Here is a 57671-nt window from a genome sequence, read left to right on the forward strand (position 1 = left end):
GAGGGGAACCGGCGGGTAGGTCAGTTCCTGCCAGACGGTGGCCATGCCGCCGCCGTCGAGTTCGACGAGGGCGCGGGAGCCGCCCAGCATGAACCCCTTGACGGTGCCGTCCACGGTGATGACGGATGCCGGCGCGAGCGCGAAGAGGCCGGCCTGATGCGCGTGGGCGAGGGCATCCGTCACCAGCTGGTCGGTGGCGTGCTGCGGATCGCCGTGCGTGAACCGCAGCCGGGAACGGGCGAGGTCGGCGAACGCGTCGCCGACAGGGTAGGAACGGCCGGCGCTGCCGTAGACCTGGAACTGGGCCGGGAGCAGGTCGCCGAGCTGGCGGGTAAGCTCGCCGGTCTCGATCAGGAAGACCCGCGCGACGTCACCGATCTGGCCGGAAAGCTGATCGATTCCGATTTCGGGCACGGCAGTGCCGAACGGCGACGACACCACAACCCAGGGACGATCCCGGCCCGCATCGTGCAGACCGTTAGCGAGTTGTTGCACCGCGACGCTAGTCTCCACGCGGGTATACACCACTGACTCCCCTTCCAGCCTTGGTGAGGGGCTGTTCACCGAGGTTACGCCTGTCGCCTGTGAGAAAGACCCCGCACGTTAAGGTTCGGAGTGTAAGGAGCCTGTGCTCCCCAGTTTTCACTGGGCTGCCAGCATCCCCATGACCAACGTCGTCGCGGCGTTGAGCACGATGAGGGCGGCCGCCGTTGCCGAGGCCAGCTCGAGCGGCAACAGCACCTTGCGCTGCAGGGAAGCGGCTCGCACCTCGGAGTCGAGACGGGTGAAGCTCTCCATCAGGCCCTCGCCCGAACTCAGCGGCACATCGGTCCACCTGTCCGGGTCGTCGAGGAGTTCGATCATGCCCAGGCGTTCCGCCGGGCCCAGCACGATCGGCAGGTCCGTCAGCCACGGAACGAGCTCGCCGGCGTCGAGAACGGTCACGGGAACCGGCGTCGACCGCCGGTCGATGTTGCCGGCACCGACGAAGACGACCAGGGGAATCACGGGTGCCGACAGTGGACGGCGGCCTTCCAGAAGCGTCGTGACGCGCTCCGCCTCGAATGTCGCGTGGCGCAGGTAGGGCACCGGCCGGGTGTCCACGAGAACGCGGCGTTCCTCCACCAGCACGCGCTGGCCGCGGTGCTGCTTGGTATTGATGGTGATGACCCCGCCGGGACCCACGAGCACGTGGTCGATGTCCCAGCCGTGCCCGCCGATCGGCAGCGCGTGGAAGACCGCCCACTCCGGTGTCAGCGTCGCCAGCTTCTTGCCGACCTCGATCTCGCCCTGGGCGCCCAGGTACCAGCCTTCACAGTTCTTGCCGAGCGGGGAACGTCCCAGAAACCGGGCCCACACGCTGCGTGGCGGAGTGCTGCGTTGTGCGCGCAGCAGTTTCTCGATCATGAACTGCGCCGCATAACGCCGGCGCATTCCAGTACTTTCCAACATCATGTCTGCGTTCCCCCACCGTCGATTGTAACGGCTCACCTCACCGGCTCACCTCACCGGGTGGACTCCCTGCGGGGCAGCTTCAGACGCTCGCAAGCGCGGCTTCGACCAGCTGGAACACGACGTAACCGGCCGCGACGGTGCCCGCAGCGGCGACCAGGCTCCACAGCATCCGTCGGATGCCGGTCGAGCGCACCCGCTGATCGAGCTCCGTGAACCGGTCGCGCAGATCATCGGGTGTGGTCTCGGGCAGCGCGCGCCAGACGTGCGGGCTGTCGAGGATGTCCGCCACCTCCTGCACCTCGCCGGCCGACAGCACAGGATGGAGCCGCATCAGCCATGCGCGCACGTTTTCCGCGTCGAGCACTTTGACCTGCACGGGCCTCTGCTCGATGGTGAGCAGCCGCGGCTGGACGAACACGATCACCGGTTGCACGGGCGCGACCAGCGGCATCCGTTCTCGCACCAGGTTCGTGATGCGCTCGGCCTCGTATTCGGCGTTGCGCAGGAAGGGCACCGGCTCGCCGTCGACCTGCAGGGTGGTGCGACCGACACGGATGTCGTTGCGGGGGTGGTGCTTCGTGGTGATCGTGAAGATTCCGCCGGGGCCGACGACGAGATGGTCGATTTCCGCGTTCGCGGAGCCGATCGGAACGGCGTGCAACACCGTCCAATCGGGCGGAAGCGTCGCCAGGATGGAGCCCACCACGATCTCTCCTTTGGCCCCGAGGTACCAGGACATGCTGTCGGCACCGAGCGGGGACAGGCCGAAGAACCGAGCGGACCGCGACCGGAGTGCCGCGCTCCCCTGCACCCGCAGCAGCTGTTCGGTGACCGACTGCGCCGCGAGTCCCCCTTGCATCGTGGCACTGTCCAGCGTCATCGCAATCCCCCCATTGCTGAATCTAGCGACTGGCAACCGGGAGCACGCAGTCCCCGAACGGGGGTGGCCACGGCGTGGCGGCCTACAGTCAGAGGTCTCGGTGGTCCGTGCCGACTTCCCGGACGGCGGTTGTCGGCACGCCCGTGAGCCGCCGGATCGCTCGGTTCGGCGGCATGGTGCGAAGTCACCCACTAAAACAACTAAGTCGCGGGGAAAGTCGCGCGGGAAGTCACGGCGGAGGTCGCGCGGAAAGTCGCGCGGAAAGTTGCGCGGAAAGTTGCGCGGAAAGTCGCGGTGGAACCTGAGCCGCCCGGAGTCCCCCAGACTGGGGGGTGTGAATGTAATCAAGGTGCCAGGATTCCGGAAGTCAACCTGGATCGCAGCCGCCGTGGCCGCCACGGTCGCCGTGGGTGCCGGCGCCGCCGGAATTGCGGCCGCCGTCGGTCCAGGCGACGCGGACACCACCCTGACCGACACCGAACTGGAGCGTGCGAGTCGCGCGGCCCTGACCGAGGTCGGGCCCGCCACGGTGACGGATGCTCAGATCCGCCCCGCCGCGTCTCCCGCGCCTTCAGCGTCTCCCGCGCCTTCCGCATCTTCCGCGTCTCCCGCGTCTCCCGCGCCTTCAGCGTCTCCCGCATCGTCGGGCGATTTCTACGAGGTCGACACCCGGCTCCCGAACGGGGTGGAGGTCGCGGTTCAGCTCGATGAGAACTTCACGGTCGTCTGGGTGAGCACGCCCAGTTGGCGCGGCAACGCGGCATCCGTCGCCGAACCCCGCGTGCTGACCGCGGCGGAGCGGGCGAGCGTCGACCGGACGACCGCCGGGCAGGCCGCCCTGACCGAGGTCGGCAGCGGCACCGTCACGGACTTCCGCCGCAGCAGGGCGCTCGACCATGCCTTCGAGGTGGAGGTCACCCTCGAGAACGGCACGAAAAAGGTGATCGAGCTCACCGAGCGCAGCCTGGTCGTGCACCCCGATCGCGCCACCCTGCGCTGAGCCGGCTCGCCGGGGGCATCCGTCGCCGAGTTCGACTGTTCCGGTCGAGACCGACAGGCACACCCGTCGAACTCCCCCGGACGTATCGAACTCGACGGTGGCGGAGGGTGACAAGCCGACCGGCGACGAAGTAACGTGGACCATCAGGGACGAAAAGGCCCGCGCACAACGGTTATACGAACAACAGTTTCACGAACAACAGTTTCACGAACAACAGTTTCACGAACAACAGTGACGTCGGACCCCCGCACCAGCGGCGCCACCTGAGTGAGCTTCCTCGGGTGGCGCCGCGCGTCCCGTCACCGCTCGACGAGGATCCCATCTTCGTCGCAGTAGATCGTGCGGCCGGGGGTGAACGTCACACCGGCGAACTCCACGACGGCATCCGTCACGCCGACACCATCTTTCGAGCTCTTGCGAGGGTTGCTGCCGAGGGCCTTCACCCCCAGTGGCATCGTTCCGATGGCCACCCGGTCGCGGATGGCACCGTTGATCACCACGCCGGCCCAGCCGTTCTGCACCGCGAGCTCGGCGATCATGTCGCCCATCAGCGCCGAGTTCATCGAGCCGCCGCCGTCGACGACGAGAACCGCGCCGGCGGCGGGCGTCGACAGCACCGATTTGACCAGGGCGTTGTCCTCGAAGCAGGTCACGGTGCGAATCGGTCCGCTGAACCGGGCGCGGCCCCCCAGGTTCAGGAACTGAAGCGGCACGGATTGCAGGTCTTCCCCGCGCTGGTCGTACAGGTCGGCGGTCAACAGCATTGGTGTCCTCCAGTGGTGCGGTGGCTCGTATGGTGGCTCGAACGGGCTCGGCCGGCCTGACGGTTGCCCGAGCCCCCTCAGGCTACCGGGCGCGGGCTCGCGCCAACTGCTCGGGCGTCTTCGAGAGGCCGCTCCGGTCGGTGAGCGCCCCGAAGCCGATGGCGCCGAAGAACATCCCGACGGGGCTTTCGGTGGCATTTCGAGGTGGGGTCCTCGTTCACGACGCTGAGTGAACGCATTCGACCTCCCGTGATGATGAGTGGGGGGTTCAGTACGGGCGGATTGTGGGTCAGCGGAAGGCGGGGACTCCGGTGATGTGGTTGCCGAAGATCAGGGTGTGCACCTCGTAGGTGCGCGGGGTGGCGGCCCTCGGCCTCGGCGCCGGCACCGACCACGTCTCTCCGCACCTGGCCGCTGCGTGCCGCGAGGCGGCTCTGCCTCTGCTGATCGTCCGAAGGCTCTCGCGGAGTCGCTGGGCGGCTGGGCCGCGTACCTGCCGGCCGACGGCACGCCGGAGTCCCTGTGGCCGGCCACCGAGAGCCGGGTGCCGCCGAAGCTGCGCGAAGAAACGGCCCGCCTGCACCTGACCGGCACGCACGCCGCAGCGACCTTTCCGCTGCTTGGAACGGAGGTCGATCACGGCGCAGCAGGACTGGCAGCTGCGCCGTGCCAACGCGATCCTGGGCGGAACCGCCGCGACCCTGCTGCTGCACGGTTACATCGACGCCGCGCGCCTCGCCGCCGCGGAGCTGGGCCTGCCTCCGCTGACGGAACGGGTGCGGGTCCTTGCCGTCACAGGCGAGCGGGTGGATCTGCTCTCCACCGAGGAGCTGGCCGACGCCGTCGCCGAACTCGCCGGGACGTCGCCGCGCATCCGTCGCCGCCCGCTTAGCCCCGGGGTTCGGAGAGATCCCTGGTGGCCGTCAGCCAGGCGCGGATCGCGTCACTGTGCTCGCCGAGGGCGGGCGGCGCGCTCGTGCGCGGGGCCAGCGGCGGCGTCCAGCTGACCGGGTGGCGGATCTGGCGGCCCACGGTGGCGCCCGACGCATCCTGCACCTCGATCGTGGGCTCCAGCCCCAGCGACTCGGCGAGCTCGATGCCCTCGGCGATGGTGGCGACCTGGCCGGCCGGCACGCCGGCGTCGGTGAGCCGGCTCTGCCAGGACAACGCCGGAGCCAGGGCGAGGCGGGCTTCCAGGAGTCGCACGAGTTCTTCGCGGTGGTGCACGCGGGCCGAGTTGGTCGAGAATCGCGGATCGGCGGCGAGCTGCTCGTCGCCGAGCACCCGGGCGAGCCTGGCGAATTGACCGTCGTTGCCGCAGGCAACGGCCAGCGGGCCGTCCGCGCAGGCGAGCAGCTGGTAGGGCACGATCGACGGATGCCGGTTGCCCATCCGGCCGGGCACCACGCCCGCGCCGAGGTATGCCTGGGCCTGGTTGGCGAGCGCCCCCTGCAGGCTCGACAGCAGGTTGATTTCCAGGCGCGCCCCGAGGCCGGTGGTCGCGCGGGCGTTCAGGGCGGCGAGAACGCCGATGGTCGTGTCTTTCGCGGTGAGCACGTCGACGAGGGCGACGCCGACCTTCATCGGGCCGCTCTCGTCCCCGGTGACGCTCATCAGCCCGCCCAGCGCCTGCACCATGAAGTCGTAGCCGAGCAGGTCGGCGCCGCCGCCGCTGCCGAACCCGGTGATCGAGGCGTAGACGAGGCCGGGGTTCTCCGCCTCGAGGCTGTCATAGCCCAGGCCGAGGCGGTCCATCCCGCCGGGCTTGAAGTTCTCGACCAGCACGTCGGCCTTCAGCGCGAGCATCCGTGCGACGGCGAGGTCGGCGTCGTCGGCGAGGTCGAGGCAGAGGGATTCCTTGTTACGGTTGACGCTCTCGAAGTAGGTGGCCCCCGTGGCGGAGAAGGGCGGGCCCCAGCTGCGGGTGTCGTCACCGCTGCCCGGACGCTCCACCTTGATCACCCGGGCTCCCAGGTCGGCCAGGGTCACGGTGGCGAGCGGGCCGGCCAACACCCGGGAGAAGTCCGCGACCAGGATCCCGTCCAGCGGCCGGGAGGACGTGCGCCGGCTGTCGTCGACCTGATTCTGCACTCGTGCTCCGTTCGCTCGGTTCGGGTGGTGGTTCGGGTGGTGGTTCGATTGGTGGTTCGGGTGGGGGTTCCCTGAATCTAGTGGCGAGTCGGTGCCGTTTCATCGGACGGGTCATCCAAAGTGTGGATATGTCTGCATCGAGGGTGGGGACATCCGGTGCGCGGAGGCCGCCGCGGCGGCTGCACAGCGCCGCCTGCACCGCGGCGATCAGTCGACCGCGTCGACCGTGAACAGCGCGGCCTGCTCCGGGGCGAGCAGCGGCGCGGGCAGCCCGACAAGGGCGAGCACCGCCCCGGTCAACGTCACCGAGCCTCCGGAACCCGGATCGTCATCGGCAGAACCTCTGTCGGCGGCCACGGCACCCAAAGCAGCACCAGCCGCAGTACCCGACGAGCCCGGCTCCGCCAGCCAGGCCGGCGGCGCATCCTGGATCGTGCGCGGGGGCGCACCGAGCGTCAGCGGCGCCACCCGGTAGCGCCGGTCGGGCGCGAGACCGGGAAACCGCATCCGTTCCGGCAGGGCTGCGCGAGGGGCGGCGAGGGCCACCTGGGCGAAGAGGGCCGAGTTCTGGTCGGGTGCGACCACACCGTGCAGCTCGAGCGCAGGGTCGCTGGGGTCGGCCCGCACGACGACGCCGGAGTGCAGCAGGGGTCGCAGGTGCTTGTACCGGGCGATCCAGGTGGCGATCTGCATCAGCTCGGTCTCGTTCGCGCGGGTGAGGTCCCACTCGATGCCGGCACTTCCGAACAGGGCGGTGGCCAGCCGGAAGCTGAGCTCCGAGGTGCGCCCGGTGGTGTGTGCGGTGGCCGCGCCGAGGTGCCCGCCGAGGTATTCCGGCGGCAGGAGCACGCTCGAGTACCGCTGGATCTGCTGCCGCTCGAGCGGGTCGTTGGTGTCGCTGGTCCAGACCCGATCGACGCGCTCGAGGATTCCGAGGTCGATCCGGGCGCCCCCCGACGCGCAGGACTCGATCTCGACTCCCGGGTGCGCGGCACGCACCGCGTCGATCAGCCGGTACACCGCCGTGGTCTGCCGGTGGGCGGAGCCGGCCAACAGGTCACGGTTGTGGTCCCACTTCAGGTAGGCGATGGGGTACTCGGTGAGCAGGGCTGTGAGCCGGGCGAACACCCAGTCGAAGGCATCCGGATCGCCCAGGTCGAGTACCCGCTGGAACCGCCAGGTCAGCGCCGGCGACGCGGCACCGGCAGCGGTAGCGGAAGCGACACCGGCAGCAGCACCAACCCCAGCCGAGTCCTCCGTCACGCCGCCGAGCACCCACTCCGGATGCGCGCGGGCCACGTCCGAGTCGAGGCTGACCATCTCGGGCTCGACCCAGAGTCCGAAGTCCATCCCGGCCGCGTGCACGTGCTCGATCAGCGGGTGCAGTCCGCCGGGCCAGGTCACGGGGTCCACGAACCAGTCGCCGAGAGCCCGCCGGTCGTCCGAGCGGCCGGTGAACCAGCCGTCGTCGAGCACGAAGCGTTCCACCCCGACCATGGCCGCGGCGTCGGCCAGGCGGGCCAGGGTGGGCAGGTCGTGGTCGAAGTACACGGCCTCCCAGGTATTGAGCACGACCGGGCGGGGTCCGGTGATGGTCGACCAGCTCCGGATCCACGGATGCAGCCGCGCCGACACCCCGTCGAGCCCGGCAGCCGAGTACACGGCCACGGTCCACGGGGTGGTGTGGCTCACAGCATTGGCCACGCTCAGCTCGCCGGGAGCCAGCAGCTCGCCGCTGCCGAGCGCCGAGTAACCCAGTGCGCTGTTCTCGGCCCAGGTGCGCTTGTCGCCGCTCCAGGCCAGGTGGGTGGCCCACACCTCGCCGGTGCGGAATCCGAACCCGGGCGTTCCGGCCGCCATCAGATAGGAGTCGTCGTGGCCGGGACGGCCGTGCCGGGACTCGCGGCTCCACACGCCGTGGCCGAGCGTGCTGCGCTGCGGCCGGCGCTCGTGGGTCCACAGCCCGGTGAAATCGAGCAGCTCCCCGGCCCGGTCCGGCACAGGGAGGATCACGTCCAGCGAGCCCAGCTCGAAGGGCGGCGCGGCGGAGTCGGTGCTCGTGTTGGTGAGGGTGTGCCGCAGCCGCAGCACACCCTCGACCGAGAGTTCGAGGTCGGTGCGCACGGCCACCCGGGCCGCGGCATCCGTCAGAAAAATCGCCAGGGTCTGCGTGCCGGGCAGAGCCGTCCCTGAGCCCGCCTGCACCTCGGCGAGGCGCAGGTCGAGGGTCAGTGCGCCGTGCCGGCCGGGCCGGAACCCACTCACCCCCGGGCGTCCGCTCCAGCCCTCCGCGAGGGTGGGCAGCAGCGAGAGCCGCAGGGGCACGTCGATCGAGCTCGGCGAGATCGCCGGCACGGATGCGTCGGCCAACGTGGCCAGCAGCTCACCGTCCAGGTCGCCCAGGTCGGCACCCCAGTGCACGATGACGGGCACGCCCGTGCCGCGGGCATCCAGCACGAGGCTGGTGCCCGCGGCACGGAGGTAGGGAATCGACACAGTAGGGCTGATGTTACTTGTTGACCGGGATCGACTGAGCCTCGAGTGCGTCGATCGTGCTCTTCTGGGCGCTCGTGAGAGCATCCGACAGAGTTCCGTTGCCGGTGACCGCACCCTTGAAACCGTCGGAGGTGTCGTTGTACACCTGCGTCATGGTCGGGCCCCAGATGAAGTCGGGCGAGACGTGACCGGATGCCTCGGCGAAGACGTCGTAGATGGCCTGGCCGCCGTAGAACTCGACGCCTTCCTTGAGGGCCGGCAGTTCGAGGCCGCTCTTGGCGGCCGGGTACAGGTTGGCCGACTTGTTCAGCATCGTGAGCGCCTCGTCGGAGGTGTTCAGCCACAGCGCGAACTGGGCGGCCTCGTAGGGGTGCTTGGAGCCCGTGAACACCGCGGTGGACGAGCCACCCCAGTTACCGGCGGCGTTGTCGCCGGCAGCCCACTGCGGGGAGAGGGCGACGGACCAGTTGCCGGAGGTGTCCGGAGCGCCGCTGGCGATGGAGTTGGCACCCCAGGCTGCGGAGTTCCAGGTCCAGTTGGAGCCGGTGTTGTAGGCGTTGTTCCACTCGTCGGTCCACGGCGGGTTGGTCGAGACGAGGTCGCGGTCGATCAGGTCCTGCCAGTAGTCGGCGACCTTGACGGACTCGGGGCTGGTCAGGTCGATGGTCCAGTTGTCGCCGTCGTTCTCGAACCAGCTTCCGCCGGCCTGCCAGACGAATCCGGCGAACTGGTTGATGTCGCTCTGCGAGAAGTTGGTGATGTACCCGCCGGTGGCGCGCACGGCCTCGGCGGCAACCGCATACTCTTCCCAGGTGGTGGGGATCGCGATGTTGTTGGCCTCGAAGAGGTCGGCGCGGTAGAACATGGCCATGGGCCCGGCGTCCTGCGGCACCGCGTACACGGCGTCGTCTTCACCGAAGTTGACCTGACCCCAGGTCCAGTCCACGAAGTCGGCCTTGGCGTCGAGGACACCCTCACAGGCGGCGAGGTCCATCAGACCGTCCTGCACGCGGAAGTTCGGGAGGGCGTCGTATTCGATCTGGCCGAGGTCGGGCGCGTTGCCGGCCTTGAGCTGGTTGAAGAAGTTCTGGTAGGTGCCGCCGTTGCCGTTCGGCCCGGTCTGCACCTTCACCTGAACGTCGGGGTTCTCCTCGTTCCAGACTGCAACGACCTCTTCCATGCCGGGGATCCAGGTGGTGAACGTGAGGTCGACCTTGCCCTCGGAGGGCTCGCAGGCGGCGGCGTCACCGCCGGACGACGTGGTCGAACCCGACGCGCAACCGGTCAGCACGACCGTGGCCGCGGTGAGCAAGGCGACGGCGGCTGCTCTCTTCTTGATCTGCATTGTTCTTCTTTTCTCTTGGTGGGGTGGGGTGGTGCAGCTTGAGGGGGTGCTACGTCACGAAAACCGGCTACTTCACGGAACCGGCGCTGAGGCCGTTCCGCCAGAAGCGCTGGAGCAGCAGGAAGATGATGATCAGCGGGATGATCGACAGCAGCGCACCGATCAATACGTAGTCGCGCAGCACGGGGATCTGGTTGACCTGCGAGTTCCAGGCGTAGAGGCCGAGCGTGACCGGGAACAGGGTCTCGTCGCGCAGCATGATCAGCGGCAGGAAGAAGTTGTTCCAGATGGCGACGAATTGGAAGAGGAAGACGGTGACCAGGGCCGGCACCATCATCCGTACCGAGACGGTGAAGAAGGTGCGCAGTTCGCCGGCCCCGTCGAGGCGGGCGGCCTCGATCAACTCGTCGGGCACGCTGGCGGAGGCGTAGATGCGGGCGAGGTAGACCCCGAACGGGCTGACCAGGCTGGGCAGGAACACCGACCAGAACGTGTTGGTCAGGCTGATTTGGCTGAAGATCAGGAACAGCGGCAGCGCCAGGGCCGTGGCAGGCACGAGCACCCCGCCGAGCACGACGTTGAAGATCAGTTCCCGACCCGGGAAGTTGTACTTCGCCAGCGCGTACCCGCACATGCCGGCGATGATGGTGCCCACGAGGGCGCCGCCACCGGCGTACAGCGCACTGTTGAGCATCCACTTGAGGTAGACGCCGTCGCGGTAGGCCATCAGGTTGCCGATGTTCTCGAACAGGGAGAAGTCGGCGAACCAGAGCGGGTTCGTGCTGTTGAACTGGGAGCGGCTCTTCGAGGCCGCGACCAGCAGCCACCAGATCGGCACCAGGAAGTACAGCGTGAAGACGGCCATCACGATCATGGCGCTGGCCCGGGCGAACGGGCTCTCGCGCTGGGCGCGCGGCGCCTTCGCCTCGGTGGAACGGCTGCCGCGGGCCGGCTTGGCGGGGATGGTGGGGGTCAGGGTGCTCACTTGGCTTCCTTCCGCTGCGTGAACTTCAGGAACGTGAAGGAGAGGATGAACGTGGCCAGGGCCAGCACCACGGAGAACGCGGCGGCCAGGTTGAAGTTCGGGATCGACGAGGTGGAGTACACCGTCAGGTTCGGGGTGAACGTGCTGGTCACGGCCGAGCTGAAGCTGCGGAAGACCTGCGGTTCGGCGAGCAGCTGCAGGGTGCCGATGATCGAGAAGATCGCGGTCAGGATGATCGCCGGCATGATCAGCGGGATCTTGACCGACCAGGCGATGCGCAGCTGGCCGGCCCCGTCGAGGCGGGCGGCCTCGTAGAGCTCGCCCGGGATCGCCAGCAGCGCCGAGTAGATGATCAGCATGTTGTAGCCCACGAACACCCAGGTGACAACGTTGGCGATGGCCCAGAGCACCAGGTCGGCCGAGAGGAAGTTGATGCTCTCGGTGACGGCGCTGAACGGCGACAGGTTGGGTGAGTAGAGGTAGCCCCACATGATCGCGGCGATGACGCCCGGCACCGCGTAGGGAACGAAGAACGCCAGCCGGAAGAACTTCTTGCCGCGAACCAGCGGCGAGTCCAGCAGCAGTGCGAACAGCAGTGCGAGGCCGAGCATGATCGGAACCTGCACGGCGCCGAAGGTGAGCACCCGGCCGATCGACTGCCAGAACGGGCCGTTCTGGAAGACCAGGATGTACTGGGTCAGCCCACCGAAGACCTCGGTGGCCTGACCGAAGGTGCCCTCGCGCTCGATCACGAGCAGCGACTGGTAGATCGCGTAGCCGATCGGCACGAGGTAGAACAGGGCGAACAGGGTGCCGAACGGCAGCACGAACGCGAGGATCGCGCCTCTGTGCTGCACGCGGGGCCTGGCGGCGCGGGGCCTCTTCCGGGCAGCGTTGCCCGGGGCATCCGTCATGGGGACGGCTGGTGCGCTCATGATGCGGGGTCCTCTCTAATCACGCGGACGGCTCCGGCCGGCACGCGCACAATTCGACCGACGGGTTCGTCGGTGACGAGCTCGTGGCCGGCGGCCGCAAGCTCGACGTCGCCGTGACCGTGGTTGATGATGAACAGATAGCTGTGGGTGGCACCCACGCGGCGCACGACCTCGATGCTGTCGGCGCGCTCCGTGGTTGCGGCGCGTTCCGTGGCGTCCGTACGTTCCGGGGTTGTAATACGCTCCGGGCCGACGGCGGTGACGCGGGCCTCCTGGGCCACGGTGCGCACGAGGTCACGTAGGGCGCCGGCCTCCAGCGCGGTCGCGACGTACCAGGCGGTGCCGCGTTCGTGCAGGTTGCGGGTGATGGCGGGGATGCCGGGCAGGGGCCCGTCGAGGTAGCTGGCGAACACCTCGGCGGTGTCGACGCGCAGGCGTTCGCTCCACAGGCTCGCGGCGGCGCCGGAGTCGAGGGCGAGAAGATGGCCGGGCAGCAGCGGGGAGAATTCCTCCACCGTGATGCCGAGGATCTCGCGGAACGCGCCGGGGTAGCCGCCGGTGCGCACCCGGTCGTCTTCGTCGACGATGCCGCTGAAGAAGGTGATCAGGGCGTGGCCGCCGGCCGCGACGTAGGAGCCCAGGTTCTCTGCCTGCGCGTCCGAGACGAGGTAGAGATTCGGGACGACGACGAGGCGGTAGCCCGAGAGGTCGGCATCCGGGGAGACGATGTCGACGGTGACGCCGAGGTCGTGCAGGGCCGTGTACGCGGCGTGCACCTGGTCGAGGTAGCGCACCGCGTGGGAGGGACGGGATTCTCCGTCGCCGGCCCACCAGGATTCCCAGCTGAAGATGAGCGCGGCATCCGCCACGACCCGGCTGCCGGTGACCTCGGCGAGCCGGTCGAGGGTCGCGCCCAGGGCCACGACCTCCCGCCAGAGCATGGTGTCGGTGCCGGCGTGGGGCACCAGTGCGGAGTGGAATTTCTCCGACCCCTGCAGGGAGGCGCGCCACTGGAAGAAGCAGATGCCGTCGGCGCCTCGGGCGACATGGGCGAGGGAGTTGCGGGTCATCTCGCCTGGCGCCTTGGCCAGGTTGTGCGGCTGCCAGTTGACCGCGCCGGCGGCCTGTTCCATCAGCAGCCAGGGCTCGCCCTGGGCGAGCCCGCGGGTGAGGTCGGCGGCGAAGGCGAGCTCAGTGGCCGGGTCGGCGAGGCGGTGGTCGAGGTAGTGGTCGTTGGCGACGATGTCCATGTCACCGGCCCAGGACCAGTAGTCGAGGTTGCGGATGTGCGCGGTGACCATGAAGTTGGTGGTCACGGCCACGTCCGAGTGGCGGCGCAACACCGCGACCTCCAACCGGTAGTAGTCGAGTAGCTCGCCGGAGCTGAACCGGTGGAAGTCGAGCACCTGGCCGGGGTTCTGGCTGGACAGGGTGAGCCGCGGGGTGAGGATCTCGGCCCACTGGCCGTAGCGCTGGCTCCAGAACGAGGTGCCCCAGGCGGCGTTCAGGGCATCGATGGTTCCGTACCGCGCCTGCAGCCAGAGGCGGAACGCGGCCGCGGTGTCGTCGCAGTAGCAGAGCGCGTTGTGGCAGCCCAGCTCGTTGGACACATGCCAGAGGGCGATGGCCGGGTGGTGACCGTACCGCTTCGCCACCTGCTCGACCAGGGCGAGCGCGTGCTCGCGGAACACGGCCGAGCTCGGGCACCAGGCCTGACGGCCGCCCGGGAAGCGGGTGGTGCCGTCGTCGGTCACCGGAAGGATCTCCGGGTGGAGCGTGGTCAGCCACGGCGGCGGCGATGAGGTACCGGTGCCGAGGTTGACCCGGATGCCGTTGGCGTGCAGCAGCTCGATGATCGTGTCGAGGGTGGCGAAGTCGTACTCGCCCGGCCGCGGCTCGAGGTGCGACCAGCCGAAGATGTTGATGGCGACGAGATCGACGCCGGCCTCCCGCATGAGGCGCACGTCTTCGGTCCAGACGTCGGGACCCCACTGCTCGGGGTTGTAGTCGCAGCCGTAGGCGATGCCCTCGTGCACGAACGGGGTGGCCGTGGCCGTGGCCGAGGCCTTCCCGTCCGAAGTGGCTGCTCGCGAATTCATGTGCTCCCTGACTGTGGCTTCCCGGTTCCGCTGCACTGCGGCAACCGGGATGTCGACGACTCTGTGAACGTGCACAGAGTCGAGAGCAAAACTCACCGTCGGGTTTTCTGTGAACGTACACAGAGTAGGTAGCTTTCGGCGGCCGTGTCAAGCGCGGAGTCTGTTCGGGAGCGTTACAGTTATCAAATGGTGACCATCCCGTCTCGACGCAAACGTGCGACGATCCACGACGTCGCCGTCGAAGCCGGCGTGTCCCGCGGCACGGTCAGCCGGGTCGTGAACGACGAGCCCTACGTCTCGGCGACGGCCCGCATCGCCATCGAGGCCGCCATCGAGAAGGTCGGCTACGTGCCGAACAATGCCGCCCGCAGCCTGGTCATGCAGCGCTCGGAGGCCGTCGGTTTCATCGTGCACGAGCCGCACTCCCTGTTCCTGGACGACCCCAACATCGGCGGTATCCTGCTCGGCGCCAACACCGTGCTCTCCCGCGCCGACTACCAGATGGTCAGCCTCGTCATCGACTCCCAGCGCGACACCGACCGCGTCGCCCGCTACCTCAGCGGCGGCTTCGTCGACGGGGTCATCATCGTCTCCGCCCGGCAGGAAGACCCGATCATCCGCGTGATCGAGAAGCTCCGCCTTCCGGCCGCCTTCGTCGGACATCCGCCCGATCTGCGCCAGCTTCCCTTCGTGGGCATCGACAACCGGGCCTCGGCCCGCGCCATCACGGAACGCCTGATGCAGACCGGCCGCAAGCGCATCGGAATGGTCGCGGCCGCCCTCGACCGCGATTCCGGCGCCGACCGCCTGGCCGGCTTCACGGATGCCCTCGGCGACCGCTTCGACCCGGCCCTGGTCGCCCGAGTGCCGCTCTACACGTTCACCGACGGGGCCATGGGCATGCGCGAGCTGCTCGACCGCGACCCGCTGATCGATGGTGTGTTCGCCGCCTCCGACGCGGTCGCGGCCGGAGCCCTGGAGGCTCTCCGCGAGGCCGGGCGCAGCGTGCCCGGCGACGTCGGCATCGTCGGCTTCGACGACAGCTCCTGGGCGCTCCGCACCCAGCCGCACCTGTCCACCGTCCACCAGCCGGCCTTCGGCCTCGGCGCGGCGGCGGCGCAGTGCGTGCTCGGCCAGCTGCGCGGCGAGGAGCAGCCGGCCGGCGGCATCCTGCTGGAGTCCCCGATCGTCTGGCGCGACTCCGCCTGAGCGGGATGGCCGGGTGCGAGGCACACTGGACACATGGTTCGCAAACGGGCGGTCGTGCGCGGGATGGTGCAGGGCGTGGGGTTTCGCTACTACACCCAAACCGAGGCGCGCCGCCTCGGCCTTGCGGGGTTCGTGCTCAACCGCACGGACGGCACGGTGGAGGCCGAGTTGGAGGGCGACGCGGCATCCGTTTGGGTGATGTTGGCGTGGCTGCAGCACGGCCCGCCGTCGGCTCACGTGGAGGCGGTCGATGTCGCCACCATTCCGCCACTCGGCGAGACCGGGTTCCGGATCGACTTCTGAGCAGCGTCCGGTCGATGCCGGAGCCAGCGGGAATCCGACCGGCTGGCGTAGCGTGGGTGCATGTGCGCGCGAGCAGCCGATCCCGCTCGGACGGAAAGAACGGAACGCGTCCTCGCGGCGGCGACGGGATCGGACCTTCGCGCACTCCCCCCGGCCGCCGCCCGCCCGGCCCTCACCCGAGACCCGCGGCCGTTCCCCGTGCAGAGCGTGCGCCGCGGATTCGGGATCGGCCGCCTGCTGCTCGCCGCCCTGGGCGTGGTGGCCCTGCTCGGCTACTTCGACTACGTGCTCGGCTTCGCCACCTTCCAGATCTACAACTACTTCAGCTACTTCACCGTGCAAAGCGGCCTGGCCGCGGTCGTCGCCTTCATCGCCACCGCGATCGCCGCGTTCCGGTCTCCGACCGACCCACCCTGGCTGGACTGGCTCCGGCTGCTGGTGACGACCTACATCATCGTCTCGGGCATCGTGTTCCTGACCATCGTCATCCAGTCCTCCTCGCTGGATTACACGATCGAGGTGCCCTGGTCGAGCCAGCTGCTGCACTTCTGGATCCCGTCGATCGCGCTCCTCGACTGGCTGACGGATGCCGGCAAGGCCCGCCTGCCCTGGAAAATCCTGGTCTGGGTTCTTGTGGCGCCCTCGATCTGGGGCGTTTTCACGCTCATCCGCGGGTCGATCGTGGGCTGGTACCCGTATTTCTTCCTCGACCCGGTACAGGTGCGCGGACCGCTCGAGACGGCGATCTACTGCCTGGTCGCACTGCTGCTCTTCACCGGGATCGCGGCCGTTCTCACTGCCACCTCGCGGCTGCCCCAGCGGCGCGGGTTCACAGCGGCGTGAAAGTGTATTCGCTGGTGAGGTGCTCACCCTGGCAGGCGCCGCAGTACAGCACGCCGGATGCCTGCATCGCGAGAACACGGGGCGTGCACTGCACGACCTTGGGTCCGCAGCAGGGCGAAACCACCATGTAGGAGCCGGGGGCAGCAGGAGAGTGCCCGCTCAGGCCGCGAATGTGGTGGGTGCCCTCGCAGGGCAGTTCAGGGTCGAAGTCCAGAAGGACGAACGATTCGAGGTCGATGTCGAGATCGAGATCGAGCAGGGTATCCATGGAAAGCACAGCAATCACGCGGTCAAACAGAAGTGTGGAGCAGTCGCGGGCGGTCGTGGTGCATCTCAGTGGCGACCGCACTGGATGGTCGGCGGAACGTGACCGGTCGGGACCGGCGGTATTCACCCTGCTGAAATCCGTCGGCCAGTCCAGTCAGGGTAACGACTGGACCTCTGGGCGCTGCACCACAATGGGCTGCACCTGCATGAAAACATGCCCCGAATGGGGGTCAAGATTCATCGACTGGACGTTGGCAGGATCATACACCACGAATCTCAAGACTTCCAAGGGTTGACATTTGGCGAGGCGCTGGTCAGCACTTTTGGTGACGGGGTGGCGTGCCCCTACTCCGGGGCCGGGGTGGCGGTCGGCCCGGCGGAGTAGAACGGCTCGAGGCTGCTCAGGGCGGCGGCCAGGAACTCGTCATCGTCGACCTCCGCGAGTCGCAAAGCGGTTTCCGCGGCGACCAGGCCCACCAACACCGGTTCGCCGGTGAGCGGGACCATATTGATCCAGATCCGGAAGTCGTCGTCGCCGCCGACCGTGGACCAGAGCGGGGCATCCGTGTCCCAGAACGGCTCGTCGAACTGCAGCCAGACCTTGTCGAGCGTGCCCACGCCGAGGGCGGCGATGGCGCCACGGTGGGCGAAGGGCAGTGGCGGGTCGAACTCCATGACCTTGGTTTTCAGCACACCCAGCGGCACGGTGACGATGACCCGGGCGGCGGACAGGGACTCGCCGTTGCCGAGCCGCAGGCTGGCGCCGGAGTCGCTGTAGGCGATCCGGGTGACCACGCTCGACGCGAGCACGTCGATGCCCTCGCTGAGGTCGGTGAGCAGGGTGGCGAAGCCACCCAGCACGATGCGGTCCTCGCCGGGGTCGGCGCCCGCGCCCGCGTCGGCGCCGGCTTCCGAATACCAGGAGGACTGCTCGGCGACGGGGGCACCGGCCTCTGGATCGAGCACCACCGTGATCTGGTAATCGAGCCAGTCGGCGTCGGAGAGGCCCGTGTCGGCATCCGTGGTCGAGAGCTTGGAAGCCCCCGAATCGGCGAGGGCCTGCGCGATGGAGACGTCGGCGGGTTGCTCGGCGGCCCAGGCCAGCGCCGTGGCGACGGCCTCGGCGCCGGTGCCCGGCACCTCCACGACGACGCCGGCGGCGGTGCGGGCCTCGGGCACATTCGAGAAGGGGGCCGTGGCGACGCCGCGGTCGGTGAGATCCTCGTCGAGGGAAGTCCGCCCGGTGCGGCGCACGAAGGCCGCGCCGAGCTCGACCGGGAACGGCCAGTCCTTGTCGGTGACGGTGTCGATGCGACCGCCGATGCGGTCGCGGGCCTCGACCACGACCACGTCGTAGCCGGCGTCCTCCAGGTCACGGGCGGCGGAGAGGCCGGCGATTCCGGCACCGATCACGGCGATGCGCTCCCCCGGGGAGGCGGCCCTGACGACATCGCGGGCGGCGCGTTGCCCGGAGTCGCGGGCGCCCTGCACGGTGCCGAATGCGTCGGAGGAGGTGGCCTCTCCGGCGAAGAACACGCGGTCGTCCACGGGCTGTCCGAGCGCGGCGCGCTGCTCGGGCGTGGCACCGACCGCGGGGAAGCTGAAGGAGCCGCGGGCGAACGGGTCGGCCGACCAGGACGTACGACGCATGGCCGCCGGCTTCGGCACCAGCGAGGGTGTCGCGGTCGGTGTGGGCGAGACGGATGCCGTGGGCCGGGGAGTCGGCGCCACGCACGCGGTGAGCGCGACAAGGCTCAGGCCGGAGACCGAGCCGAGCAGAAAGGTTCGTCGCTTCATCGCTGTGTCCGCGGCACGGGTGGCGCCGACGTTCTCCTCTCCGAGCGGGCCGGGCAGTACGTCCAAGCTACCTCAGAGCCGGGTGAAGTGGCTGGTCGGAGTGGGTGGCGCACACGCACGCAACTTCTGAAGATTCTGGCGACACGCGGCATCCGCCGCCCCGAAATGCGGCGTGTCGCGAAAATCTCCGGGTCTGCGTTCGCCCGCGGCGCGGCGGCGGGCGAACCAGCGGTCGCGGCTTTGTCCTGCGCGCGGTCGCGGCATCGTCCTGCGCGCGGTCGCGGCTCTTTGATGCATAACTCCTGCAATTCGTCCTCCCGATGAAAAACCGGCCCGGAATCACGCGGGAGTCTGAAAGCACCGGCCGGAATTGCAGGAGTTATGCACGTGAGCGGCGGCTGGTAGCGAAACAGGCGTCAGCTGAGCGGTTGCTGCAGAAAGCCGTCGTCGAGCAGCTCCCGCACCCGCGGGAGCAGGTCCGCGGCGAGTTCGCGCTCCTCGACGTCGAGCAGCTGGGCCAGCGCGGCGACGATCGAGCCCACGTCGAGCTCGCCGTCGCAGGCGCCGACCAGGGCGGCGAGGCCGGTGTCCAGCGGGATCGACCGGCCGAAGCCGCCGCCCTGGTGCAGCGTCATCAGGGTGGGGTTCTCCTGGCCGGGCCAGTAGTGCCGTTCCTCGGTGACATCGGATGCGACGGCGAGCCGAGCGCGGGCGAGGCGGGCGTCATCCGTCACCGTCTGCCAGTCGTGGGCGGCGAGGCTGGCGGCGAGGTGGCTGCCCATGCCCCCCGGATTGTGGCCGAGGGCGCCGGGGAGGCGTTCGAGGCGACGGAGGGTGGGGGCGCCGGTGGCCGGGCGGCGCAGCAGCATGTACCCGAAGCCGACCTGGCTCACGCCGCGCGCCTCGAAGTCGTCCAGCCAGGCGCCGTAGAGGCGGTCGAAGTCGGCGGTGTCGGCGCGGGTGCCACCGTCGCGGATCCACGTCTCGGCGTAGAGCGTAGGGGCCTGCACCTCGCGTTCGATGATCCACGCGTCGAGGGCGGCGGCCTCCGCGGCCTCCGCGGCCTGCCCAATCTGCGCGGTCTGCGCGGCCTGCCCGGCCTGCCCGGTCTGCCCGGTCTGCCCGGTCTGCCCGGTCTGCGCGGCCTGCCCGGTCTGCCCGGTCTGCCCGGTCTGCCCGGTCTGCCCGGTCTGCCCGGTCTGCCCGGTCTGCCCGGTCTGCCCGGTCTGCCCGGTCTGCCCGGCCTGCCCGGTGCCGTGCCCCGTCGCCGGGGCGTCGAGCCAGCCGGCGAGGCGCTCGAAGGCGTCCTGCCCGGCGTGGTACTCCCAGTTTCCGAGCAGCTGGGCGACGCCTCCGGGGGTGAGATGCTCGGCCGCGCCGCGCACCACCGCCTCGACCAGGGCGTCGCCGACCAGGCCGCCGTCGCGGTACTCGTAGGCGGGCACGCCGGGCACGCGCGGGGTGATCACGAACGGCGGATTGGAGACGATGTGGTCGAAGCGCTCCCCCGCGACCGGTTCGAACAGGCTGCCGAGGCGGAACTCGATGTTCCCGATCCCGTTCAGCTCGGCGTTCAGGGCGGCGAGTTCGAGGGCGCGCGCCGAGATATCGGTGGCCACCACCCGGTCGGCGTGCCGGGACGCGTGCATCGCCTGGATCCCGCACCCGGTGCCCAGATCGAGGGCACTGGCCGCCGGGGTCGGGATCAGCAGTCCGCTCAGCGTGAGGGATGCCCCGCCCACGCCGAGCACGTGGCTTTCGCCGAGCGGGTGGCCGAGCGCGAGCTCGCCGAGGTCGGACGCGATCCACCAGCTGCCGGCACCGTGCGCGTCCACGAAACTGTAGGGCCGCAGCTCGAGAAGCGGGCGGACGGCGCCGCTGTCGCCTGGCTCAAGGAAGGCGACGACGGATGCGACCAGGCCGAGTTCCTCGGCCCCCGCGGCGCCCAGTGCGGAGAGGGCGGCGTCGAGGTCCGCGCGGTCGACGGGCAGGCCGAGCACGAACAGTCGGGCCAGTGTGGCGCAGGGCCCGGTGTGCCCGAGCGTCTTCCGGAGGCCGTCGAGCGCCCGAAGCGCCGGGACCCGCTGGTTGCGGCGCAGTGCGGCATCCGCTTCGATCCCCCACAGACCGGTGAGGGCCGAGACCGAGAAATTGGCGGCGGCGAGGTCGGAGCGAAGCCGGGCGATCAGTGCAGAAGTCACCCGTCTATTCAACTGCACCGGCCACTGCACCCGGCGACTCCCCGGCAACGACAGGCGTCCGGCACCCGACAAACGCCGGTCGTGTGCATAACTCCTGCAATTCGGATCTGCGTCGCTGGACTTCCGCATGATTCTGGGCCCCGTTTCTGCCGGGAGGACGAATTGCAGGAGTTATGCAAGATTGCGAAGGACCACAGCCCCGAACCGAACCTCAGCGAACCGGCCGCCTCGGCTACCGGCGCTCCTCGGCCACGCTGTTGCCGCCGTCGACGACGACGGTCTGGCCGGTGACGTACGACGCGCCGGGAGACGCGAGCCAGGCGATCACGGATGCGACCTCCCCCGCGGTCCCGCTGCGCCCGACCGGCACGAGCGCACCTTCGACCGCCTCGCTCTCCAGCTGCGACCCGGTCTCGATCCAGCCCGGCGCGACCGCGTTCGCGGTGATTGCGAGCCGGGCCTCGTCCACGGCGAGCGCCCGGGTGAGCCCGGCCAGACCGGCCTTCGCGGCCGCATAGGCCAGGTCCCCGCGGGACGCCATCACCGGCCCCGACACGCTGGACACCGTGACGATGCGCCCCCAGTTCGCCGCGTGCATGAAGCCGATCACGGTGCGCGTGGCGTGGAACGCGGTCGACAGGTTGATCGCCAGGCCCCGGTCCCACTCGCCCGCCGACGTGGTGCTCACATCGCCGTGCAGCATTTCGGCGTCGCCGACCGCGACCATGCCCGCGTTGTTCACCAGAATCGTGGGGGCCAGGCCCGCGTCGGTGAGGGCTGCGGCGAGCACCAGCGCGCCGGCCTCGGTGTCCAGGGTGCAGACGATGCCGGATGCCGCGATGCCCAGTTCCGTCAGCGCGGCCGCCCGCTCGTGCACGCGTTCGGTCGTGGCGGTGAGCACGACGTGCGCACCGAGCTCACCCAGCATCCGTGCCGCGGCGAATCCGATCCCGGCGGCGCTGCCGGCCCCGGTGACCAGCGCGGTGCGGCCGGCGAGGTTCCACGCGGCGGGCAACCCGGCCGGGGCGGGAATACCGGCAGAAACGGGGATTCCGGCAACCTCGGGGAGAGTCATGGCGCCATGCTAGCGGCTACTGCGGCACGTCCAGCGGCACGTCCAGCGGCACGTCCTGCGGCACAGACTGCGGCACAGACTGCGGCACGTCCAGCCGCACGTCCTGCGGCACGTCCATCGGGATGGCGGCGAACTCACGCACGACCAGTCGCGGGGTGACCAACCGGTGCCGGGGTTCGGCCGACTCCGGGGCTCCGTGCACCTTGCCGCCGAACTCGCCGGTCAGCAGCGCGAGCACCCCGGCGGCCACCTCGTCGACGGCCTGGTCGACGCTGGAGAGCCCGATCGCGGCGGCAACCGGCGTGTTGTCGTAGCCGGTGACCGGCACGCGTTCGGGGTTCGCGATCATCGCGCCGAGGGCCAGAGAGTCGCTCGCGCAGAGCACGGCATCGATCCGGCCGGCATTCTGCCGCAGCCGCGCCATCGCGGCGGTGCCCTGGCTGACGCCGTCGGGGGTGACGATCTCGAGCTCGGCCAGGTCATCGGCGGAGACGTCGCCGCGCTCCGTCATCGCGTCGTACCAGCCCCGTCGACGCTCGTCGCCGCTGCCCGACGGGCTCGGCCAGCCGATGTAGGCGACGCGCCGGGCTCCGGCCTCCTGCTGCGCCCGGGTCGCTTCGTGCAGGCCTGCCCAGCCGTCCACATCCACCCAGAGGTGCTGCGGGTCGTTCATATCGTCGACTCCCCACGGGCGCCCGAAGGTGACGAAGGAAATGCCGTTCTCGATCAGCCAGTGGGTGCGCGGGTCGCCGGCGAACGTCGACGTGAGCACGAAACCATCGACATCCGCGCCGTCGTTCAGACGCCGGAACTGGGTGATCTCGTCTTCGGGACTCGTGGCCGTGAAGAGCAGCACGCGCAGTCCCTGGGCGTCGGCCTGCTCGGTCAGGGCGTGCAGAAACCGGTCGAGGACCGAACCGGAGATGCCGTCGATCATGGGGTCCAGACGGATGCCGATGGTCGAGCTGCGCCGCGTGCGGAGCCGCCGGGCGGAGGCGTGCGGCCGATACCCGAGTTCTTTGATCACGGCCTCGACCCGCTGGCGGGTGTCGGCGCGCACGATGCCGGGCGAATTCATCACATTTGACACGGTCTGGCGGGAGACGCCGGCCGCGCGGGCGACATCCGTCACCGTGGGAAAGCCACCCATACCCGCTCCTGCCCCACGCCTCCGCCGGACGCGCCTGCCTTCGTTCATTGAACGATCAAATACCGTGCTCCAGAGAGTACCGCTTCCCGCCGGGCCGGCGGGAACGGAGGCGCCGCTTCCGATCCGCCCGCCGGTCAGGTGATTTTCCGCACCGCTCCCCCGTTCCCCTGGATCCCCGGAAATACGGGGATTTGATCGATCAAAAGAAAAGTTTGATCGATCAAATATTTTCGGCTATCGTGACCTTCACACAAGCAAACGCGCATCGATGCGCGACTCAAGGAGAAACAAGATGCAACGACGCAACTCTCGCTGGTTGATCGGAACCGGGCTCGCCGTGGCCGGCGCCCTCACCCTCAGCGCCTGCGGTTCCGGATCCGGCTTCGGCGGCGACTCCGCCGACTCGGGCGGAGAGCTCACCAGTGACTCCGCCCAGGGGCTCAACGTCCTGATCGGGTCCAGCGGCGACGCCGAGACTGCATCCGTCAACGCAGCCGTGGCCGCCTGGTCCGAGAAAACCGGCACCGACGCCAAGGTCAGCGTCGCGAGCGACCTCAACCAGCAGCTCGCCCAGGGCTTCGCCGCCCAGAAGCCCGCCGACGTCTTCTACCTGTCGACGGATGCCCTCGCCGGCTACGCGTCGAACGGCTCGCTCCTGGCCTACGGCGACGAGCTGGCCAACAAGGACGACTTCTACCCGAGCCTGGTCAACTCCTTCACGTACGAGGGTGACTTCTACTGCGCGCCGAAGGACTTCTCGACCCTGGGTCTGGTCATCAACACCGACCTCTGGGCCCAGGCCGGGCTCACCGACGCCGACATCCCCACCACCTGGGACGAACTCGCGGCCGTCAGCAAGACGCTCACCACCGACGGCCAGGTCGGACTCGCCCTCGGCGGCGAGTACGCCCGGCTGGGCGCATTCATGGCCCAGGCCGGCGGCAGCCTGATGAACGAAGACAGCACCGAGGCCACCGCGAACAGCGCGGAGAGCGTCGCGGGCCTCGAATACGCGCAGACACTCCTGAATGACGGGGTGATGAGCTACGCCAGCGAGATCGGCGCCGGCTGGGGCGGCGAGGCGTTCGGCAAGCAGCTCTCGGCCATGACCATCGAGGGCAACTGGATCACGGGCGCGATGAAGAGCGACTTCCCCGAGGTCAACTACACGGTCGCCGAACTGCCCGCCGGCCCGGAGGGCAAGGGCACGCTGCAGTTCACCAACTGCTGGGGCATCGCCGCCGACAGCCCCAACCAGGCCGCCGCCCTCGAACTGGTGGAACAGCTCACCAGCAAGGACGCCCAGCTCACCTTCTCCGAGGAGTTCGGACCGATGCCCTCGATCCAGTCGGCCGCCGATGAGTGGAAGAGCGCCAACCCCACCCTCGTGGCGTTCCTGGACGGCGCCGACTACGCCCAGGGCGTACCCAATGTGAAGGGCGCCGCTGACGTCACGAGCGACCTGAACGCGCAGCTCGAGTCGCTGAAGACCGGGGACGCTCAGGCGATCCTCGATTCGGTGCAGAAGAACCTCGAAGCACTGCTGAAGTAGTCCACCATGTCGACGCCTGCACGCACGTCTCGCCGCTCCGGTATCCGGGGCGGCGAGACCGCCTCGGGGTGGCTCTTCACCGCCCCGATGATCATCCTGCTCGGCCTGTTCCTGGTCATCCCGGTGCTGATGGCCCTCTGGGTCAGCTTCTCCGACTGGAACGGCCGCGGCAGCCCCTTCGGCGGCACGGTGTCGTTCGTGGGCCTCGACAACTACTCCGCCCTGGTCGGCGGCGGCGGCCTGGCCGAACAGGACTTCGGCACTGCTCTGCGGAACAACGCCTGGTACGTCCTCCTGGTCGTGCCGATCCAGACCATGCTGTCGCTGCTGCTGGCCGTGCTGGTCAACCGGCAGATCCTGCGCGGCCGCGGCTTCTTCCGCACCGCGTTCTACTTTCCGTCGGTGACCAGCTCGGTGGCCATCACCGTGCTCTGGCTGTTCCTGTTCAGTTCCAGCGGCGCCGTCAACAAACTGCTCGCGTTCATCGGCGTCAACGGACCGAATTGGTTCAACGACCCGAGCGGGGTGCTGCACAACCTCCTCGCTGCGTTCGGCGTCGACACCGGCCCGGCCGCCCTCACCGGCAACACGTTTCTCGGCATCTCCTTCTGGGAGTGGCTCGCCGGGCCATCCGTGGCCATGAGCGCCTTCATCCTGATGGCCGTGTTCACCACCAGCGGCACGTTCATGCTGCTGTTCATCGCCGCGCTGCAGAACCTCAGCGGCGACGTCGTCGAGGCCGCCATGATGGACGGCGCCAACGGCTGGCAGCGGTTCTGGCGGGTCACCCTCCCCCAGCTGCGTCCAACGCTCTTCACCGTTCTCACCCTCGGCCTGATCGGCGCCTGGCAGGTCTTCGACCAGATCTACACCGGCACCCAGGGTGGGCCCGGCAAGACCACGCTCACCCCGGCCTATCTCTCCTACCAGGCCGCGTTCACCAACCAGGCCTGGGGCCAGGGCGCCGCGATCGCCTTCATTTTGTTCGTGATCATCGTGGTCTTCACCCTGTTCCAGCGTTGGCTGCTGGCCGAACGCGGGGTCTCAGCCCGGCGGATGCGTCCGTATCTGCCGATCCCGACATCCGGAGGTTCGAAATGAACACCACGGTGAGAACCCGCGAGCGCACCGTCTCCCCCTCCCGGCGCCTGCGCGCCCTGAGCCGGGAACAGCTGCCGAACCGCCAGGTCGCCGGCCGGTCGCTGCTCTACGCGATCCTGATCGTGCTCGCGGCCATCTACATCGCCCCGTTCCTGATTCAGGTCGCCACCTCGTTCAAGACGGATGGCGATGCCGCCAGCAATCCCATGTCGCTTCTGCCGCAGACCTGGTCCACGGCCGCGTACGAGAGGTTGTTCCTCAACTCGGACTTCCCGGTCTGGTTCCAGAACTCCGCCATCGTCACGGTCTTCGTCACCCTCGGCCGCGTCTTCTTCAACTCCCTGGCCGGGTACGCCCTGGCCCGGCTGCACTTCCGGGGCCGCAACTTGATCTTCGCGCTGCTCATCGCCGTGATGAGCGTGCCCGGCGTCGTGCTCCTGATCCCGAAGTTCCTGGTGATCAACCAGCTCGGCATCTACGACACCTACGTGGCCATGATCGTGCCGCTGCTCACCGATGCCGCCGGGGTCTTTATCATGAAGAACTTCTTCGAGTCGATCCCGGCGAGTGTGGAGGAGCAGGCCCGCATCGACGGGGCCGGCACCTTCCGGGTGTTCTGGTCGATCGTGCTGCCGATGGCCCGGCCGGCCCTGGTGACCATCATCATCCTGTCATTCCAGGGGTCCTGGAACGAGCTGTCGCACTTCATCGTCGCCACCCAGTCCCCCGAGCTGACAACGCTGACCAAGGGCGTCGCGTCGCTGGCGTCCGGGCAGCTCAGCCAGGGCACCCAGTACCCGCTCAAGCTGGCCGCGGCGGCGATCATGACCATCCCGGTGGCGGTGATGTTCTTCATCTTCCAGAAGCGCATCATGAACACCACCGACGGGGCCGTGAAGGAGTAACCCTCCTGGTCTCCCGCTTCTTTCCGTAGATCCGCACCACACAACACCTCTGGAGTCGTACCTCTCTCATGTTCTCTCACCCCGTCCAGCCTCTGCTCCATGACTCCGCCATCGTTCTGGCGGCCCCCACCCAGGCCTGGTCTCGTTCCGACGGGCAGACGGACAAGCCCATCCACGGCCTCTACCATGCGGACACCCGCGTTCTCTCCGGCTGGTCCGTGCTGGTCGGCGGCCAGACCGGCGAGGCGATCGGACGTGCCCAGCGCGGCGCGGGCGTGGTCACCTTCACGTCGCTGCTCCGTCACCTCGACGACCGCACCGCCGACCCGCGGCTGCGGCTCGAGGTCACCCGCACGGTCACCGCAGGGCAGCTGACCGAGCGGATCGAGATCATCTCGGGACTCGAGCAGGCACTCGACACGACCGTGTCCGTGCGCCTGACGCCCGATTTCGCCGATATGCAGACCGTGAAGGCAGGCCTCGCGGGGGCTGCCGAGCGCGACGCTTTCGAGGGCGCGGACCTGCCCGCGGCACCGGATGTCGTCGTGACGGAGGCGAGCGGGGGCATCCGTCTGTCGACCGACACCGTGTCGGCGCTGGTCGGTGTGAGCGGCGGCGGGGTGTTGGGCGGGTCGACCGCCGAGGCCGACTCGACGGTCACCGGCACCGAAGTCACCGGAACCTGGTCGGTCACCGTGCCGGCGAAGGGCAGCGTGACCGTGCAGTGGACCGTCGACATCGCGCACTCGGCCACCGTGGTGCAGGCCGCGGCGGGGCTGCCGGAGTGGGACGGGGTGTCGGTGCGCTCCGGCGACGCGCGCCTCGGCCGCTGGGTGGCGCGCGCGCTCGACGACCTGACGGGTCTGCGGATGGCCACCACGACGAGTCCGGCCGATCCCTTCCTCGCCGCCGGCGCACCCTGGTTCTTCACCCTGTTCGGCCGGGACTCCCTGTGGGCGGCGCGCTTCCTGCTGCCCCTCGGCACCGAGATCGCCGGTTCCACGCTGCGCCTGCTCGCCCAGCTGCAGGGCACCAGGAGCGACACCGAGACCGCGGAACAGCCCGGCAAGATCATGCACGAGCTGCGCCCCGACGTGTACTCGATGCCCGGCGAGAGCCTGTCGCTGCCGCCGCTCTACTACGGCACCGTCGACGCCACCCCGCTGTGGATCTGCCTGCTGCGCGACGCCTACCGGTGGGGTTTGGCCGCCGACGAGGTCGAGGCTCTGCTGCCCGCTCTCGAGGCTGCACTCGGCTGGCTGCGCGACTTCGGCGACAGCGACGGCGACGGCTTCCTCGAATACGTCGACATCACCGGCCACGGCCTCGCGAACCAGGGCTGGAAGGACTCCGGCGACTCGATCCAGTGGCGCGACGGCAGCCTCGCCGACGGACCGATCGCCCTCTGCGAGGTGCAGGCCTACGCCTACGAGGCCTACATCGGCGGCGCCGAACTGCTCGACGCGTTCGATCGGCCCGGCGGCGACGCCTGGCGCGCCCGGGCGGAAGCGCTCAAGACCCGGTTCCGGGAATCCTTCTGGATCGATTCCCCGACCGGACGCTACCCGGCCGTCGCCCTCGACGCCTTCAAACGCCCGGTCGACACCGTGACCAGCAACATCGGCCACCTGCTCGGCACCGGACTGCTCTCCGAGGAGGAGTCGGCCCTCGTCGCCGCCCGGCTGGTGTCCCCCGAGCTGAACTCCGGCTACGGCCTTCGCACGATGTCCACGGACTCCGCCGGCTACTGGCCGCTCAGCTACCACGGCGGCTCGGTCTGGACCCACGACACCGCGATCGCGATATCCGGGCTGGGGCGGGCCGGATTCGGAGCCGAGGCCGGCATCCTGATCGAGGGGCTGCTCGCCGCGGCCGAATCATTCGACTACCGCATGCCGGAGCTGCACTCCGGCGACGCCTCCACCGCCGTCACCGCGGCGGTCCCCTACCCGGCCGCCTGCCGCCCGCAGGCCTGGTCGGCGGCGGCGGCCGTCTCCGTGCTCGGCACCGTGCTCGGACTGGAACCCGACCTGGCCACCGGCCACGTCACCTCCACCCCGATCACTCCCGCCGTCGTCGGCGACGTGATCGTGCGCGGCCTCCGGACCCCGCTGGCCCCGTCCCGGGTCGGCTAGGCCCGGGGGGTCTGCCGGCCCCGGCCCGCGTCGGCTGCCCCGATGCATAACTCCTGCAAATTCTGGTGCGGGCCGGAAACCGCCCCGGAATTCCGGGCATCCGTCCCGCCGCTCCACCGAATTGCAGGAGTTATGCACACGGACCGGCCTGCACTCCCGAATCGGGCAGCATCATGCGCGCGCACCTCGTGGCCAACTCAGGAGATTCCGGGGAGCGGCAGCCGTCGGGCTACAGCCAGCGCATGGTGAAGGCGCGGGCGAGCACGGCCCTGGCGGGCGGCACCGCCAGGGTGCGCACGAGGCCGTTCCGTGCACGCAGGCGCAGCCCGTCGATGGGACCGCCCATCGCCATGTTGAACCCGGCCTGCCGGGCGGCCATCCGTGCGCTTCGCCGGCGGCGGCGGTCGTAGTGCCCGAGCACGCCGGACGCGGCATCCGGTTCGCGCAGCGCCCGGACCAGCGCCGGGGCCAGCTGGAGCGCGTCGAGCCAGCCCAGGTTCATGCCCTGCCCCCCGATCGGGCTGATCTGGTGCGCCGCGTCGCCGATGAGCACGACCCGTCCGGCCACGAGACGAGTGGCGAGGCGCTGCTGCACCGAGAAGGCGCTGGCCGCGGCGGTCGTCTTGGGCAGTCGAGTGCCGGTGCGGGCACGGATGAGCGCGGCCAGGTCGTCGGACGTCGCATCGGCCAGCAGGGTCGGGGTGATGGCCACCCAGCGGCGCCGGCCGCCCGGCAGCGGGAACGACTCGACCACACCATCCCGCTCGAAGAAGAGCACGGCCTCCCCGGGATACTCCCCCGTGTCGGGGTAGTCGCTCATCAGATACGTCTCGCCGCCGGTGCGAGCGGTGCAACGGATGCCGAGCAGGCCGCGCACGAGACTGCGGGCGCCGTCGGCGGCCACCACGTAGCGGGCCTCGACAGACTCCCCGGCCGTCGCGCCCGTCGCCACCGTCTCGCCCGTCGCCATCGTCTCGACCGCGACCCGATCGCCCCGGTCGTACACCCCGGTCACGGTGACGCCCCCGCGCAGCCGGTCGGGCGCGAGCTCGGCGAACCGCGCGCGCAGCACGGCTTCGGTCTCCGACTGCGGCAGCGAGATCACGCTCTGCATCCGGTCGGCCGTCTCGCTGAACACCAGCCGGCCAAGGGTGCGCCCGTCCGAGCGCACCACGCCGCCGCGGATCCGCACCGCCTTGGCGATCACCTCCTCCGCCACGCCCAGCTGCTCCAGCGCCCGCAACGACGGCGGGTGGATGCCGATGGCCCGGGATCGCATTGACGGCTCGGCCCGCTGCTCGAGCACTTCCACGTCGACGCCGCGCACCGCCAGAAGCCCGGCGAGCAGGATGCCCACCGGTCCCCCGCCGACCACGATCACGTCCCGCACCCGCGGCCCGGTGACGCCTTCCTGGGTCCCGTCTGTTGCTGCCGACGCCGAGGCGGCCGGTGCCTCACGGCGCAGCACGAGGCGCGACGGATGCTCCCGCGTCACCTGCCACCCGTTCGGCACCACCTCGCGAAGCTCCGGCGCCGTGAAACTGCGGCGAATGGAGGTGAGCCCGTCGTCGCGGATGAACGACCCGCGAAAGAGCGGCCAGGTGCCGAGCCCGAACCCGAGGTACCCGAACCGGCTGCGTTCGATGTCGGCGTGCAGCACCCGGTGCGCGGCGAGCCGCTCCGAGTCGGCGAGCAGTCCGCCGAGCTGTTCGCCGCTGAGATGGTGCAGTACGTGGTTGGAGACGACGAAGTCGAACCGGAGCCCCTCGGCGACGAGGTCGGAGCTGAGCGCACGCCGAAACGTCAGTCCGGGCAGCGGGGGCAGGCTCGTGGCGTAGGCGTGCGCGCGGGCATCCGGGTCCACGGCGGTGATACGAAGCCGCAGGCCGTCCCTGGCGGCCCAGCGGGCCAGCGCCCGGGCCACGTCGCCGCCGCCGCACCCGACGTCGAGCAGGGTGCTCTCACGTGTGCGCGACAGCGACGGCCGGATGTCGCGGCGATACATTCCGCGCCAGCCCGACACCACGGCGTTCACGTACCGGAAGTTCGCGTAGGTGCTGGCGAGTCGGGCGGGGTCGCAGTCGGGGTCGTCCATCAGCTCGACGGCGTCGCTCGCGCGTCGGCGCAGTGACGGGACGCACGACAACGGGACACGCAACGACGGGATGCCCACGCCCGCTACCCGGCGATGACGGTCATCAGCCCGGATTCGACCGTGAGCCCCGGGCCGAACGCCATCGCGCAGACCCGCTCTTCGTCATCCGTGGCCGGGGCGTCGAGGATCGCCTTGAGCACGAACAGGATCGTCGCGCTGCTCATGTTGCCGTAGTTGCGGAGGGTCTCCCGGGAGGGCACCAGCTGCGCCTCGCTGAGCCCGAGCTTCGCCTCGGTCTTGTCCAGGATGCTGCGCCCGCCCGGGTGGATCGCCCAGTGCGCGATCGCAGTGGCCGCGGTGGCCCCGGTGGCTCCGGTGGCTCCGGTGGCTCCGGGAGCCTCGACCGCAACCGCAACCGGTGCGGCCAGGGTGGCCACCGACCCGGCCGACACACCTTCGGGAACACCGGCCGAAACCTCGGACGGAACCAGAACCGGCGGCGCCGCCGGTTCTGGCGCCAACACGACGCTGAGTTCGGCATCCCGGGCGAAGAGCGGCGCCAGAGCCCCCTCGATGTGCTGGTCGATGATGTGCGGAACGTAGGTGCTGAGGATCATCTCGAACCCCTCGTCGCCGATCTTCCAGGCCATGTCCCCCTCACCGATGGGGGTGATCACGGTCTCGAACAGGTCGAGGCTGAGGGCCTTCTCGCCCGCAGCGGGGGCGCGGGAGCTGACGATGCCGGCGGCCGCGCCATCCGAGAACAGCGAGGACGCCACGATGGTGTCGGGGTCGTCGGAGGTACGCAGGTGCAGGGAGCATAGCTCGGCGCTGACGACGAGGACGACGGCATTCGGGTCGGCCAGGACGAATTGCTGCGCCGTGCGCAGGGCCGGCATCGATGCGTAGCAGCCCATGAAACCGAGGTGGTAGCGCTGGGTCGCGGGGTTCAGCCCCAGCTCGCGCACGAGCATGTAGTCGGGCCCCGGTGCGTAGAATCCGGTGCACGACACGGTCACCACATGCGTGATGTCCGACGCCTCGATGCCGGGGCACGCCTCGAGGGCCCGCCGTCCCGCCTCGACGAACAGCTTCGTCGCCTCCACGATGTAGAGCTCGTTGCGCACCCGGGTGCTCGGCCTGAGCAGCTGCTGCGTTGCCGAGTCGAAGAACTGGGGATCGGGTGTCGAGCCGTCGAGGGTGAGCTCGTCGATGACGCTGTGCCGGGTGTCGATCCCGGACAGGTTGAAGGATGCGGTCACCAGACGCTGGGCCAGACGACTGAGTCCTGGCTGCGCCGAGAAGATGTCGCGCACCTGATCCTGGATCAGCACTGTCGGGGGAACCACGGTCTGTAACGCTCTGAGAGTCACGGGCATAGGTTTAGTTTGGCACGCGGGCACGGCCCGGGACACCCCGGAAATACCGTCAGATCAGGGCAGCGGAGCGAACAGACGGATGCCGGTGAGTCCGATACCGAGCCCCGCAGAGACGATCGCGGTGACGCCGCCGATGTACGCGATCAGGGTGCCCGGGGTGTCGCCGAACGCGCGGAAGTAGGTGACCAGGAAGGCGGCGATCGCGACCACGGCGAACGGAATCAGGATGCGACGCTGCAGGCGGTCGACCGCGGGTGGGTGGGCGTTCCTCCCGCCGAGGGGTGCGCCCCCCCTCGACCACGGGCCGCGGGTGAGCACCAGGCCGGCCACGCAGCCCCAGAGTGCCACGACGAGCAGCGCGGCGATGACGTCGCTGGGCCGATGCCAGCCGTTCGCCAGCGTGGCCACCCCGGCGAGGATGGCGAAGCAGGAACCGCCGAGGGCGGCCAGGCCGCGGGTGCGGGGACTCGCGACCAGGAACACGGCCAAAGCGGATGCCGCCGCCACCGTCGTATGCCCGGAAGGGAATGAATTGCCGTCGTAGCCCTCCACGCCGAGGTCCGGTCGGGTGAGAAGGGCCATTTTCAGCAGTTGGGTGCTCAGCACGGCCGCCAGCGCCACCCCGAAGGCCACGATCAGGGTCTTGCCGTTGCGGCGCACGACGGTGACGACTCCGGTGAGCAGCAGGCCGGCGATGACGGAGACGAGCGGGACAGCATCCAGCAGCTCCTGGGCGAGCGGGGTGACGCTGCGGCGTCCGAACTCGGCGCCGTCGAAGGCGAGCTGATCCAGGGCCTGGCCGGAGAGGGTACGCACGAAGTACAGGTAGAGCCCGGCGAACACAATGATGGCGGCGAAGGCCCCCACCAGGTAGCGAACGGGGCTGATCGTCGAAGAGGTGCGCACGGTATAGCTTCGCACGCGCCGGCGCGGTTGACTCCGTTCAGCATCGGCGTAGCGTTTAAAGATGGACGCACAGAAACGCGGGCAGGCACGGGCCGCCCGAAAAGAACGCCGGAGGCAGGGCACTCAGATCGGCGGTTTCACCGGTCTGGAGGGAGACTTCGAGGCGGAACGGCGTCGCGCCGCCGAGGCCGCCCACGAACAGACCGAGCCCTACGAGGACGACAGCCTCGACAAGCCGGTCTTCCCCGATTCGACCTCCGGGATGACCCATCCCTAGCCTTCACTCCGGTCCATTCATTGTTGTTCGCCTGCTATTCACCTCGGGTTCAGTCCGTGCTGGTCAAATAATCAGAGTAGAGTCAGCGAACTCATCGAGGAGTTCTTAGCCCCAACGAATGGATGCTCTGTGAACATTCGAACGGCCGAATACCCCAGGCCGGATCATTTCCTGCTCCACCTCAGCGACACTCACCTGCTTGCGGACGGCGGTCGTCTGTACGGCCAGGTCGACAGCACCGCGCACCTCACGCGGTTGTTCGCGGAGGTCGAAGCCTCCTCCGGTCGGCCGGACGCCATCATCATCACCGGTGATCTGGCCGACAAGGGCGAACCGGATGCCTATCGCGCCCTGCAACGGATCGTCGAGCCGGCCGCCGCGCGGCTCGGCGCCCGCGTCTTATGGGTGATGGGCAACCACGACGACCGGGCGTCGTTCCGCACCATCCTGCTGGACGAACCGGCGACGATCGAGCCGATCGACCGCGTCGACTTCATCGAAGGCCTCCGTATCATCACGCTCGACACCTCCATTCCCGGCCACCACCACGGCGCCGTGACCGACGCCCAGCTGCGCTGGCTGGCCGACCAGCTGAGCGTGCCGGCGCCGGACGGCACCATCCTCGCCATGCACCACCCGCCCGTACCGAGTGTGCTCGACCTGGCCGTGTCGGTCGAGTTGCGAGATCAGGCCCGTCTGGCCCGAGTGTTGCGCGGCTCGGATGTGCGCAGCATCCTCGCCGGGCACCTGCACTACTCCTCGACGGCGATGTTCGCCGGCATCCCCGTGTCGGTGGCGTCGGCCACCTGTTACACGCAGGACCTGAACGTGCCCGTCGGCGGCACGCGGGGCCGCGACGGGGCCCGAACCTGCAACCTCGTGCACGTGTTCGCGGACACGGTGCTGCATTCGGTCGTTCCGTTGGGCGACTACCCGGCGCTGGACCACGTCGACGCGACGGAAAGCGCGCGCCGGCTGGCCGGTGACGGCATCCGGATCATGCCCGCGGGTACTCTGCCAGCGTTCCGCGAACCCCCAATGACCACACCGATCCCGGTTCTGCGCTAGACGGCGGCGTGTGCGCGGCCCGGCCGGGTTCGACCTGGTTCACGCGTTCCCACGGGGCGACGATCGGGAAATACCGTTCGAGGAAGTCGGTCACGGCCTCGCGGCGCACCTCGTCGGAGATCTCCGGGTTGCTGCCGTCGTTGAGACAGAACATGTCCTGGTCGCGGCGCTTGCGCAGGGCGTTCATCTGTCGCAGGGCCAGCTTCAGCGTCGTCTCGACGTAGAGCGAGCGGGCCTGCGTCTGCTCGACCGCACGCCCGGTCATGAGGGCGTAGTAGTGATAGAGCGAGTTCGTGACCGAGATGTCGGTGGCGGAACGGAACTGGCTGGCCGCGGTGCGGGCGAAATCGTCGGGGAATTCCGCTTCGAGTTCCTGCATCACGCTCTTTCGCAGCGGCGCCGCCGTGTGCTCGAGGTGCCGCGTGGTGACCTTGCCGAACCGTTCGCGCAGCAGGGCGCGGTTGACCCGGGCCCCGTTCTCGAACCCGCTGCGGCTGGAGTTGTTCTCGCCGAGGCCGATCCGGGTGGACGCCTCGATGAACTTGGTCACGCCGCCCGGGGAGAAGAACAGCTCCGGTCCGACCGGACGGCCGAAGAACATGTCGTCATTGGAATAGAGGAAATGTTCGGCCAGGCCGGGGATGCGGTGCAGCTGGCTCTCGACGGCGTGCGAGTTGTGCGTGGGCAGCACGCTCAGGTCGGGGAAGAAGTCCTCGCTGCGCATGATCGTGACGCGCGGGTGCTCGACCAGCCATTCCGGGGCCGGCGAATCCGTCGCGATGAAGATACGCCGCACCCACGGCGCGAACATGTAGACGCTGCGGAGCGCGTACTTGAGCTCGTCGATCTGGCGGAAACGGGCATCCGAATCGTCGCCGTCGCCGACGACGTAGGCCTGCATCCGCTTGGCGCGTTCGCGCTGGAAGTCGCTGGACGAACCGTCCACCCAGGAGAAGACCATGTCGATGTCGAAGCTGATGTCGCTGGCCAGGTCGTCGAACATGTGCTGCAGGGTGCGCCAGGTGCGCCCGAACAGGTCGATCGTGGTCTCCCGGGCCTCGGAACGCGGCATCCGTGCCCGCATCAGGGAGTTCTCGACCGGCGCGACGATCTCGTCGTCACCGAAGTGCCAGAGCTCGAACTGGAAGGCCGTCTCGGCACCGTAGCGCAGGCGGCCGATCGGCTCGATGCGCGGGCGGTAGACCCGGAAGACGGATGACTTCCGCAACGTCGACAGGGCGCCGTCGGCCAGCAGCAGGGCCGGGGTCAGGTGCCCGTCGAGGGGTTTGGCGTAGAAGGGCTCATTCGCGAAGGCCTCCGCGAGGATGCGGGTGAGGGTCTTGCGGCAGGTGCGGTCGACCGCGATCACCGGTCGGTCCCCGTCGCCGCGCACGAGCAGGAAGTCGATCCCGGCCCGTTCGAGGGCGTCGCGCACCGCGAGGAGGTCCTTGACCATCGACTCGTGGGGGGTGAAATGGCCGTTGATCAAGTTGATCTCACCCTTGCGCACGACCACGTCGTCGCGGTCGAAGCGGCGGGTGCGCGGGTCGGGAGAGAGCAGCACGAGCTCGGGTTCCGGGCTCAGCGACAGCACGGGCAGGGTGTCTGCCGGGTCACTCGAGGACCGATGCTCGGTTTCTGGGCGATCGAACGTGACCATGGTCCTCCTCGAAAAGACTTGGGAACACTCATTCACGCGGCAACGACACGCAATGCCGGGGAGAGTGCGTCTGTGGACGCCGGACAGCGACGACCGGTTCAGAAACCGGGAGCGAAGCAGCCGGCGGAACGCGGTGGCGCCGCTCTCATCCTACGTCGCCCGTCGGGCGCCGCCGCGCGGTCCCGCCCCGGCATCCGTTACCCGGCACTGATCCCGAACAGGCCGATGATCACGGCCATCAGCAGCAGGGTGACCAGTTCGTGGGCGATGTTGAGCACGGTCAGTCCGGAGGGGCGGCGGTCGAAGGCGTCGTGGGTGACCATGCGGGCGGCGGTGAACCCGGCCCAGAGGATCACGGCCGTCAGCAGGGCGTTGACCAGGAAGTCGCCGCCGTAGAACGCCTGTGCGATCGCGGCGGCGCCGGCCAGCACCCAGGCGGTGATGAAGCTGACGATGACGGTGACGACCAGCGGCGCGGTGGAGCCCGTGCGCGTGCTTTCCTCGTCGTGGCCGACCGCTTTCATCCAGTAGGTGCCGAACACCCGTCGGGAGTACCAGATCGCACCGACGACCATGCTGGATGCGGTGGCCAGGAGCACGGCCCAGATGTTGATTTCGGGAACCATTGCAGCGGTCCTTTCGGTTGGTTGTCGGCTCAGACCAGGGGCAGGTCGGCCGGGTCGGTGACGGGCAGGCGGCAGGCGAAGTCGCGGCAGAGGTACGCCGTCGGCCGGTCCTCGCGCGCGACCCGGTCGCGGAACAGCTCGAAGCCGGCATCGGCGAACGCCTGCGCCTGGCCCGCGGTGACGGATGCGACCAGTCCGCTCCGGCGGCGGCGCACCGCATCGATCAGGGCAGAGGGTGTCCCGGAGGCGGCCACGTCCGGCCCGACCACCACGAGTTGTTCCACGGGGCCGGCCAGCACGCTCGACAGGCGCAGGGCCGCCCCGAAGGCGAGCGGGCGTTCGAGCGCCCGCTCGGCCAGCCCGGCCATCGCGGCGGCGGCCGCCGTGCGGTAGCGGTCGTCGGCGGTCAGCAGGTACAGCAGGTTCGCCGCCTCGGCGGTCGCCGTGATCCCGGACGGATAGGCCCCCTCCGACGGGTCGACGTCCAGGGCGAGTCCCTGCCCGGCGAGCACCGGGTCGGGCCCGTCGGGCGCGCGGAACGGCATGCCGCCGGCGGTGTCGGGCGCGGCGGTGGCGGCGTCGGCGTCGAGCGCGTCGGCGTCGGCGTCGGGAGTGTCGGCGGCGGGCGATACCGTTCCGGCATCCGTTCCCCCCAGCGTGCCGTCGATGAGTCGGCGCGCGGCCGCGGCATAGCGCACCTCGCCCGTGGCCAGAGCAACCTCGAGGAGACCCAGTGCAGACATCCCGAAGTCCTCCAGGGTGGCCTGGGCGGCCGACGTGCGCCCGGCGATGGAGGCTCGCACGAGGCTGCCGTCCCGGCGCAGGTGGAGATCGAGCAGGTGGTCGGCGGCCAGAGCGGCCGCCGCCGTGAGTTCGGGATCGGCGAAGGCGAACCCGGCCCGGGCCAGCGCCGCGATGGCGAGCCCATTCCACCCGGTGAGCACCTTCTCGTCGAGGGCGGGCGGCTCTTCCTGCCGGCGGGCGTCCTCGTCCAGGGTGTAGTAGACGCCCTCGACCCGGCGCCCGGCGACGGTGCTCTCGGAGTCCTGGGCGCTGGCGAACCCGCCCCCGGGCAGGCGCAGCACGGTCGTGAGGAATCCGGCGACGCCCTCGGCGACCGTTCGCGCCCACCGCTCTCCGGTGAGCTGCCACGCCTGCGTGTAGAGGTCCAACAGCTGCGCGTTGTCGTAGAGCATGCGCTCGTAGTGCGGATCGCTCCAGTCCCGGTTCACGGCGTAGCGGAAGAATCCGCCTTCCACCGGGTCGCGCAGGGGCGAGGCACCCAGACGTTTGAGAGTGCGCAGGGCGAGCGCACGCGCCTCGGTGCTGACCGCCTCGGCGCCTGCCTCGGTGCCCGCCCGGCCGAGCAGGAACCCGAGTGCCGGCGCCGCGGGGAACTTGGGCGCGTCGCCGAACCCGCCGAAGCGGGGGTCCTCCAGGGCTACGAGTTCGGCCGCGGCCCGGTCGAGAGCGGCGGGGCCCGGCAGCGACCCGCCGGCGCCTTGCTGCGCGGCGGCGGCGAGCGCCTCGGCGACGAGGGAGGCACTCTCGGTGACCTCGGCGCGGCGGGTGGTCCAGGCATCCGTCACCGCTTCGAGCACCTGTCGGAAGGACGGATGTCCCGGCAACGGCAGCGGCGGAAAGTAGGTGCCGGCGTAGAACGCCTGCCCGTCGGGAGTGACGAAGACGTTGAGCGGCCAGCCGAGCCCGCTCACGAAGGCGCCGGCCGCGGCCAGGTAGCTGGCGTCGACCTCGGGATGTTCCTCCCGGTCGACCTTGATGCTCACGAAGTGCCGGTTCAGGTAGTCGGCGAGCTCCGGGTCGCTGAAGCTCTCCCGGGCCATGACGTGGCACCAGTGGCAGGTCGAGTAGCCGATCGAGACGAGCACGGGCACATCACGCAGCCGAGCCTCCACGAAGGGCTCCACGCCCCAGCCGTACCAGGCCACGGGATTGTCGGCGTGCGAGCGCAGATAGGGGCTGATTGCGTCGAACAGGCGGTTGGACATGCCTCCATTGTGCCGCTGCCCCCGCTCTGCCGCTCCCGCCGAACCGTGAGGTGAACTCCTCGTCCGGTCAGGAGCGGGCGGTCGCCAGGTCGACGGCGAGGGCCCCGCGGGCGCGGCGCTGCACCCGCATCCAGATGAAGAAGCCGGCCAGGGTGAACGCGCCGTAGAAGATGTAGAGGACGGCGGAGGCGTAGTAGCCGGCGCTGAGCAGCAAGGGCACCCCGACGATGTCGACGGCCACCCAGATCAGCCAGAATTCGGTCCAGCCTTTCGCCATCCCGTACGTGGCCAGCAGTGAGCCGGTGAAGATCCAGGCATCGGCCCAGACCGGCTCGAACGAGCCGAGCGCCCGGAACACCGGGGTGAGCACCAGGGTGCCCACGATGAGCCCGAGTCCGAGCAGGATGCGCGCGCGAGCACCGGCCCAGTGCGGGGCGACGGCATCCTGCGCCACCCCGCGGCGATGCTGCGACCACTGGATCCAGCCGAAGATCGACACGATGATGAACATGATCTGCCGCCCAGCCTGGCCGAGCAGATTGACCGGGTTGGGGGTGCCGAAGACGGCGCCGAGGAACACCGTGAACAGCAGCACGTTCCCCGCGATTCCGACCGGCCAGGCCCACACCTTGCGGCGCATCCCGCCGACGGCGCTCAGGATGCCGAACGCGTTGCCGACGATCTCCCGCCAGAGAATCGTCTGGGTACCGATCTGCAGCTGTGCGTCGAAAAGCCACTCGATCGGGTTCATCCGTCATCTTCCTCGCCGGGCGGTTCTCGCCCTCCCCAACTTAACCCCCTGGCCGGACTGCTTTTTCCCCGGCACCCTCGCCGAACCGTGAGTTTCGCCCCTCCGGAGGCCCGTCAGAGAATGCTTTCTCACGGTTCGGCGAGGTGTTTTCGGCGCCGGCAGGGCGCAACGGTCAGTTCACGTCGTTGGGGTGCGCGCTCACCCGGCCGGCGCGCTCGAGGGCGGAGATCGTGGCCATCTCGGTTCGGCTGAGCTCGAAATCGAACACGTCGAAATTCTCGATCATGCGCTCGCGGCGGTTGGACTTGGGGAAGACGATGTTGCCGGTCTGCAGATGCCAGCGGATGACCACCTGCGCCGGCGTCTTCTCGTGCGCCTCGGCCGCGACGGTCACGACGGGCTCCTCGAAGAGCGGGTACTTGCCCTGGCCGAGCGGCCCCCACGCCTCGATCTGGATGCCGTTGGCGCGGGCGAACGCGGTGACCTCGGGCTGCTGGTGCGCCGGGTGCAGCTCGATCTGGTTGACGGCCGGCACGACATCCGTCTCCGCCAGCAGGCGGTCGAGGTGCGGCACCAGGAAGTTGGACACGCCGATCGACCGGGCCCGACCGGATTCGCGGATCTGCTCGAACGCCTTCATGCTCTCGACGTAGCGGTCGTTGGCGGGCGCCGGCCAGTGGATCAGGTAGAGGTCGACGTAGTCGAGCCCGAGCTTCTCGAGGCTCTCGTCGAACGCGTCGAACGCCGATTGCGTGCCCTGCCGGTCGTTCCACAGCTTGGTGGTCACGAACAGGTCGGAGCGCGCGATTCCGGATGCCCCGAGCGCGGCACCGACGCCGGCCTCGTTCCCATAGATGGCGGCCGTGTCGATGTGCCGGTAGCCGACGTCGAGGGCGTCGCTGACGATGCGGGTGGTCTCATCCGGTTCGACCTTGAAGACACCGAATCCGAGCTGCGGGATGGTGTGGCCGTCGTTGAGGGTGAGAGTGGGAGCAGAAAGAGTCATTGGTCCACCCTAGGTCGGGGCAGCTACGCGAGTCTGGGCAGCATCCACCGTTCACCGCACGGTCACACGGAGGTCATACGATAGAAGGCTCATGATCCCCGTCGACATCACCTACCCGCCCGAGCTTCCAGTCAGCCAGCGCCGGGAGGACATCGCCCGCGCCATCCGTGACAACCAGGTGGTCATCGTCGCCGGGGCGACGGGCTCCGGCAAGACCACCCAGCTGCCGAAGATCTGCCTGGAACTGGGCCGGGAGAACATCGGTCACACCCAGCCCCGCCGGCTCGCCGCGCGCACGATCGCGGAGCGCATCGCCGAGGAGCTCGGCCAGGAGGTCGGCCAGACGGTCGGCTACCAGGTGCGGTTCACCGACCAGGTCGGCCCGAACACCCGGATCAAGCTGATGACCGACGGCATCCTGCTCAACGAGATGCATCGCGACCGGATGCTCCGCAAATACGACACGATCATCATCGACGAGGCTCACGAGCGCAGCCTCAACATCGACTTCCTGCTCGGCTACCTGCGACAGCTGCTGCCGCAGCGCCCCGACCTCAAGCTCATCATCACCTCCGCGACGATCGACCCGCAGAGTTTCGCCGAGCATTTCGCCGCGCCCGACGGCACGCCGGCCCCGATCATCGAGGTCTCCGGGCGCACCTACCCGGTGGAGATCCGCTACCGCCCGCTGGTCGCCGAGGCGATGGACGGCGACGACGACGACACGACGGATGCCGCGCCCACGGTCGACCGGGACTACATCGAGGGGATCTCCGCCGCGCTCGACGAGCTCGACCGGGAGTCCAGCGGTGACGTTCTGGTCTTCCTCAGCGGCGAGACCGAGATCCGGGATGCCGCGGACGCCCTGCAGGGCAAGTACGCCTCCTCGGGGCGCACGAGTCCCACCGAGATCCTGCCGCTCTACGGCCGGCTCTCGTCCGCCGACCAGCACAAGGTGTTCCAGCCGTCGAAGGTCGCCGGTGTGCGGCGCCGGATCGTGCTGGCCACGAACGTGGCGGAGACCAGCCTGACCGTGCCGGGCATCCGTTACGTCATCGACGCCGGGACCGCGCGGATCAGCCGGTACAGCGTGCGCTCGAAGGTGCAGCGACTGCCGATCGAAGCCATCTCGCAGGCATCCGCGAACCAACGCTCGGGCCGGAGCGGCCGCACCAGCGACGGCATCGCCATCCGCCTCTACTCGGAGGAGGACTTCACCCGCCGCCCCGAGTACACCGAGCCGGAGGTGCTGCGCACGAATCTGGCCGCGGTCATCCTGCAGATGATCTCGCTCGGCCTCGGCGACATCGCCGCGTTCCCGTTCCTCACCCCGCCCGACTCGCGCGGCATCAAGGACGGTCTGGACCTGCTCGCCGAGCTCGGCGCGGTGGCCGCTGTCACCACCGGCCAGAAATCCGGCATCTCCAAACTGACGCGAATCGGGCAGCAGCTTGCGAAGCTGCCGATCGACCCACGGTTCGGGCGGATGGTGATCGAATCGAAGACGCAGGCGGTGAGCCGCGAGGTGATGGTGATCGTCTCCGGGCTCACCATTCAGGACCCGCGCGAACGGCCGCTCGAGCGCCGCGCGCAGGCCGACCAGCAGCACGCCCGGTTCACCGACCCGACCAGCGACTTCCTCAGCCTGCTGAACCTCTGGAACTACCTGGAGACGCAGCAGAAGGAGCTCGGTTCCAGCGCGTTCCGGCGCCTGTGCAAGAACGAGTTCCTCAACTACCTGCGGGTGCGCGAGTGGCAGGACGTCTACAAGCAGCTGCGCCAGATGGCCAAGCCGCTCGGCCTGCACATCGGTGATCCCAGCGTGAATCCCGACGGCATCCACCGCTCGCTCCTGGCCGGGCTGCTGTCCCACATCGGGCTCAAGGACACCGCCAAGAAGGACTACATCGGCGCGCGCCAGCAGCGGTTCGTGATCTTCCCGGGCTCGGCGCTGGCGAAGAAGCAGCCGAACGCCGTGATGAGCGCGGAACTGGTCGAAACCAGCCGCCTCTTCGCCCGGATGAACGCGGTCGTCGACCCGGCCTGGGCCGAGCCGCTCGCCGGGGACCTCTGCAAGCGCAGCTACTCCGAACCGCACTGGGAGAAGAAGCAGGGCGCGGTCGTCGCCTACGAACGGGTCACCCTCTACGGGGTGCCGATCGTGCCGCGCCGCCGAATCCAATTCTCCCGGGTCGACCCGGCGTACGCCCGCGACCTGTTCATCCGGCACGCCCTGGTCGAGGGCGAATGGGACCTCGACCGCATCGACCAGCGGGTCACCGCCTTCGACCGGGCGAACACGAGCCTGCGCAAGGAACTCGCCGAGCTGGAGGAGCGCACGCGGCGCCGCGACATCCTCTTCGACGACGAGGCCGTCTTCGAGTTCTACCAGAAACGCATTCCCGCCGACGTCTGTTCCACGCGCACGTTCGAGACCTGGTGGCGCCAGGCGCGCACCCAGACGCCCGACCTGCTCACGATGACCGCCGAGGCGCTGGTCCCCGAGGACGCGCCGGAGATCGACGAGGCCGTGTTCCCCCCGATCTGGCGCCAGGGCGACCAGAAGTTCACGCTCAGCTACCGGTTCGAGCCGGGCGCGGACGACGACGGCGTGGCCGTGCAGATCCCGCTGGCCCTGCTCGCCCGGCTCTCCCCCACCGGTTTCGACTGGCAGGTGCCGGGACTCCGCGCCGATCTGGTCACGGCCCTGATCAAGTCGCTGCCGAAGAGCATCCGTCGCAACGTGGTGCCGGCGGGCGACTGGGCGAAGCGGCTGCTGAACGAGCTGCCGCCGGCGCCGGGAGAAGTGTCGCCCGGGGTCTCGGGCGGCTCGATGTTCGACCGGGACGACGCGCCCTTCACCGAGACGCTCGCCGCCCTGATCCAGAAACTCACCTACGTGCCGGTGACGGCGACCGACTTCGAGCTGGTCCGGGTGCCGTCCCACCTTCGCATGACGTTCCGCGTCGTCGACGAACGCGGTCGCCCGATCGCCTCCGGCAAGGACCTCCTCGAGCTGCAGCGCCGGCTCGGCACCCAGGCCCGGGAGAGCGTCGCCGCGGCATCCGCTGCCACCCCCACCAATGCGATCGAGCGCTCCGGGCTCACCACCTGGGACTTCCCGGAGCTGCCCCGCTTCCTCGACACCAAGCAGGGCGACAACACCATCCGCGGCTACCCGACCCTGGTCGACGAGGGCACCTCGGTCGCGATCCGTATGATGAGCACGGAGGCCGAGCAGACCCGCACCCTGCCGGGTGGTGTGCGCCGCCTGCTGCTGCTCGCCACACCTTCCCCGGTCGCCTACGTGCAGCAGCACCTCACCGGCGCCGAGAAGCTCAGCCTGGCCACCAGCCCGTACCGCAGCACCCAGGCGCTGTTCGACGACTGCCTCGCCGCGAGCGTCGACGACGTGCTCTTCCGGGTGAAGCCGGGTGGCCAGGTGTTCATGCGCGCCGAATTCGACACCATCCGCGACCGGGTGTCCGGCGTGGTGATGGACTCCATGTTCGACACGGTCGGCCTCGTCGCCCGCATCCTCGCCGCCGCCCGCACCGCCGACAAGGCGCTCAAGGCATCCACCAGCATGGCCCTGCTCCCCGCACTGACGGATGCCCGCGCTCAGCTGGCCGGGCTCGTCTACCCCGGTTTCGTGAGCGCCACCGGTCTCGTGCAGCTGCGTCACCTGCCGCGCTACCTGACCGGCATCACCGCCCGCATCGTGAAGCTCGGCGACAATCCCAGCCGCGACCGGGTCTGGATGAACGAGAGCCAGACGGCCACGGGCCGGTTCGAGGAGGCCGGCGGCAAGATCCCCCTGCAGGCGAACGCGGCCGCCAACCTGGTGCGCGCCCGCTGGCTGATCGAGGAACTGCGGATCAGCCTCTTCGCCCAGGAGCTCAAGGCCGCGGAGCCCGTCTCCCTGCAGCGCATCCACAAGGCGCTGACCGGCTGACGCCGCCCGCCGTCTCGGTGAGACGACAGCTGTGAGGGGTTGGGGCATCCGCGCACCCCTCAGCGATCTCGTTTCACCGACCTTTTCCTTCAAGCGGGAGCGCTCGCCTAGGCTGGAGGCATGGAATTCCGCTATCTCGGTTCATCAGGCCTGAAAATCTCTGAAATCACCTACGGCAACTGGCTCACCCACGGTTCGCAGGTCGAGAACGACATCGCCACGCAGTGCGTGCATGCCGCCCTCGACGTCGGGATCACCAGCTTCGACACCGCCGACGTCTACGCCAACACCAAGGCGGAGTCCGTTCTCGGCGACGCCCTCAAGGGCCAGCGCCGCGAAAGCCTCGAAATCTTCACCAAGGTCTACTGGCCCACCGGGCCGCGCGGCCACAACGACGTCGGATTGTCCCGCAAACACATCATGGAGTCGATCGACGGCTCGCTGACCCGGCTGCAGACCGACTACGTCGACCTCTACCAGGCGCACCGCTTCGACACCGAGACCCCGCTGGAAGAGACGATGCAGGCCTTCGCCGACATCGTTCGGCAGGGCAAGGCGCTGTACATCGGCGTCAGCGAGTGGACCGCCGCGCAACTCCGCGCCGGCCACGCCCTCTCGAAGGAGCTGGGCTTCAACCTGATCTCGAGCCAGCCGCAGTACTCGATGCTCTGGCGTGTCATCGAAGACGAGGTCGTGCCGACCTCACGCGAGCTCGGCATCGGCCAGATCGTCTGGTCCCCGGTGGCCCAGGGTGTGCTCACCGGCAAGTACAAGGTGGGCCAGACCCCGCCGGCCGGCTCGCGCGCCACCGACCTCAAGGGCGGTGCCGACATGATCAGCCGCTTCATGAACGACGACGTACTCACCCGGGTGCAGAAGCTCGAGCCGATCGCCGCCGACCTGAACCTGTCGATGGCGCAGCTGGCCGTGGCCTGGGTGTTGCAGAACGACAACGTCTCGGCCGCCCTCGTCGGAGCCTCCCGCCCGGAGCAGGTGCGCGAGAACGTCAAGGCCGCGGGCGTGAAAATCCCGGCCGAGAGCATGAAGCAGATCGACGAGGTGCTCGGCGACGCCGTGGAGCACGACTCCGCGATGACCTCGGCCACCGCACCGCAGAGCCGCCCGGCGTAACGAGAGCGGTCGGCCTCAACGACAATCGCCGTTCGTTCCGAGAACCGCCGCAGCTGCGGGGACTCTCGGAACGAACGGCGTCGGTCGTGTTAGAGCACCTTCGACAGGAACGCCTGCGTGCGGCGGTGCTGCGGGTTGGTCAGGATTTCGTCCGGGTCGCCCGCTTCGACGACCACACCGCCATCCATGAAGACGAGCGAGTCGGCGACTTCCCGGGCGAAGCCCATCTCGTGGGTGACCACGATCATGGTCATGCCCGATTTGGCCAGACCCTTCATCACGTCGAGCACCTCCCCGACGAGCTCAGGGTCGAGCGCGCTGGTCGGCTCGTCGAAGAGCATCAGCTTGGGCTCCATCGCAAGTGCGCGGGCGATCGCCACCCGCTGCTGCTGCCCACCGGACAGGTGCGCCGGGTAGTAGTCGGCGCGCTCCGCCAGACCCACCCGGGCCAGCAGGCCGAGCGCACTCTGCTCCACCTGGGCCTTCGGCAACCCCTTCACCCGCATCGGCGCCTCCATCACGTTCTGCAGCGCCGTCATGTGCGGGAACAGGTTGAACCGCTGGAAGACCATGCCGATGTCCCGACGCTGCCGGGCCGCTTCCTTGGGTGCCATCTCGTAGAGCTTGCCGCTGATCTCCCGATAGCCGATCAGCTCACCGTCCACGCTGAGCCGGCCCGCGGAGAGCACCTCCAGGTGGTTGATGCAGCGCAGGAACGTGGACTTGCCGGACCCGCTGGGCCCGACCAGGCACATCACCTCCCCGCGCTTCACCTCGAGCGAGATGCCCTTGAGCACCTCGTTCGAGCCGAAACTCTTCGAAACCTGGTCGGCCAGGACCATGGGGGGAATCGTGACGGATGCCCCGGCCCCCGTGTTCACGTCGGTCATTTCGCGTCTCCGGGTCCGAGGTCGACAGGCCCAGAGTCTCTGGGCTGCGGTGGGGTGGGCGGCGTGCCACCGGGCGCGGGGCGCACCACGGTCGGCTGGTTACCGCCGATCACCGGGAGCGTGCCCGTGATCGCCCCGGTCTGGGTGGATACCTTGCGGTCGGGCTGCCGGTCGCCGACGCCGCGGGCGAACCGCTTCTCGAGGAAGTGCTGGCCGACCATCAGGATCGAGGTGAAGAAGAGGTACCAGATCGACGCGACGATGAGCATCGGGATCGGGTTGAACGTCTCCGCGGAGATGTCCCGGGACCGCGTGTACAGGTCGAAGCTGTACGGCACGGCCGTGACCAGCGACGTGGTCTTCAGCATCGAGATCACCTCGTTGCCGGTCGGCGGGATGATCACCCGCATGGACTGGGGCAGCACGACCCGCGACATGGTCTGGAACCAGCTCATGCCCAGCGCCGTCGCGGCTTCGTCCTGACCCTTGTCCACCGAGAGCAGGCCGGCCCGCACGATCTCCGCCATGTAGGCGGCTTCGTTGAGGGCCAGGCCGATGATGGCGAGGGTGAAGGTGTTCAGGGCGGCGTTGGTCTCGAAGGAGTACCACGGCTCCAGGAACGGGATGCCGATGTCGATGCTCTGGTAGATGATCGAAATGAGACCCCAGAACACGAGCTGCACGTACACCGGGGTGCCGCGGAAGATCCAGAGGTAGAACCAGGCGAGGCTCTTCACCACCGGGTTCGGCGTCAGGCGCATCACGGCCAGGACCACTCCGAGTGCGATGGCGAGGACCATCGAGTACACAGTGAGCTGGAGCGTGTTCAGCGCCGCCTGGGTGATGCGGCGGTCGAAGACGTACTGGGCGACGGCCGGCCAGTCGTAGGCCGGGCGACCGGCCGCGTCGATGATGAACAGCACGAAGACGATGATGAGCGCCACGGCGAACACATTGCGCCAGGGATGACGGAGCCGGATGGCCTTGATCGGCTCCGTGTCGCCGGTGCCCTCCGGTGGCGGGGTTGCCCCCGCCACCGGACGGATCGGGTCATTGCTGCTCATGGTCAACCGTTCGCGGCGGCGTTGATCGTGATCTCGTCGATACCGCCGTCGGCCACGCCCCAGTCGTCGAGGATCTTGCCGTAGGAGCCGTCGTCGACCATCGACTGCAGCGCAGCCTGGACTGCTTCGCCGAGTCCGGAATCCTTCCCGACCGCGACACCGTACGGCGCCACGTCGAAGGTCTCGCCGGCCGGCTGCAGTTTGCCCTTGGTCTGGGCGATCGCATACAGCGTGACCGGGGAGTCGGCGCTGAGCGCGTCGGCCTGGCCCAGAACCACGGCGTTGGTCGCGGCATCCTGCGTGTCGTACTGCAGCTTTTCGATCGCCGGTTTGCCGGCGGCGACACAGGCCTCGCTCTTGGCGGGCACCTCGTCGGTGTCCTCATAGGTGGTGGCCTGCACGGCGACCTTGAGGCCGCAGGCGTCGTCGGGGTCGACGTCGTTGCCGACGGCGGAGGCCCACTGGATGCCGGCCGTGTAGTAGTTGACGAAGTCGACCTGCTTCTGGCGCTCGACGGTGTCGGTGAACGACGACATGCCGATGTTCACCTTTTCGCCGGTGACGCTCGGGATGATGTTGTCGAACTTGGAGACCTGGAATTCGGGGGTCAGGCCGAGCTTGGCGGCGATGCCCTCGGCCAGTTCGATGCCCCAGCCGATCGGCTCGCCGGCCTCGTCCTTGAACTCGTTCGGCGCGTAGGTCGGGTCGGTGCCGATCTTGAGCGTGCCGGAGTCGGCGACCTCGGCGGGGAGCAGCGCGGCGGCCGCGTCATCCTTTTCGATGGTGCTGGCGGATGATCCCCCGGTCGACCCGTTCGTGGAGGGAGACGAGTTGTCCACGCAGCCGGTGAGCATGAGTGCGGTGACCGCGGCGAGCGCCGGGATCAGGTATTTTGCGCGCATTGCGAAATCCTTCGTGGTTGTCGGATGTTGCTGGTTCGTCTTTGAGGTCCGTTAACGGAATACGACACAGGTGAGCATATAACAGCTCGCTCACGCGGATTCCGTGCGCAGATAACGTTTTAGGCCACGCCTATTGAGCGTGGGCGGGTCTCCTCCCCTCCAGTATGCCCACGCGCGTGTTTCGGGCGGATTTCATGCCCGAGGATCCCCGGTCTCGACCGGGCGGTCGGGCAGGTTCGACCACTGCGACCACGAACCGGGGTACAGGGCGGGCGCGAACCCGGCGATGGTCAGCGCGGCCGCCTCGTGCGCGGCGGTGACGCCGGAGCCGCAGTAGACGCCCACCGTGGCGGTCGCGGTCTCGCGTGCCATGCCGCCCGCCGTGCCGTCCGCGCTGACCCCGAGCGCCTCGAACCGGGCGCGCAGTTCGACGGCCGGGCGGAAGTGCCCGTCGAGGGTGAGGTTGTCGGCCGTGGGCGCGCTGATCGCCCCGGGGATGTGGCCGGCGCGCGGGTCGATCGGCTCCGAGTCACCGCGGTAGCGCGCCGAGGCGCGGGCGTCGAGGAGCGCGCCGGTCTGCGCGAGGGCGGCGGCGGCATCCGTGTCGAGCACAGGCAGCACCCCGTCGGAGAGGGTGACCGTGCCCGGCCGAACCGTCTCCGCGGCGGGATCACCGGTGGCGAGCGGCAGGCCGGCGGCGCGCCAGGCGGCGAGCGCGCCGTCGAGCAGCAGCACGTCACGCACCCCGGCGTGGCGCAGCAGCCACCAGGCGCGGGCGGCCGACATCCCGGCCAGGTCGTCGTAGACCACGACCGTGTCCCCGTCGCGAAGACCCCAGCGGCGCGCGGCCGCCTGCAGCGCCCCACGGGTGGGCAACGGATGCCGCCCGTCGGCCGGTTCGCCCGGCCCGGCCAGCTCGGACTCCAGGTCGACATACACGGCTCCGGGGATGTGACCGGCGCGGTATTCTCCGGGCCCGGGCGGGCCACCCAGTTTCCAGCGCACGTCCAGCACGCGAACGTCGCTTCGGGTCTGCAGCAGGGCTGCCAGTTCGTCGGCCTCGATCAATATTCGCACGCGCTCACGCTACCTCGGCGGACGTACACTTGAGTAAGTGAGCAGCTACTGGACCCTTCTGAAGACGCCGGGCGTTGCTCGCGTCATCGCCGCGCAACTGACCGCCCGTTTCCCGTTCGGGATGCTGTCGCTCGCGTTCCTGATCCACATCGAGCGGGTCTTCGACTCCTACGGCGCCGCCGGCCTCGTGCTGGGGACCATGAGCATCGGCCAGGCCGTCGCCGGGCCGCTCACCAGCCGATTGATGGGACGTTGGGGCATGCGCCCGGTCATTACGGCCACCCTGGCCGTGTGCGCGACCTCCATCGTCACGATGGCCCTGGTCAGCATGCCCATCTACCTTCTGATGGCCGTCGGACTGGTCGCGGGGCTGTCCACGCCGCCGATCCAGCCGGCCGTGCGCACCATCTACCCGAAGATCGTCAACTCTCGCCAGCTCACGCCGCTGTTCTCGCTGGACGCGTCGGCCCAGGAGATCATCTGGGTGCTGGGCCCGGTGATCGCCACGTTCGTGGCCATCCAGGTCAGCCCGGTCGCCGGCATCCTGCTCGCCGCCATCTTCCTCATCGGCGGCGGCATCTGGTTCCTGGTGCTGCCCGAGGTCGGCCGGGTGCGCATCCCCCGCAGCCGCCGCAAGCTCGGCGTCGTCCTCAAACGACCGCCGGTCATGCTCAGCACCATCGTCGGCTTCATGCTGGTGGCCGCCTGCGCCGCGGTCGAGGCCGGTGTGGTGGCCGCGTTCGGGCACGGCAGCTCGAGCTCGGGCTGGGTGCTCGGCATCTTCGCTCTCGGCTCGCTGATCGGCGGACTCGCCCTCGGCCACGCCCCGATCGGCCCGTGGGCGCTGGCCGCACGGATGCTCATCGTCACCGCGGGTCTCAGCCTGGCCGCCGTCGGCAACCTGAGCTTCTGGTGGCTGGCCGCCACCCTGCTCCTGGCGGGCATCGGCATCGCGCCGGCCTTCGCCGTGCTGTTCGGGATCGTCTCCGCCAGCGTCAAGTTCAGCGACACCGCGGAGGCCTACGGCTGGGTGGGCACCGGTCAGCTGATGGGGGCTGCGATGGGCTCCGCCATCGCCGGGTTCATGATCGACCAGAGCGGCGCCACGGCGGCCATCCTGGTCGCGGCAGGCTTCGCCGGACTCGGCACCATCATCCCCGCGCTCGGCCGACGCTGGCACCCTGACCTGCGCGGTCGCGACCCGAGCCCGATCCCCGACACCGCCCCGATCCAGGTGCAGGTCTCCTAGCGCCAGCCGCTCGTCGCACGGCGAACTGACACAATCGAGGGGTTGAGCGTCGCACGCACCCCTCAATCGTGTCGGTTCGCGCGGCCGTACAGGCGGACGAGAGGGTTAGATGGGGGGATGACGCTCTCGCCGCTTCTTCCCCTGCATGACGGACACCGCATCCCCCAACTCGGGCTCGGCGTGTACAAGATCGCGGATGCCGCGGCGGCCGACGCCGTGCAGGTCGCCCTGGAGGCCGGGTACCGCCACATCGACACCGCGGCGCTGTACGAGAACGAGACCGGCGTCGGTCAGGGCATCGCCCGCTCCGGCCTCCCCCGCGAGGACGTGTTCGTCACCACGAAGGTCTGGAACGACCAGCACGGCCTCGACAAGACCCTGCGCGCCTTCGACGTGAGCCTTGCCAAACTCGGCCTCGACTACGTCGACCTCTACCTGATCCACTGGCCCGCGCCCCGCCAGGACCTCTACGTCGACACCTGGCGCGCCCTCGAGGCGTTGCGCGCCGATGGTCGCGCCCGGTCGATCGGGGTGTCCAATTTCCACCCGCACCACCTCGACCGCCTGCTCGCCGAAACGGATGTCGTTCCGGTCATCAACCAGGTGGAGCTGCACCCGTGGCTGCAGCAGTCCGTCGTGCGCGAGTACGACGCGGCCCACGGCCTCCTCACCGAAGCCTGGTCGCCGCTGGCCCGCGGCCGCGCGATCGGCAACGAGGCCCTCGACGCCATCGGCGCCCGGCACGGCAAAACGGCCGCGCAGGTGGTCATCCGTTGGCACCTGGAGCTGGGCAATGTGGTGATTCCGAAGTCGGTGACGCCCGTGCGCATCCGGGAGAACTTCGACGTGTTCGACTTCACGCTCCACGCCGACGACCATGCCGCCATCGCCGCCCTCGACTCCGGCGAGCGCACCGGCAAGGACCCCGACGACCTGGACTGATCCCCGCACCGATGCCGGCAGCGACCACCTCGCTCCCCTGACGAATTCGACGGGGATTGTGCCGGAATCGGTCCGAATCGAGCCGGATTCCCGCTTTCAACCGAAAATCTCCGTCGAATTGGTTCAGCGCGGCGGTCGCACGGCGGCTGCTCCGTGACCGGCGAGCCGCGCGGCTCGCAGCGCCGCATACAGTTCGGCCGCCTCGATCGGCCGCGCCGGAGAACGGCCGGTCAGTTCCGTGATGCGGCCCAGGCGATACAGCACGGTGTTGCGGTGGCAGTGCAGCCGCCGGCCCGTCTCCGCCGTGGACCCGTCCGCGGCGAACCATTCTTCGAGCGTTCGCAGCAGAACGTCGCCGTCCTGCGCCGCCAGGAGCCCGCCGAGGACGGCGGTCTCCAGCTCTGCGGCGTAGGCCGGCTGCGCGACCAGGACCACGTCGAGCGGAGCGGTGCCGTAACGGTGTGCACCGGCGGCATCCGGAGCACGGCAGCCGATGGCCAACCGGGCCTGACTGAGGGCGTCCGGTGCGGCGCCGATCTGGGTGAAGTCGGCGCTGACGCCGACCCGGGTGGTGGCCGCGGCGGAGAGAATCGCCACGGCCGTGCCGGACTCGGCGGAGATCGGGGCGCTGACGATGCCGACCTGGTCTCCGTGCAGGTTCGTCCAGGCCGAGCCCAGTCCGGCCGTCCGCAGGGTCTGCACGATCCCGGGCAGGGAGTCGGCGCCCGAGCTGCTGAGCTCGGCCGCCACCAGGAGGAACGTGCCGTTCTCCGCCAGGCCCAGCGACCGCAGCGCCCGCCCGGCGTCGATCGTGCTGGTGCTTCCGTCGAGGAGGCCGAGCAGCATGAGCCCCCTGGCCTGCCGTGTGCGCCGATCCTGCGCGTCGACCACCTCGCGATACGATTCGGCCGCGGCGTTGGAGAAGGTGTCGATCATTCCCCACACCTCCGAGGACACCAGGAGCAGCGCCTCGAACCGCTGCGTGGCCACCGAACGGGAGACGAGCTCCTCCCAGAGCTGCAGGCCCGCCAGCCGGTAGGCATGCAGCAGACTGGCCATCGGGATGCCATGCTCCGCTTTCACCTGCCCGGCCCGCCGGGGAGAGTCGAGCACGGCCTGCCCGTCGATCAGAGCCCGGATCAGGGCCGCGATGTTCTCGCCGACCACGGAGCGCAGCAGCTCGTAGGGCAGCAGGCTGTTGCCGGCGTAGGCCTGTTCCCCGCTGACGATCTGGGCACAGACGGCATCCGTCAGCTTTTCGGTGGCATCGATCAGCCCGGTGAAGAGCAACGCGCCAACGGCGACTTCGAGGGTTCCCTGCTGATCCGACATGTCTCAAATGATAGGGGCAGGTGCTCCACCGTCCTGTGCAGCCGCACAATGGTGCCCCTGGAACTGGCGGCGGCGGCCCATGGTGCGGCCGACCGGTCACGGTCAGAGTTGAGCGCGGGAACAGTGTGAGCGTGAGAATCGGCGCACCTGACATCCCGCCCGGAAACACTTCGTCAACAATCAAGGGGGATTGATGACCGCTAGCGAGCCGACCATCGCCGAGCCGACCATCGCCGAGCCGAACGCCACCGAGCCGACCATCGCGGAACCGACCGTGGCCGAACCGACCGGAACGGAGGGCTTCGGCACGCTCGACGGGTTGATTTCCGAATTGGCCGCCGGCGAGAAGCGCTGGGCTCGCACGGGCCTGTCCGAGCGGATTGCGCTGCTGTCCGCGGTGCGCCGCAGCGTTGCCGCGCAGGCCGAGGACTGGGCCCGCACGGCCGCCCTGATCAAGGGCCTCAGCCCGGACTCCCCGCTGGTCGGGGAGGAGTGGATCTCCGGGCCCTATCCGATGCTGACGGCCGCAGCGACGCTCGCCGAGAGCCTGTCCCGGATCGGCCGGGGCCGGAGTCCAGTGGCCGGGGCACGGTTCGGGACCGCCCCCGGAGGCCGCGTCACGGTGCAGGTCCTGCCGCACACCCCCTACGAAGCGGTGCTGCTGCACGGGTTCCGCGCCGAAGTCTGGATGCCGCCGGGCGTCTCTGCCGACACCGTCCGGTCCCGCGCCGGTCTGGCAGAACTCCACCCGAGGCAGACGCAGGGCGTCGGCCTCGTGCTCGGGGCAGGCAATATCACCTCGATTCCGCCGCTCGATGTGCTCTACGAGCTGGTCGCACACAATCGGGTCGTTCTGTTGAAACTCAATCCGGTCCTGGAACGGATGCTGCCGGTCTACCGGGCGGCCCTCGCCCCACTGATCGAGCACGGCGTGCTGCGCATCGTCACCGGCGACGGCAGAGTCGGCGGCTACCTCGCCCACCATCCCGGCATCGCGCACGTGCACATCACCGGAAGCGCCGCGACCCATGACGTCGTCGTCTTCGGCGCCGGCGCGGAAGGCGCGGAGCGGAAGGCCGCGGCGACCCCTCTGCTGTCCAAGCCGATCACGAGCGAACTGGGTGGTGTCTCCCCCATCATCGTGATGCCCGGAACCTGGAGCCGCCGGGACCTCCGTTATCAGGCCGAGCACGTCGCGACCCAGCGGCTGCACAACGGCGGCTACAACTGCATCGCCGGCCAGGTCGTGGTGCTCAGCGGCGACTGGTCGCAGAAGGACGCGTTCCTGGCCGAGCTGCGCGCCGCCGTCCGCCGCGCGCCGGCGCGCCCGGCCTGGTACCCGGGCAGCGACGGCCGCGTGGAGGATGCCGTCGCCGCCTACCCGGGTGCCGAACGCCTCGGGCGCGGCCGGGTCCTGATCCGGGTCGGGGCCGGGGATGACCCGGAGGCCATCAGGTCCACGGAGACGTTCGCCCCGGTTCTCGGCGTGATCGAGCTCCCCGGACGCGGCGCCGCGTTCCTCGACGCGGCCGTCGAGACCGTCAACCGGGACTTCCTGGGCACCCTCGGTGCGAACGTCATCGCCGACCCGCGCACGCTCAGGGCGCTGGGCACCGGGTTCCGAACGGCCCTGGCCCGGTTGCGGTACGGCACCATCGCCGTCAACACGTGGACCGGCCTCGGCTTCCTCACCGCCGCCGCGCCGTGGGGGGCCTACCCGGGGCACACCCTGAACGATGTGCAGAGCGGGATCGGCATCGTGCACAACGCCCTGCTGATCGACTCCCCCGAGCGCACGGTCGTCAGCGGCCCCTTCCGCCCCTTCCCGCGCTCGGTGCTGCACGGCGAATTCGCGCTGTTCCCGAAGCCACCCTGGTTCGTCACGGCTCGGAGCGCCGCCATGACCGGTCGCCTGCTCACCGGATTCGCCGCCCGCCCGTCCTGGCTGCGGATGCCCCGGGTCTTCGCATCCGCCTTCCGCGCCTGATTCCCGTCCATCCCGCCTGACCCGAAACCCGATTCACCTGCCCCGCCATCGAAGGAGATAGCCGTGGTCTTCACCAGTCCGCTTCCGAACGTCGAGATTCCCGACCTGAGCGTCTACGACTACCTGTTCGGCACGATCGGCGAGACGGATCTCGACCGAATCGCGCTCATCGACGGTCCGTCGGGGGCCGAGACCACCTACCGCGGGCTGCTGGCCCAGATCGACGGCGTCGCCGGGGCCCTGGCCGCCCGCGGGATCGCGCCGGGCGATGTCGTCGCGCTGCACTCCCCCAACGTGCCGGCCTTCGCCTCCGTCTTCCACGGCATCCTGCGGGCCGGCGCCACCGCTACCACCGTCAACGCCCTGTACACGGCGGAGGAGATCTCCGCCCAGCTGCGCGGCTCGGGGGCCCGGCTGCTCTTCACCGTGTCGCCGCTGCTCGAGCAGGCCCGGCAGGCCGCCGCCGACGCCGGTCTCGCTGCCGACCAGGTCATCGTGCTGGACGGTGCGCCCGGGCACGCGTCGCTGGGCGATCTGCTCGCGGAGGGGCGTCCGGCACCGTCGGTCAGTATCGACCCGGCCACCCACCTGGCCGTGCTGCCGTTCTCCTCCGGCACGACCGGGCACCCCAAGGGGGTCATGCTCACGCACCGCAATCTGGTGGCGAACGTCGCCCAGTCCCTGCCGCTGCTCGGAGCGAAGCCCGACGACCGGGTGCTGGCGGTGCTGCCGTTCTTCCACATCTACGGGATGACCGTGCTGCTGAACATCGCACTGGCCGGCCGCGCCGGCCTGGTCACGATGCCCCGGTTCGACCTGCCCGATTTTCTGCGCTTCATCCAGGATTACCGGGCCACCTACGTGTTCATCGCCCCGCCGATCGCCGTGGCGCTGGCGAAGCATCCGCTGGTCGATGACTACGACCTCTCCAGCGTGCACACCATCTTCTCCGGGGCCGCGTCGCTCAACCACACCCTCGGTGCCGTCGTCGCCGCCCGGCTGGACTGCCGGGTGCGGCAGGGCTACGGAATGAGCGAGATGAGTCCCGTCTCGCACGCCATCCCGCTGGACCGGGGCGACATCCCCCTGGATTCGGTGGGGCTGACCCTGCCGAACATCGAGTGCCGGCTGGTCGACCCGGCCACGGGCGCCGAGATCCACCAGCCGGCCGAGGGAACCAGCGAGCCCGGCGAGCTGCTCTGCCGCGGCCCGAACATCATGCTCGGTTACCTCGGCAACGCCGAAGCCACCGCCGAGATCTTCGACGCCGACGGGTTCCTGCACACCGGGGACATCGCCACGGTCAGTTCGGACGGTTTCGTGACGATCGTCGAACGCCTGAAGGAACTGATCAAATACAAGGGCTACCAGGTTGCCCCGGCGGAACTCGAGGCACTGCTGCTCGGACACCCGTTGATCTATGACGCCGCGGTGATCGGGGTGCAGGACGGCGACGGTGAGGAAGTCCCCAAAGCGTTCGTCGTGCTCCAGCCGGATGCCGCCCTCAGCGCCGAACTCGTGATCGCGTTCATCGCCGGGCAGGTGGCCCCGCATAAGAAGGTGCGCCGGGTCGAGTTCATCGACCGCATCCCGAAATCCGCGTCCGGCAAGATCCTGCGCAAGGACCTGCGCGCCGCGGAAGCCGTCCGATGAGGGCGCGCCGGGGATCCGCGGCCCCCCACGCCGAGTCCGCTGACGCCGGGTCCGGCGACACCGAGTCCTTTGACTACGTCATCGTGGGTGCCGGCTCCTCCGGCGCGGCCCTCGCCGAACGGTTGAGCGCCGACGGGACGACCTCGGTGCTGCTCCTGGAGGCCGGACCGGCCGACCGGAAACCGGAGATCCACATTCCCGCCGCGTTCTCCCAGCTGTTCCGCTCCACCCTCGACTGGAACTACGACACCACCCCCCAGCCCGCACTCGGCGGCCGCCGCGTGTACTGGCCCCGCGGCAAGGTGCTCGGCGGTTCCTCCTCGATGAACGCGATGATGTGGGTGCGCGGTTTCGCCGCCGACTACGACCACTGGGCCGAGAAGGCCGGACCGGACTGGTCCTTCGAAGCCCTGCTGCCCTACTTCCGGCGCGTCGAACGGGTCGCAGGCGCCATGAATGCCGCGCATGGACGCCGGGGCGCCGTGGCGATCCAACCCCAGCGCAGCCCGCGCGGCCACACGGATGTCTTCCTGGACGGCGTCGCGGAACTCGGCCACCCGATCGAGCAGCCCAACGGCGCCCGGCCGGAGGGGTTCAGCCAGACCATGGTCACCCAGCAGCGCGGCGCCAGGGTCAGCACCGCCGACGCGTACCTGAAGCCCGCCCGACGCCGCGGGAATCTCACGGTGCGCACCGGCGCCCACGCCACCCGGGTGCTCTTCCGCGGCCGCAGGGCGATCGGCGTCGAGTACCTGCGGGCCGGCAGCCGTGTCACCGTGTCGGCCCGGAAGGAGACCGTGCTCTGCGGCGGGGCCGTCAACACGCCCCAGCTGCTGATGCTCTCCGGCATCGGAGACGCCGCACACCTGCGCCGGCATGGAATCCCCGTGCTGGCGCACTCCCCCGAAGTGGGCGCGAACCTGCGTGACCACCTGCTCTCCGGCCTCGTCGCCGAGACCACCGGGGACACGCTGTTCAGCGCCCGAACGCCCGCCCAGATCGCCGACTACCTGGTGCGCCGGCGGGGCATGCTGACCTCGAATGTCGCCGAGGCCTACGGGTTCATCCGCACGAGACCCGACCTGGCCCTCGCCGACATCGAGATCATCTTCGCCCCGGTCGCC

45 protein-coding genes (2 of these 45 only partly in view) are annotated in these 57671 nt (G+C 69.4%); 17 read left to right on the forward strand and 28 right to left on the reverse strand.

Annotated features, from left to right (window positions below):
• The 3 genes from E3T23_RS07885 to E3T23_RS07895 all read right to left on the reverse strand — a co-directional run.
• Positions 1–495: the start of a S1 domain-containing protein gene (locus tag E3T23_RS07885; protein WP_166806244.1), read on the reverse strand. The gene continues 1383 nt to the left of window position 1, outside the view; only the first 495 of its 1878 coding nucleotides appear in the window; it begins with the start codon at positions 493–495; the stop codon falls past the left edge of the window.
• 147 nt (positions 496–642) lie between these two features.
• Complete coding sequence (locus E3T23_RS07890) at positions 643–1434, reverse strand: nuclease-related domain-containing protein (RefSeq protein WP_166806245.1); 792 nt, start codon at positions 1432–1434, stop codon at positions 643–645.
• Positions 1435–1534: 100 nt separating this feature from the next.
• Positions 1535–2335 carry a nuclease-related domain-containing protein gene (locus tag E3T23_RS07895; protein WP_134369811.1) on the reverse strand — a complete coding sequence of 267 codons (801 nt, stop codon included), beginning with the start codon at positions 2333–2335 and terminating at the stop codon, positions 1535–1537.
• Positions 2336–2669: 334 nt separating this feature from the next.
• On the opposite strand from E3T23_RS07895, the gene E3T23_RS15215 reads away from it, so the two are divergent.
• The gene (locus E3T23_RS15215; protein WP_166806246.1) at positions 2670–3335 is read left to right on the forward strand and encodes a hypothetical protein; all 666 of its coding nucleotides are present in this window, start codon (positions 2670–2672) and stop codon (positions 3333–3335) included.
• Between the two features lie 299 nt (positions 3336–3634).
• Here the strand turns inward: E3T23_RS15215 and rraA are convergent, their stop codons facing one another.
• The 7 genes from rraA to E3T23_RS07940 form a co-directional block, all read right to left on the reverse strand.
• Positions 3635–4099 carry a ribonuclease E activity regulator RraA gene (rraA, locus tag E3T23_RS07910; protein WP_134369813.1) on the reverse strand — a complete coding sequence of 155 codons (465 nt, stop codon included), beginning with the start codon at positions 4097–4099 and terminating at the stop codon, positions 3635–3637.
• Between the two features lie 888 nt (positions 4100–4987).
• Positions 4988–6190 (reverse strand): CaiB/BaiF CoA transferase family protein, encoded by a 1203-nt coding sequence (locus tag E3T23_RS07915; protein WP_241977717.1) that lies wholly within the window; start codon positions 6188–6190, stop codon positions 4988–4990.
• Positions 6191–6397: 207 nt separating this feature from the next.
• A complete protein-coding gene (locus E3T23_RS07920) occupies positions 6398–8686 on the reverse strand; it encodes an alpha-galactosidase (RefSeq protein WP_134369814.1) in 2289 nt (762 codons plus the stop codon).
• Positions 8687–8699: 13 nt separating this feature from the next.
• Positions 8700–10031, reverse strand: coding sequence for a sugar ABC transporter substrate-binding protein (locus tag E3T23_RS07925; RefSeq protein WP_134369815.1), 1332 nt, complete (start codon positions 10029–10031; stop codon positions 8700–8702).
• A 67-nt stretch (positions 10032–10098) separates the two neighbouring features.
• Positions 10099–11016 (reverse strand): carbohydrate ABC transporter permease, encoded by a 918-nt coding sequence (locus E3T23_RS07930; RefSeq protein WP_420898309.1) that lies wholly within the window; start codon positions 11014–11016, stop codon positions 10099–10101.
• Positions 11013–11951, reverse strand: coding sequence for a carbohydrate ABC transporter permease (locus E3T23_RS07935; RefSeq protein WP_134369816.1), 939 nt, complete (start codon positions 11949–11951; stop codon positions 11013–11015). The genes E3T23_RS07930 and E3T23_RS07935 overlap by 4 nt, the downstream gene beginning before the upstream one ends.
• A complete protein-coding gene (locus E3T23_RS07940) occupies positions 11948–14050 on the reverse strand; it encodes a beta-galactosidase (RefSeq protein ID WP_134369817.1) in 2103 nt (700 codons plus the stop codon). The genes E3T23_RS07935 and E3T23_RS07940 overlap by 4 nt, the downstream gene beginning before the upstream one ends.
• A 186-nt stretch (positions 14051–14236) precedes the next feature.
• On the opposite strand from E3T23_RS07940, the gene E3T23_RS07945 reads away from it, so the two are divergent.
• From E3T23_RS07945 to E3T23_RS07955, 3 genes are read left to right on the forward strand one after another with little or no spacing between them, the layout of a single operon-like run.
• Positions 14237–15259 carry a LacI family DNA-binding transcriptional regulator gene (locus tag E3T23_RS07945; protein ID WP_134369818.1) on the forward strand — a complete coding sequence of 341 codons (1023 nt, stop codon included), beginning with the start codon at positions 14237–14239 and terminating at the stop codon, positions 15257–15259.
• A gap of 33 nt (positions 15260–15292) precedes the next feature.
• Positions 15293–15562 carry an acylphosphatase gene (locus tag E3T23_RS07950; protein ID WP_134369819.1) on the forward strand — a complete coding sequence of 90 codons (270 nt, stop codon included), beginning with the start codon at positions 15293–15295 and terminating at the stop codon, positions 15560–15562.
• Positions 15563–15622: 60 nt separating this feature from the next.
• Entirely contained in the window at positions 15623–16405 is a 783-nt protein-coding gene (locus tag E3T23_RS07955) for a Pr6Pr family membrane protein (protein WP_134369820.1), read from the forward strand.
• Here the strand turns inward: E3T23_RS07955 and E3T23_RS07960 are convergent.
• The 5 genes from E3T23_RS07960 to E3T23_RS07980 form a co-directional block, all read right to left on the reverse strand.
• Positions 16392–16673, reverse strand: coding sequence for a hypothetical protein (locus E3T23_RS07960; RefSeq protein ID WP_166806247.1), 282 nt, complete (start codon positions 16671–16673; stop codon positions 16392–16394). The two genes, E3T23_RS07955 and E3T23_RS07960, sit on opposite strands and share 14 nt — an antisense overlap.
• 344 nt (positions 16674–17017) lie before the next feature.
• Positions 17018–18535, reverse strand: a complete 1518-nt coding sequence (locus tag E3T23_RS07965) for a flavin monoamine oxidase family protein (protein WP_241977719.1) — start codon at positions 18533–18535, stop codon at positions 17018–17020.
• Between the two features lie 350 nt (positions 18536–18885).
• On the reverse strand, positions 18886–20670 hold the full coding sequence (locus tag E3T23_RS07970; protein ID WP_241977727.1) for a DUF7059 domain-containing protein: 1785 nt from the start codon (positions 20668–20670) through the stop codon (positions 18886–18888).
• Between the two features lie 232 nt (positions 20671–20902).
• Positions 20903–21745 carry an SDR family oxidoreductase gene (locus E3T23_RS07975; protein WP_134369823.1) on the reverse strand — a complete coding sequence of 281 codons (843 nt, stop codon included), beginning with the start codon at positions 21743–21745 and terminating at the stop codon, positions 20903–20905.
• A gap of 16 nt (positions 21746–21761) precedes the next feature.
• The gene (locus E3T23_RS07980) at positions 21762–22895 is read right to left on the reverse strand and encodes a LacI family DNA-binding transcriptional regulator (RefSeq protein ID WP_134369824.1); all 1134 of its coding nucleotides are present in this window, start codon (positions 22893–22895) and stop codon (positions 21762–21764) included.
• 292 nt (positions 22896–23187) lie between these two features.
• On the opposite strand from E3T23_RS07980, the gene E3T23_RS07985 reads away from it, so the two are divergent.
• The 4 genes from E3T23_RS07985 (at position 23188) to E3T23_RS08000 (ending at position 28588) form a co-directional block, all read left to right on the forward strand.
• On the forward strand, positions 23188–24447 hold the full coding sequence (locus E3T23_RS07985) for a sugar ABC transporter substrate-binding protein (RefSeq protein WP_134369825.1): 1260 nt from the start codon (positions 23188–23190) through the stop codon (positions 24445–24447).
• 6 nt (positions 24448–24453) lie between these two features.
• Entirely contained in the window at positions 24454–25548 is a 1095-nt protein-coding gene (locus tag E3T23_RS07990; RefSeq protein WP_134369826.1) for a carbohydrate ABC transporter permease, read from the forward strand.
• Positions 25545–26453, forward strand: coding sequence for a carbohydrate ABC transporter permease (locus E3T23_RS07995; protein WP_134369827.1), 909 nt, complete (start codon positions 25545–25547; stop codon positions 26451–26453). Before E3T23_RS07990 ends, E3T23_RS07995 begins: the two co-directional genes overlap by 4 nt.
• A gap of 68 nt (positions 26454–26521) precedes the next feature.
• Positions 26522–28588: a glycogen debranching N-terminal domain-containing protein gene (locus E3T23_RS08000; RefSeq protein ID WP_134369828.1), complete on the forward strand. Its 2067-nt coding sequence runs from the start codon at positions 26522–26524 to the stop codon at positions 28586–28588.
• 229 nt (positions 28589–28817) lie between these two features.
• On the opposite strand, the gene E3T23_RS15920 is transcribed toward E3T23_RS08000, so the two are convergent.
• Genes E3T23_RS15920 through E3T23_RS08015 form a run of 3 tightly spaced genes read right to left on the reverse strand, consistent with a single transcriptional unit; the run spans position 28818 to position 32968 of the window.
• Positions 28818–30734: an FAD-dependent monooxygenase gene (locus tag E3T23_RS15920; RefSeq protein ID WP_134369829.1), complete on the reverse strand. Its 1917-nt coding sequence runs from the start codon at positions 30732–30734 to the stop codon at positions 28818–28820.
• Positions 30735–30766: 32 nt separating this feature from the next.
• Positions 30767–32062, reverse strand: a complete 1296-nt coding sequence (locus tag E3T23_RS08010; protein WP_241977729.1) for a type III polyketide synthase — start codon at positions 32060–32062, stop codon at positions 30767–30769.
• Positions 32063–32116: 54 nt separating this feature from the next.
• The gene (locus E3T23_RS08015) at positions 32117–32968 is read right to left on the reverse strand and encodes a phosphatase PAP2 family protein (protein WP_166806248.1); all 852 of its coding nucleotides are present in this window, start codon (positions 32966–32968) and stop codon (positions 32117–32119) included.
• A gap of 61 nt (positions 32969–33029) precedes the next feature.
• Here E3T23_RS08015 and E3T23_RS15220 point away from each other — a divergent pair, with 61 nt between their 5' ends.
• On the forward strand, positions 33030–33245 hold the full coding sequence (locus E3T23_RS15220) for a hypothetical protein (RefSeq protein WP_166806249.1): 216 nt from the start codon (positions 33030–33032) through the stop codon (positions 33243–33245).
• A gap of 129 nt (positions 33246–33374) precedes the next feature.
• Positions 33375–34313: a phosphodiesterase gene (locus E3T23_RS08020; RefSeq protein ID WP_134369831.1), complete on the forward strand. Its 939-nt coding sequence runs from the start codon at positions 33375–33377 to the stop codon at positions 34311–34313.
• On the opposite strand, the gene E3T23_RS08025 is transcribed toward E3T23_RS08020, so the two are convergent.
• The 5 genes from E3T23_RS08025 to E3T23_RS08045 form a co-directional block, all read right to left on the reverse strand.
• Positions 34243–35973 carry a stealth family protein gene (locus E3T23_RS08025; protein WP_134369832.1) on the reverse strand — a complete coding sequence of 577 codons (1731 nt, stop codon included), beginning with the start codon at positions 35971–35973 and terminating at the stop codon, positions 34243–34245. The two genes, E3T23_RS08020 and E3T23_RS08025, sit on opposite strands and share 71 nt — an antisense overlap.
• 197 nt (positions 35974–36170) lie before the next feature.
• Positions 36171–36599, reverse strand: coding sequence for a DUF1761 domain-containing protein (locus E3T23_RS08030; protein WP_134369833.1), 429 nt, complete (start codon positions 36597–36599; stop codon positions 36171–36173).
• Between the two features lie 29 nt (positions 36600–36628).
• Positions 36629–38608, reverse strand: coding sequence for a thioredoxin domain-containing protein (locus E3T23_RS08035; protein ID WP_134369834.1), 1980 nt, complete (start codon positions 38606–38608; stop codon positions 36629–36631).
• A 67-nt stretch (positions 38609–38675) separates the two neighbouring features.
• On the reverse strand, positions 38676–39359 hold the full coding sequence (pnuC, locus tag E3T23_RS08040; RefSeq protein ID WP_134369835.1) for a nicotinamide riboside transporter PnuC: 684 nt from the start codon (positions 39357–39359) through the stop codon (positions 38676–38678).
• A gap of 172 nt (positions 39360–39531) precedes the next feature.
• Positions 39532–40365 (reverse strand): aldo/keto reductase, encoded by an 834-nt coding sequence (locus tag E3T23_RS08045; protein ID WP_134369836.1) that lies wholly within the window; start codon positions 40363–40365, stop codon positions 39532–39534.
• A 91-nt stretch (positions 40366–40456) separates the two neighbouring features.
• On the opposite strand from E3T23_RS08045, the gene hrpA reads away from it, so the two are divergent.
• Together hrpA and E3T23_RS08055 are read left to right on the forward strand one after the other, a co-directional pair.
• Positions 40457–44320: an ATP-dependent RNA helicase HrpA gene (hrpA, locus tag E3T23_RS08050; RefSeq protein ID WP_134369837.1), complete on the forward strand. Its 3864-nt coding sequence runs from the start codon at positions 40457–40459 to the stop codon at positions 44318–44320.
• Positions 44321–44440: 120 nt separating this feature from the next.
• The gene (locus tag E3T23_RS08055; protein WP_134369838.1) at positions 44441–45451 is read left to right on the forward strand and encodes an aldo/keto reductase family protein; all 1011 of its coding nucleotides are present in this window, start codon (positions 44441–44443) and stop codon (positions 45449–45451) included.
• Between the two features lie 89 nt (positions 45452–45540).
• Here the strand turns inward: E3T23_RS08055 and E3T23_RS08060 are convergent, their stop codons facing one another.
• From E3T23_RS08060 to E3T23_RS08075, 4 genes are all read right to left on the reverse strand, one after another.
• Positions 45541–46341, reverse strand: coding sequence for an amino acid ABC transporter ATP-binding protein (locus E3T23_RS08060; RefSeq protein ID WP_277612454.1), 801 nt, complete (start codon positions 46339–46341; stop codon positions 45541–45543).
• The gene (locus tag E3T23_RS08065) at positions 46338–47405 is read right to left on the reverse strand and encodes an amino acid ABC transporter permease (protein WP_134369839.1); all 1068 of its coding nucleotides are present in this window, start codon (positions 47403–47405) and stop codon (positions 46338–46340) included. The genes E3T23_RS08060 and E3T23_RS08065 overlap by 4 nt, the downstream gene beginning before the upstream one ends.
• Before the next feature lie 2 nt (positions 47406–47407).
• Positions 47408–48307 (reverse strand): ABC transporter substrate-binding protein, encoded by a 900-nt coding sequence (locus E3T23_RS08070; RefSeq protein WP_134369840.1) that lies wholly within the window; start codon positions 48305–48307, stop codon positions 47408–47410.
• Positions 48308–48499: 192 nt separating this feature from the next.
• Positions 48500–49384, reverse strand: a complete 885-nt coding sequence (locus tag E3T23_RS08075; RefSeq protein ID WP_198416196.1) for a sulfurtransferase — start codon at positions 49382–49384, stop codon at positions 48500–48502.
• Between the two features lie 37 nt (positions 49385–49421).
• On the opposite strand from E3T23_RS08075, the gene E3T23_RS08080 reads away from it, so the two are divergent.
• Together E3T23_RS08080 and E3T23_RS08085 are read left to right on the forward strand one after the other, a co-directional pair.
• The gene (locus tag E3T23_RS08080) at positions 49422–50633 is read left to right on the forward strand and encodes an MFS transporter (RefSeq protein WP_134369841.1); all 1212 of its coding nucleotides are present in this window, start codon (positions 49422–49424) and stop codon (positions 50631–50633) included.
• A gap of 117 nt (positions 50634–50750) precedes the next feature.
• A complete protein-coding gene (locus tag E3T23_RS08085) occupies positions 50751–51575 on the forward strand; it encodes an aldo/keto reductase (protein WP_134369842.1) in 825 nt (274 codons plus the stop codon).
• 123 nt (positions 51576–51698) lie between these two features.
• Here E3T23_RS08085 and E3T23_RS08090 read toward each other — a convergent pair whose 3' ends face one another.
• Entirely contained in the window at positions 51699–52907 is a 1209-nt protein-coding gene (locus E3T23_RS08090) for a PucR family transcriptional regulator (protein ID WP_134369843.1), read from the reverse strand.
• A 193-nt stretch (positions 52908–53100) separates the two neighbouring features.
• On the opposite strand from E3T23_RS08090, the gene E3T23_RS08095 reads away from it, so the two are divergent.
• From E3T23_RS08095 to E3T23_RS08105, 3 genes are all read left to right on the forward strand, one after another.
• Positions 53101–54894: an aldehyde dehydrogenase family protein gene (locus E3T23_RS08095; protein ID WP_134369844.1), complete on the forward strand. Its 1794-nt coding sequence runs from the start codon at positions 53101–53103 to the stop codon at positions 54892–54894.
• Between the two features lie 63 nt (positions 54895–54957).
• The gene (locus tag E3T23_RS08100) at positions 54958–56547 is read left to right on the forward strand and encodes an AMP-binding protein (RefSeq protein WP_134369845.1); all 1590 of its coding nucleotides are present in this window, start codon (positions 54958–54960) and stop codon (positions 56545–56547) included.
• Positions 56544–57671, forward strand: partial view of a GMC family oxidoreductase gene (locus E3T23_RS08105; RefSeq protein WP_134369846.1) — the 5' portion only. Its footprint extends 564 nt past the window's final position; only the first 1128 of its 1692 coding nucleotides appear in the window; its start codon is at positions 56544–56546; the stop codon falls past the right edge of the window. Before E3T23_RS08100 ends, E3T23_RS08105 begins: the two co-directional genes overlap by 4 nt.

Source organism: Cryobacterium cheniae, assembly GCF_004403395.1.
Taxonomy (GTDB): Bacteria; Actinomycetota; Actinomycetes; order Actinomycetales; family Microbacteriaceae; genus Cryobacterium; species Cryobacterium cheniae.

Excerpts from the sequence above, each read along its gene's own strand:
- E3T23_RS07890 (WP_166806245.1), bottom strand. The coding sequence starts at position 1,434 with ATGCGCCGGCGTTATGCGGCGCAGTTCATGATCGAGAAACTGCTGCGC.
- E3T23_RS07895 (WP_134369811.1), bottom strand. The coding sequence starts at position 2,335 with ATGACGCTGGACAGTGCCACGATGCAAGGGGGACTCGCGGCGCAGTCG.
- rraA (WP_134369813.1), bottom strand. The coding sequence starts at position 4,099 with ATGCTGTTGACCGCCGACCTGTACGACCAGCGCGGGGAAGACCTGCAA.
- E3T23_RS07925 (WP_134369815.1), bottom strand. The coding sequence starts at position 10,031 with ATGCAGATCAAGAAGAGAGCAGCCGCCGTCGCCTTGCTCACCGCGGCC.
- E3T23_RS07935 (WP_134369816.1), bottom strand. The coding sequence starts at position 11,951 with ATGAGCGCACCAGCCGTCCCCATGACGGATGCCCCGGGCAACGCTGCC.
- E3T23_RS07940 (WP_134369817.1), bottom strand. The coding sequence starts at position 14,050 with ATGAATTCGCGAGCAGCCACTTCGGACGGGAAGGCCTCGGCCACGGCC.
- E3T23_RS07945 (WP_134369818.1), top strand. The coding sequence starts at position 14,237 with ATGGTGACCATCCCGTCTCGACGCAAACGTGCGACGATCCACGACGTC.
- E3T23_RS07950 (WP_134369819.1), top strand. The coding sequence starts at position 15,293 with ATGGTTCGCAAACGGGCGGTCGTGCGCGGGATGGTGCAGGGCGTGGGG.
- E3T23_RS07955 (WP_134369820.1), top strand. The coding sequence starts at position 15,623 with ATGTGCGCGCGAGCAGCCGATCCCGCTCGGACGGAAAGAACGGAACGC.
- E3T23_RS07960 (WP_166806247.1), bottom strand. The coding sequence starts at position 16,673 with ATGGATACCCTGCTCGATCTCGATCTCGACATCGACCTCGAATCGTTC.
- E3T23_RS07975 (WP_134369823.1), bottom strand. The coding sequence starts at position 21,745 with ATGACTCTCCCCGAGGTTGCCGGAATCCCCGTTTCTGCCGGTATTCCC.
- E3T23_RS07980 (WP_134369824.1), bottom strand. The coding sequence starts at position 22,895 with ATGGGTGGCTTTCCCACGGTGACGGATGTCGCCCGCGCGGCCGGCGTC.
- E3T23_RS07985 (WP_134369825.1), top strand. The coding sequence starts at position 23,188 with ATGCAACGACGCAACTCTCGCTGGTTGATCGGAACCGGGCTCGCCGTG.
- E3T23_RS07990 (WP_134369826.1), top strand. The coding sequence starts at position 24,454 with ATGTCGACGCCTGCACGCACGTCTCGCCGCTCCGGTATCCGGGGCGGC.
- E3T23_RS07995 (WP_134369827.1), top strand. The coding sequence starts at position 25,545 with ATGAACACCACGGTGAGAACCCGCGAGCGCACCGTCTCCCCCTCCCGG.
- E3T23_RS08000 (WP_134369828.1), top strand. The coding sequence starts at position 26,522 with ATGTTCTCTCACCCCGTCCAGCCTCTGCTCCATGACTCCGCCATCGTT.
- E3T23_RS08010 (WP_241977729.1), bottom strand. The coding sequence starts at position 32,062 with ATGCCCGTGACTCTCAGAGCGTTACAGACCGTGGTTCCCCCGACAGTG.
- E3T23_RS15220 (WP_166806249.1), top strand. The coding sequence starts at position 33,030 with ATGGACGCACAGAAACGCGGGCAGGCACGGGCCGCCCGAAAAGAACGC.
- E3T23_RS08025 (WP_134369832.1), bottom strand. The coding sequence starts at position 35,973 with ATGGTCACGTTCGATCGCCCAGAAACCGAGCATCGGTCCTCGAGTGAC.
- E3T23_RS08030 (WP_134369833.1), bottom strand. The coding sequence starts at position 36,599 with ATGGTTCCCGAAATCAACATCTGGGCCGTGCTCCTGGCCACCGCATCC.
- E3T23_RS08035 (WP_134369834.1), bottom strand. The coding sequence starts at position 38,608 with ATGTCCAACCGCCTGTTCGACGCAATCAGCCCCTATCTGCGCTCGCAC.
- pnuC (WP_134369835.1), bottom strand. The coding sequence starts at position 39,359 with ATGAACCCGATCGAGTGGCTTTTCGACGCACAGCTGCAGATCGGTACC.
- E3T23_RS08045 (WP_134369836.1), bottom strand. The coding sequence starts at position 40,365 with ATGACTCTTTCTGCTCCCACTCTCACCCTCAACGACGGCCACACCATC.
- hrpA (WP_134369837.1), top strand. The coding sequence starts at position 40,457 with ATGATCCCCGTCGACATCACCTACCCGCCCGAGCTTCCAGTCAGCCAG.
- E3T23_RS08055 (WP_134369838.1), top strand. The coding sequence starts at position 44,441 with ATGGAATTCCGCTATCTCGGTTCATCAGGCCTGAAAATCTCTGAAATC.
- E3T23_RS08060 (WP_277612454.1), bottom strand. The coding sequence starts at position 46,341 with ATGACCGACGTGAACACGGGGGCCGGGGCATCCGTCACGATTCCCCCC.
- E3T23_RS08065 (WP_134369839.1), bottom strand. The coding sequence starts at position 47,405 with ATGAGCAGCAATGACCCGATCCGTCCGGTGGCGGGGGCAACCCCGCCA.
- E3T23_RS08070 (WP_134369840.1), bottom strand. The coding sequence starts at position 48,307 with ATGCGCGCAAAATACCTGATCCCGGCGCTCGCCGCGGTCACCGCACTC.
- E3T23_RS08085 (WP_134369842.1), top strand. The coding sequence starts at position 50,751 with ATGACGCTCTCGCCGCTTCTTCCCCTGCATGACGGACACCGCATCCCC.
- E3T23_RS08090 (WP_134369843.1), bottom strand. The coding sequence starts at position 52,907 with ATGTCGGATCAGCAGGGAACCCTCGAAGTCGCCGTTGGCGCGTTGCTC.
- E3T23_RS08095 (WP_134369844.1), top strand. The coding sequence starts at position 53,101 with ATGACCGCTAGCGAGCCGACCATCGCCGAGCCGACCATCGCCGAGCCG.